This window comes from Paraclostridium sp., from assembly GCF_051656405.1.
In the GTDB taxonomy this organism is placed as follows: Bacteria; Bacillota; Clostridia; order Peptostreptococcales; family Peptostreptococcaceae; genus Paraclostridium.
Genome location: NZ_JBOGBV010000067.1, coordinates 1 through 57,671, shown reverse-complemented (window position 1 = coordinate 57,671; position 57,671 = coordinate 1). Strand labels below are relative to the sequence as shown.

The following is a 57,671-nucleotide window of genomic DNA, read 5'->3' as shown; positions in this document are numbered from 1 at the left end:
TCTTCTAAAGTATTGAATTCTGTTGTATCAGCTGCAAATTCATCATTTAATTCTGGTAATTCTTTGCTTTGTACATTCTTTACAACAACTTTGAAAGTAGCTGGCTTTCCTGCTAAGTTTTCAGCATGGTAATCAGCTGGGAACTCAACATTCACTTCAACTTCTTCACCTTTGCTTTTACCTATTAATTGCTCTTCAAACCCTGGTATGAATGTGTTTGATCCTATAGCTAAGCTATAGTCTTCACCTTTTCCACCTTCAAAAGCAACGCCATCTACAAATCCTTCGAAGTCTATAACAGTATTGTCTCCATTTTCTATAGCTCTACCTTCAACATCTACTAATCTTGAAGCTTTGTTTCTCATTTCATCTAATCTTAAAGTTACTTCATCTTCATTTACAGTATAGTCAGGTTTTGCTATTTCTATACCTTTGTATGATCCAAGTTCGAACTCTGGCTTAACTTCTACATTAACAACCATTACTAATCCGTTATCTTTGCTTATTTCTTCTATGTCTAAGTCAGGTCTATCTATTGGATCTATGTTTAACTCATCTAAAGCTGATGGATATATTTCTGGGAATAACATATCTATAGCATCGTTGTAGAATACTCCTTTTCCATATTGAGATTCTATTATTTGCTTAGGTGCTTTACCTTTTCTAAATCCTGGTATATTAAATTTACCTTTGTTTTTGTTGTAAGCTTTTGTTACTGCACCTTCAAATTTATCATTATCAACTGTTAGTTTAAAAGTAACTTTGTTACCTTCTTTCTTAAGTAATTCTGCTTTCATTATTATTAATCCTCCTATTGATTATGTATTCTTTTATATATAGTATAATAGATTTCGTTACTATAATTTTACTATTTTATTATAACACATTCTTTTTTTTATTTACAAGTACCGCATTGATATGAACTGACTTTGAAAAACGCCTTATTTCATCGCATTTCGACCAAAATATCCACCTCTGACGTTCTTGATTTCAGATACTGCTACAAATGCCCTAGAATCATAACTATTTATAGTATTTTGGAAATTATGAAGGTGCTTTCTATCTAAAACAACTTGTAGTATATACTTTACGCCTTCTCTCCCTCTACCTTCTATGACAGTAACTCCAAAACCATGTTGTCTTAGGTATTCTGCAAATTGATCTACATCTTCACCAGTGAAAACTTGAGCTGTTATTAATCCTATTGCAAGTTTTTCCTCAAGCGTGATACCGACTACGTTACCTGTTGCAAATCCAAGCGCATATGACATTACTTTTACTATGTCACCCATGTCACCTAACACTTTATCCATAGCAAATAGGTATATCAAAATTTCAAGAAACCCAATACAAAACGCAAGTTTCTTTTTACCTTTTACTACAAATATAGTCCTAATTGTTGCTAATGTTACATCTGAACATTTAGCCAAAAATATGAGTAAATACCCCAAAACAAATTCCATTTACTAATCCCCCTAAATTATTTTATAACCTTATCTCATCAATACTCACATTATCACTAGATATTTTTAATATAACAAAACTTCTATAATTTACTCCTCTTGGTAATGATATGCTACCTGGATTTATATATAGTATGTTATTTTTTTCTTTTATTACTGGTGTATGCGTATGCCCAAATATAACAATATCTGCGCATATATTTTTAGCTTTTTCATGTAATTGTTCAAGCCCATATTTAACGCCATACTTATCCCCATGACAAACAAATATATTTTTATTTTCTATCTCAAACTCTAATTCACCTTCTGTATTTTCAAAATCACAGTTCCCTCTAACTGCCATCATCGAAACTCCAGTCATCTTATGAATATATTTTGAATCTACAAAATTATCTCCTGCATGTATAATTAAGTCACATTCTTTTAAATATGGAAGAGTTTTATCTATAAACCTATTCATTCTATGAGTGTCACTTATTACCCCAATTTTCATTACTTCACTATCCTTTTATTAAATTCATCTTTCATAAGTTTTAAAGAATTTGCTCTATGACTTATTGAATTTTTTATTGAACTAGGTAATTCTCCAAATGTCTTATTGTATTGATTTACTATAAATAATGGATCATATCCAAATCCATTTTCACCTTTTTCTTCAAATGCTATAGTTCCTTCACAAGTTCCTCTTACAACAAACTCTTTTCCACTTGGGAATACTACAGCTATAGCTGATACAAATCTTCCTGTTCTTTGACTCATAGGTACATTTTTCATAGCCTTTACAAGCTTTTCTCTATTTTGCTCATCAGTTGCATTTTCTCCTGCATATCTAGCTGAGTACACACCTGGCTTTTTACCTAAAGCATCCACTTCAAGACCAGAGTCATCTGCAACTGCTACCATATTTGTAGCTTTAGCTATAGTTCTAGCTTTTATAAGAGCATTGTGCTCAAATGTATGACCATCTTCTACTATTTCTATTCCTGCTAAATCTACATCTTTAAGAGAATATATTTTACAATCGAAATCATTTAATATAGCTGAAATTTCTTCTAATTTATGAGCATTATTTGTAGCTATAACAACTTCATCTGGAATTTCTTCTCCAAGAACTTCACTTGCTATTTTACCTAATGCTTTTCTTTGAACTTTAATAAGCTCTTTATTTCCTTTTTCTCCTAATTCAAGCAATGCATTTAAATCTTTTCTAGTAAATGGAGATTCTTCTCCTGTTCCTTGAACCTCTACAAATTCACCTTTGTCTGTCATTATAACATTCATATCAACATGTGCATTTGAATCTTCTTCATAGCATAGATCTAAAACATGTTCTCCATTAACTAGTCCTACACTTATAGCTGATACAAAGTTTCTTATAGGTAAAGTTTTTATTTGTTTATTTTCATATAAAGAATATAAAGCTTCTGCTACTGCTACAAAAGCTCCTGTTATAGATGCTGTTCTAGTTCCTCCATCAGCTTGAATTACATCACAATCTACCCATATAGTCCTCTCTCCTATTTTAGATAAATCAATAACTGATCTTATAGCTCTTCCTATTAATCTTTGTATTTCTTGAGTTCTTCCATCAACTTTACCTCTTGATGACTCTCTTATTTTTCTTTGGTGTGTAGATCTTGGTAACATAGAATACTCTGCATTTATCCATCCAGTTCCTGAATTTCTTAAGAAAGGAGGTACTTTATCTTCTATAGAAGCTGTACAGATAACTTTAGTTTCTCCCATTTCAATTAATACAGATCCCTCTGCATATCTAGTAAAGTTTCTAGTTATTTTAACTGGTCTTATTTCATCATTTTTTCTACCATCAATTCTCGTCATTTATATTACCTCTTTCAAACATTTTTTATAGCAAATTCAGACTAATTAACTTACCCGAACTGTAACTCAAATATTGTATATACTATAATATATTAGCATTATTTAATCCTAAATAGTAGTTATTTATTAATATAATTTCCCCAATATTTTTACTTAATAACTTCTTGAACTTCTTCTTTTGAGCTTAAATTTAATATATCTAAAAACTTAGCTTCATCAATAACTTTTACTCCTAATTCATTAGCCTTTGTAAGCTTTGATCCTGCCTCTTCTCCAGCTAAAACAAATGTTGTAGATTTACTTACACTAGAAGTTGCTTTTCCGCCTCTTGCCTCAATCATTTCTTTTGCATAATTTCTTTTCAAAGTAGGTAAAGTACCTGTTAATACAATCTTCATTCCTTCAAAAATATTAACTATAGACTCGTCTTTATTTTTTATAGATTCTGTATTAACTCCAGCCTCTTTTAATTTATTTATAACCGTCATATTTTTTTCTTCTTTAAAGAACTCAACAACACTGTTTGCCATTATATCTCCAAATTCTTCAAGATTAGTTAACTGAACTGCATCTGCATTTATTATTTCATCTAAACTATAAAAGTTTTTAGCTAAAACTTTTGCACCTTTAACTCCTATATATTTAATTCCTAATCCATTTATTAATCTATATAATTCATTTTGTTTAGATTTTTCTATTGCTTTAATTAAATTTTCAGCTGATTTCTCACCCATTCTTTCTAAGTTTATTACATCTTCTTTTTTTATGTAATAAAGATCAGCTATATCTTTAATTATATTGTTATCAAGTAATAATCCAACTATAGATTCTCCTAGTCCTTCTATATTCATTGCATCTCTTGAAGTAAAGTGTATTATTCCTCTTCTAATTTGAGCTGGACAACTAATATTAATGCACTTTACTGCAGCTTCTCCCTCTAATCTAACAGTAGGTTCTGAGCATACAGGACATTTATCAGGGAATTTAAATTCTATTTCATTTCCATCTCTATCATCTTTAACAACTTGAACTACTTGTGGTATTATATCTCCGGCTTTTTGAACTAAAACTGTATCTCCAATTTTTATGTCTTTTTCATTTATATAATCTTCATTATGTAAAGTTGCACGAGAAACTGTTGTTCCAGCTAATCTAACTGGTTCAAGTATAGCTGTAGGCGTTATAGTTCCTGTTCTACCAACTTCAACTATAATATCTATAAGCTTCGTTTTCTTTTGCTCTGCAGGGAATTTATATGCAATTGCCCATCTTGGACTTTTAGCTGTATAACCCATAATATCTCTTTGTTGTAAATCATTAACTTTAATAACCATTCCATCTATTTCAAACGGTAGTCTTGATCTATTTTCTGTCCAATATTCAATATGCTTTATAACTCCCTCTATATTTGAACAAACTTTGTAATCTGTACTAACCTTGAATCCTAAGTTTTTAAGATATTCTAATGATTCACTATGACTTTTAAAATTTGTATTTTCAATATACTCTAGGTTAAATATAAATATATCTAAAGGTCTTTTAGCTGTTAACTTAGAATCTAACTGTCTTAAAGTTCCTGCTGCTAAGTTTCTAGGGTTAGCAAATAATTGAAGGCCTTGTTCTTCTTGTAATTCATTTATTTTTTCGAAATTTTCCTTAGATATATATACTTCTCCTCTTACTACAACTTCTTCTGTATCATTAATTTTTAAAGGTATAGTCTTTACTGTTCTTAAGTTTTCTGTTATATCTTCTCCAACTACTCCATTACCTCTTGTTGCTCCCTTTTCAAAAACTCCATTTTTATATGTTAATCCAACTGATAATCCATCTATTTTAAATTCAACTACGTATTCAACACTATCATCAGCTAATTCTCTTACTCTTTTATCAAAATCTTTTAAATCCTTATCTGAGTAAGCATTTGATAAACTAAGCATAGGTATTTTATGTGTTATTTGCGTAAATTTATCTAAAGGCTTACCTCCTACCCTACTACTTGGTGAATCAGCTCTTTTTATTTGAGGATTTTCTTCTTCTATTTTTATAAGTTCTTTCATTAAATTATCATATTCATAATCTGATATCTCAGGAGCATCATCATTATAATATTTATTGCTATGATAGTTTATTTGATCTATCAATTCATCCATTCTAGTTTTTATGTCCATATAAATCACCTCTTTTAAAATCTATGTAAATCGTACTAATTTCAATGCAATACTATCTTAGTATACCATAATTTCCTTCTTAAAATTACAACTAAACTATTAATATCCTTTTTGAATATTTACAACGTTTTTAAGCTCTTTTTTGTTTATGTAATTCTTTAAATTTTCATATATAGTATTAAATGTTCTACTTCTATTTTTATCAGATATCCATGAATTATGAGGGGTTATAGTTACATTTTCAAATTCCCAAAGTTTATTTTCTTTATTTAATGGTTCACTTTCAAATACATCTAAACAAACACCTTTAAACTTGTTTATATTATTGATTAAATCATTTTCATTTATTATGTTTCCTCTACCAACATTTATAATCACTGATCCATTTTTCATAGTTTTTAATTTTTCATCATTAATCATTCCTCTAGTTTCTTTTGTTGATGGCAAAGTAATAACTACTGCATCACATTTTTTTAACCCTTCGATTATGTTTCCTATAGATATACATTCATCAAATCCTACAACGTCTCTACCATCTGTATTAACTCCATAAACATATACTCCAAATGCTTTTAACCTATCAGCAGCATTTTTTGCAATTGTACCAGTTCCTATAAACATTACTTTTTTATCAGTTAGTTCTTCTAAGTTTATATCTAATTTCCACTTCTTTTGTGCTTGGTTTTCATACATTTGTTTTGTGTTTTTATATACATTTAAAATATACATAACTATATATTCCGCCATAGGAATACTATAATTTCCTTTGTTATTACATACCGTAATATTATTTTTTATAATTTCATCTTTTGGTATTTGATCTATTCCAACACTACTTAATTGAATTAGTTTCAAATTTTCTAGTTTCGATATATCAAGTGTGTTAAACGGATTATAACCTACTAGTACTTCAATATCTTTATTTTCATTATTTACTTCAGCCTTAGATTCCTTCATATATATTACTTCATATCCTAAATCTATCAATTTATTTATTTCATTATCCTCATATTTATTTGTAACTAATAATTTCATAAAGTATCTCCTCCCATATCTAATAGTTAATTATATTTTATCTTAAAAATAAAAGTCCTTTAATTATTAAATAATTAAAGGACTTAATCTATTTTATATAAATACACTATATATTAGAATGCCATCACTGAGGTGTTTTGTGTATTTATTTAATAATATATTGTCCAGTTTTTAATTTTTAATTCTTAGGAATTACAAGCTTTTGATGTATATAATTTCCAAATTATAAATTTGAACAATTGACCTGTTTTTTATTTATATATCATAGTTTATATTTTCAAATATAAGTTAATACTTTCAATATGATAATATTTTTTAAGGGGTGATTTTATGCTTAAACTTCATCATGACGATAGTTTAAGATATTATATTGAAAATTATAAAATAAATAATATGTTTGATGTAAATTTGAACTCTCATATGGAACTTCATTGTTTTAATAAAAATGAACTTATAGTTCTTAAAAATACAACTCCCGATTACTTATATTTTCTCGTGGAGGGAACTACTATTAAATTAGAAAATTCTTTTGATAATAATAATATACTTAAATCTTCTATAAATAATTTAAATATTATTGGCTCTTTGGAAATATTTACAGAAAATAAATTTGAATATAGTTTAAGAGCTTTAGATGAATGTATTTTTATAGGAATACCTGTGTCAATTATAAAGGATGTAGCATTTAAAGACCCTACTTTCCTATCATATTTTTGTAAGAGTTTTGCAAGCTCCATTTACAATAATGATTTAGAAATAAGTTTTTTTAAAAAAGAAAAAGATGCTATATAGCATCTTATAAAAGGGAATAGATAGTGTTAAAGTCTATCTATTTTATATAGAGTTTTTTTTGTACTAATAAAACAAAAAAGACCATGAAAGTTTTAAAACCTTCATGGCCTCTTTGAATCATATGTACTTATACCATAATGATAGCAGAATCATTTAGGCTTCGCAACTACTATAATTATTTTTTACGCTTTAAAAATTATGCTTATTAAAAATCGGTTTATATTCTATAGAAATTAGTATATAAACATATTATATTTTGAGCGTAAAAAAGTTTTTAAGCAACGGGTGAAGTCGTTTGAGTAACGGGACGCGAGCTTGCCGAGTGTCCGTTGACGACATGAAATTTGAGCGACATGAAGTGGTTCGCAGACGTAGTCGCTCAAGCAAAGCGAATTTTTATAGCTTTAAATATCCACTTTTTATTTTTCTATGTATAGTAGAAGAATCTATCCCTATTTGTTTTGATGCTTGTGTAATAGAACCATACTTATCTATTGCTCTAGGTATAATTATTTGATCTACTATTTTATATGCTTCATTTAAATTTACAATACCATTTACAACTATTGGAGATTTTAAGTCATTTTCCTTAGATAAATCATCTAAATTTATTAGCATATTAAACTCATCTTCTCCTATCGTATTTTTAACTGATAAAACAACAAATCTTTCGATAATATTTTTCAGTTCTCTTATGTTTCCAGGCCATGAATGATTATTTAACAATTCCATAACCTTAGGAGAAATGCTTATTTCTCTATTATATTTAGTGTTGTATAAATCTAAGAAATATTCAACCAAAGGCATTATGTCTTCTTTTCTTTCCCTTAATGGAGGTATTTTTATAGGTATAACACTAAGTCTATAATATAAATCCTGTCTAAACTTCAAATTATCATGTAAATCCTCATTTGAAATATTAGTAGCACTTACATACCTTACATCAATTTTTATCGGTTTAGTTCCTCCAACTCTAGTAATCGTATTTTCTTGTATAACTCTAAGTAATTTTTTTTGCATTTGAAGTGGCAATTCGCCTATTTCATCTAAAAATATAGTACCTCCATTTGCTTGCTCAAAAAGACCTTTTTTCCCAGACTTTTTAGCTCCAGTAAAAGAACCTTCTTCATATCCGAAAAACTCTGATTCTAGGAGCTCATTAGGAATTGCACCACAGTTAATTGCTATAAATGGTTTATCCCTTCTATGACTATACTTACATATTTTTCTAGCTATAATTTCTTTTCCTACACCAGACTCTCCAGTTATAAAAATGGAAGAATCAGATGCTGCTGCCCTCTTTACTACATTTTTTATATTATCCATAACTTCACTTTTGCTTATATATTCCGAGTTAGTGGCTGTTGTACAATCTTTCGCGTGAGGAGAATCTAAGTTTATAACTCTAGAAATATCTCTACCAGTTAATACTCCCCCTTTTACTTCTCCCTTGTTATCCCATATAGGAACTGCTGTGTATGCTATAACTTTACCTCCAGGATAAACTATATTTTTATAAGTTTTTTTCTTAACTCCTAGCATATTTAGTATTATCGGTTCTTCTACTAATCCCATATAAACTAGTTTGTCAATTTTTCTCCCAAGAACTTCTTTTCTTTTAAATGGTAATATTTCATCACATAAGCTGTTCATCTTTTCAATAACACCATCTTTATTAAATATAACTACAACTTCATCTATATGTTCAATTATGTCCTCTACAACCTTATCTGTTATCATAGATTTTTCAAATAAATAAATATACTGTAATTCATTTTTATAATCTCTAATGGAATAAACGTCTACAAACATATTTAAATCTCTAAGCTGTATTTTTTTTCTATTGTTTGAAAAATAGTCATTTTCATTAAATGTACTATCCAAAACAGATATATTTGATGGCTTGTCCACATCGACAAAATTAAAAATCTTTTTCATTTGTGCATTAAAATCTAGTATTTCCCCAGTTTCACTGCATAAAATTGCTGGATTTTCTAAGTGATTAATAAAGCCCCTAAAATCATTATACACTCTATTCAGCCCTTCCTTATTTAGTAAATTACACCCCTATTAAATATAAAAAACCATTTTCCTACCTAAGAACATTATATCATCTACAATGTATTAATTATAAATTTATTGTTATTTTTTTATTAAATTTGTCATTTTGTCTAATTTTCTATATTTTTTTATATTTTTATGTAATTGGTACTAATTAAATTTAGCCCTAATTATATACTTAGACGCTAAATTAAATAATCCTTGTATATAATATTGAATCACATTATACACAAGGATTATTTTGGTTAGGTTTACTATAATATATAAGTTTTTACGACTAGATTAATTTTATAAATCTATGCATTAACTAGTTCGATTAAATCATCTACACTGTCAAGTTTTTCTGTAAGTAATGGAACTATATCTTTAACATCTCCTACTATACCATAATCTGCTATATCAAGTATTGGAGCTGTTTCATTTTTATTTATAGCTATAATAAAATCAGAGTTTTGCATACCTGCTAAATGTTGTATAGCTCCAGATATACCACAAGCTATATAAAGGTTAGGTTTAACAGTAGTTCCTGTTTGACCAACTTGATGAGAGTGGTCTATCCATCCAGCATCAACAGCTGCACGTGATGCTCCTACTACTCCACCTAATTTATCAGCTAATTGTTTTAACATTTCAAATCCTTCAGGACTTCCCATTCCAAGTCCTCCAGATACTATTATATTTGCATCTGTTAAAGATACTAAATCTTTTTTAGTCTTAACAGTTTTTATAACTTCTACTCTTATATCATCTTTGCTTAAGTTAAATGACATAGGAACTATTTTTCCATTTCTAGAATCATTTTTCTCTGCTTTTTCCATAACTCCAGGTCTAACTGTAGACATTTGAGGTCTAGTGTTAGGGCATATAATTGTAGCCATTATATTACCACCAAACGCTGGACGAGTTTGTTTTAACTTTTTATCATCTGGATCTATTTCAAGTTTTGTACAATCTGCAGTAAGACCAGTACTTACTCTTGAAGCTATTCTTGGAGCTAAGTCTCTTCCTATATGTGTAGCTCCATAAAGTACTATTTCTGGTTTAAACTCATTTATTGCATCAGTTATAACTTTTGTATAAGCATCAGTTGTGAATTTTTCTAATAATTCATCATCTGCAGTATAAACTGTATCTGCTCCATAAGCAACTAATTCTTTAGCCATAGAATCTACATTTTCACCTAATAATATTGCACAAAGGTTAACACCTATTTCATCAGCTAATTTTCTACCTTCTCCAAGTAATTCTATTACAACTGGTGTTATTGCCCCATCTCTTTGCTCTGCAAACACCCAAACATTTTTATATGAGCTAAAATCTTTTATATTTTCATTTATATTTGTATTCATCTTAACCTCCAACTTATATAATGTGCTTTTGTTTTAGTCCTACTAGTACCGTATTCACAATATCTTCTGGATTACCTTTAAGTATTTCCCCTTTACCTCTTGGATCTGGTGTAAATGATTTAAATACTTTTGTTGGTGATGCTTTAAGTCCTACTTCTTCTCTATTTACATCTAAATCGTCTATAGTCCAAACTTTTACTTCTGTTTTAAATGCTTTTACTATTTTATCAACAGACATATGTCTTGGTTCATTAAGTTCTTTAACAGCTGTTAAAAGAACAGGTTTTTTTACTTTAATTACTTCGTATCCATCCTCTAATTGTCTTTGTACAGTTACTGTATCTCCATCTATAGAGAAATCTTGCACATATGTAACTTGAGGTATATCAAGTTTTTCAGCAATTTGTGGTCCAACTTGAGCTGTATCTCCATCTATAGCCTGTCTTCCAGCAAATACTATATCATAATCTCCTACCTTTTTGATTCCTGCTGCTATTGTATTTGAAGTTGCCCAAGTATCAGCTCCTCCAAATGCTCTATCACTAAGAAGGATTGCTTCGTCAGCACCCATAGCTAAACACTCTCTAAGCATAAAGTCTGCTTGAGGAGGTCCCATAGTTATTACTGTTACTTTTGATCCTTCATGTTCATCTTTTAATCTTAATGCCTGCTCTAATGCATTTGCATCATCAGGGTTTAATATACTTGGAACACCATCTCTTATAAGAGTTCCTGTTTCTTTATTTATTCTAACTTCATTAGTATCTGGAACTTGTTTAACGCAAACTAATATTTTCAAAGTCTTTACCTCCATTTAACTAGTATAAAATATTTTTAAAGGTTTAATTTATTTTAAAATGCTTGAAGATATTACCATTTTTTGAACTTCTGATGTACCTTCATATATAGACATTATTCTAGCATCTCTATATATTCTTTCGATTGGATAATCTTTTATAAATCCATATCCACCATGTAATTGTAATGCTTTATAAGCAACTTCATTTGCTATTTCAGCTGCATAGTATTTAGCCATAGCAGATTCTTTAGTCATATTTACTCCTGCATCTTTCTTTTCAGCTGCATCATAAACTAACCATCTAGCTGCATTTACTTTTGTTTCCATATCAGCTAAAGTAAATTGAGTATTTTGGAATTTAGAAAGTGTTCTACCAAATTGTACTCTTTCTTTTGTATATTTTATAGCTTCATCAAGTGCACCTTGTGCAATCCCTAATGCTTGAGCTGCAACACCTATTCTACCAGCATCAAGAGTATTCATAGCTATTTTAAATCCTATACCTTCTTTTCCTAATAAGTTTTCTTTTGGTACTTTTACATTTTCAAATATTAGGTCTGAAGTTTGAGTTCCTCTTATACCCATTTTATCTTCATGAGCTCCGTGAGAGAATCCTTCCCATTTACTTTCTACTATAAATGCAGATGTTCCTTTTAGACCTTTTGATCTATCTGTAACTGCAATTACTATAGCAACGTCACATATAGGAGCATTAGTTATAAATGTTTTTCTTCCATTTAATATATAATAATCTCCATCAAGTTCTGCTGTTGTTTGTTGTGCTGAAGCATCAGATCCTGCTCCTGGTTCTGTAAGACCAAACGCTCCTATCATTTCACCTGATGCGATACCTCTTAAATATTTTTGTTTTTGTTCTTCAGTTCCATAGTTAAGTATCGGTAATGATACTAGAGATGATGCCGCAGTTGCATAAGTTCCAGTTGATGCACATCTTCTACTAAGTTCTTCCATTATTATTGCATATGATACGTAATCTGAACCTGCTCCCCCATATTCTTCAGGTACAGTAACGCTTGTATATTTTGTTTTAGCCATTTTGTCTAATAATTCTCTTGGCATTTCCCCAGTTTTATCAATTTCTTCTGGTAAAGTTGCCAATTCTCTACTTACGAAGTCTCTTACTGCTTTTCTTAAAAGTTCTTTCTCTTTATTAAATAACATATTCTCCTCCATTTTATATTCTAAAATTTTTGATATGAGATATTATTAAAAACGAAATCCTTATAAATAATTCCTATAATCAATGCATCTATTTAGTTTATTAAATATAAAGATTTCGCTTGTTACAAATATAAATTTTAGGCGAAGCTAAGCATCTCAGAGAAGGCTTGCACACGAGTTCTTACTTGCTCATTGTTTGATGTCTGTTGATCTACTTCTATATATAAAGTAGGAATATCACTTGATTCTATATCCTTTTTAACTACTGGATAATCATATTCCTCTGGATCACAGAATTTCATCATGCAGAATACTACCCCATCTGCTCCTTTAGCTTTTACTTCATCAGCTATCATAGAACCACGTTTTTTATCTGGATCATAAGCTAATGAACAGCCTTCTACATTTGACCATTGTCTTGCTAATCTTTCTAAAGCATCTTTTCCATCTGGAACTAAAGTTCTAAATTGTCTAGATTCTTGAGCTAAATCATCTGCAACAACTGTTATATTATTTTCTTCTAATATCTCTAAGATATCTTTTGAGTCCAGTGATATACCAGTAAGTACAACTTTGCTTCCTGTACATTCTTCAACTTGCATTTTATTTAGTTTAGATATAAGGTTTTTAACTAAATCAGTATGTTCCTCTTTTCTCATAAAGAACCCACTTTTTATAACTAAGTTTCTCACTGAAGGTTTTATTGTTTTTGAATACTTAGGAGCTAATGCTACAAACTCTTGCATTACTCTTCTATGTTCATTATAAACTTCTATACTTTCATGTAATTTTTCTTCTGTTATTTCATGACCACATATTTTTTCTAATTCTTTTTTTACATGTTTAAATTCATTAACTAAGTATGTTACCCCTGAATCTAGTTTTCTATTTTGTGGATAAACTAAAGATATATAAGGTACTTGTGGAACTGCTACCTTCCAGTTTTGACCTAAACAAATTAATGTATCACACATTCCAGGTATTATAACAGCTGAAAGTTCATCGTAAGATCCTTTAAGCCCATATTCTAGAGATGATTGCATTATTGAACATGCAAATGCTGGAAAATACTGTTTTGCTAAATCTAATTCAGTATGTCCACCCCATATACCTACAGGAAACATTCCTGCTGCATGGATTATTTCTTCTGGACAGTACACTGGGAAACATCCTATAGCTTTATTTCCAGTATCTTTTTTAAATTTTTTGATAACCTCATTTGGATTATCAATTACCTCTTGCATTCTAGCTAACATAGCTTCCATTATATTTCACCTCTGTTAAGATTTTTTCTCTCATCCATAACTTCAACTAGACCTTGTATCCTAGTTTCAAATTGAGCCTTAGTAAATCCTCTAGGATCTGCTTGGTCTCCATCAAAACCAGCTGATGGTATTCCTGTAATTTCTTCAGTTTTTCTTTGCATTTCATACTGAATTAAACTCATAAGCTTACAGCTTCTATTCATATGATAGAAAGCTCCATCACATTTACCATCTCTTAATGAATTAACTCTAAACTCTGTCATTTGATCTAAGTTAACATTATTGAACATTCCACTATAAGCTCTTGCCATTCCATCTAAATCATTAACTTCATATTGAAGAGCCCATGCATGTGGGTAAACACTACCTGTCATATTAACTCCATATTTAGCTAGTGTTTTCATTTTATATCCTATATAAGGCCAACAAGGAATTCCTTCCATCATTATTCTATATTTTTCTTCTCCTCTAAATGTAGAGACTTTATTTTTCTTATTTTCTTCTAATTCATCTATTAAAAGTTTAAATGCTTCTGTAGTTTCCTTTTTACCTCTTGCACAAACTATTACTGCCATATAAGTGAATAAATCAAATCCATTCATTGGAGATGGATTTGAACCTTCAGGTAAACTCATTGAGTATTTCCAAAGTCTACCATTCTCAGCAGATGTCTTCATTACATCTTCAAACTTTTTAGGATCAAATTTTTTGCCTGATATTTTTTCAAGTTGTGTTATAGCTTCTTGGAATTGAGCTTTTATATATTCAACCCTTTCATCTGTAACATGATCTTCATCATTGAAAGGTAAATCTATCATTATCATAGGTATATTTAACTCTTTTGATATATTTTCATACCATTTTATTACTTGGTTACATATATTGTTGCAACATAGTAAAAAGTCTGGCTTTGGCATATCTAAAGTATCACTTTTTCCTTTTTCTAAAAAACCAAAATTTGTTCTAGCATAAGCACATAAATCTATAGAATACCCTTGAGCTTCTGATCTTTCGCATAAATCTAATGATTCTTTTTTTGCAGCTACTCCTGCTGCTTGATTTTCTGGATAACATAAATTTAAATCAAATACCTCTGCTAATTCTTGAGGAAATACTGAAGTTGACCAACCAACAGGTCTACCTTCTTCTTTAGCTTTAAAAGCATTTGCATACTGTTGAGCTAAGAGCTCATTTATTACTGTTTTAGCATCTTTTTTTTCAGACATTTTCATCCCTCTTTACTATTATTTTTTTGTTTCATTGTAGGCATATATAGCTGCTCCTAAGGCACCTGTAAGTTGAGGTATCTCAGGAACTATTATATTAGTCCCTAACTCTCTTTCCATAGCTTTAACGACGCCTGAATTTTTAGCAACTCCTCCAACCATAACTACATCCTCTTTAACTCCAAGTCGCTTTACCAAACTGGCAACCCTTTTAGCAACTGAAGTATGTATTCCTGCAACTATATCCTCTATAGCTATATCATTTGATAAATGTGATATAACTTCTGATTCTGCAAAAACTGTGCATGTATTACTTATGGATACTTCATTTTGAGATCTCATTGATATATCTCCAAGATCAGATACATCCACTTCAACGATTTTTGCCATAACATCTAAAAATCTACCAGTACCTGCTGCACATTTATCGTTCATTAAGAAGTTTAGCATAACTCCATTATCATCTAACTTAAGTGCTTTAGCATCTTGCCCTCCGATATCTATTACTGTTCTAGCTGTAGGTACTAAAAATTTTACACCCTTAGTATGACAACTTAATTCACTTATTTGTTTATGAGTTTCAGCATATTTCATACGCCCATAACCAGTTACTACAGTATTTTGAATATCAGAACCTTTTATATTAAGCTTTTTGTACAAATCTTCAAGAACTCTAGCGGGACCGCTAGTTCCAGTTCCTGAAGATATTGTAGAATAAGCTACTATTTCTTTTCCATCTTTTAAAATAAGTCCTTTAGATGCAGTTGACCCTATATCTAATCCCATTGTGTACATTTTGAGCGCCCCTTTTTATCTCTAAACTAGCTCTTTTGAATCATCTAACTTAACAGCTTTAGAGTTAACCATATTTAATATTTCTTCTTCTGTATAACCTAACTCTGTAAGAACTTCTTCTGTATGTTCTCCTACTCTTGGAGCTGGTGTATATTCTTTTATTCCCATAGTTTTAAACTTAACTGGTCCGTTTACTAACACACCTTCATTTCCATTTGCATATTTAGTTTTAAATAGAAAATCGTTTGCCCAAGCTTGCTCATCTTCAAGTATATCTTCACAACTTTGAACCTTTTCAAATGGAAGGTCTGCTTCTTCTAATAATGCTGACCATTCATCTAATGTTTTTTCAAGCATTGCTGCTCCAACTATTTCAACCATTTCATCAACGTGTAATGGCATTACTTTTATATCATTGAATCTTTCATCTTCCATTATTTCTGGTCTATTTATAACATTACAGAATTTTGGAAGCCATTTATTATATTGAATTAATGCAAGTTGTATCCATTTACCATCTTTACATTTATAAGTAGTCATAAGTGGACTATTTGGCTTAGCTCTTGATATAGGCATTGAATTTCCATATTGAGCTGTAGTAATCATCATTCCCATTCCATAAAGTGCTGTATGGTATAAACTTACTGTTACTCTATCGCCTTCACCTGTCATTTGTTTTTTGTAAAGAGCTGCTAAGATACCTGCTGTTAATGAAACTCCTGCATAGTGATCTCCAAATGCTGCTGCTGTATTACAAGGAGAAGTTCCTTTTTCCATAAGAGATTGACTAACTCCACCTCTTGCAAAATATGCTGTATAGTCAAATCCTGGTTTATCTTTTAATGGTCCATTTTCTCCATATCCAAGTATATGAGCATGTATAAGAGCAGGGAATTCATCTTTTAATTGATCATAAGTAAGACCTATTTTTGAAAGAGCTTGTTCTCTAACATTAGTAATAAATATATCAGCTTTAGCTAAAAGCTTATGAATTATTTCTACTCCTTCTTTTGTTTTTACATTTACACTTATACCTTTTTTATTTCCATTCTCTAATTCATACATTGGATTTTCTTCATCTGTACATGGAGATTTGAAAGTTCCACCCATAACTCTTATTCCATCTCCACCAAGTGGCTCTATCTTAATTACTTCTGCGCCCCAATCTCCAAGTAATTTGGCGCAGCAAGGAGCTGCTACGAAACTTGATAATTCAACAACCCTAACACCTTTTAGTAATGCTTTATTATCCATAACTCAACCTCCTATAATTATAAACATCATATAATATTTAATTTAATTTAATAATTAATAATTCTAAAAATAAGTTTTAAAAACTTTTGAGATAAATTTTATTTTGATACCTATATTGTTAAGCATTTATCGTGCCAAAAGTTATTTTTTTAATGAAATAGTTAATTTTTACACATTCTCTTATGTTTTGCTTTTTTATATTTTTATTAACTAATCTAATTTTCATTGCAAAATACCTCTAGAGTGTTGCAATTTGCAAGACTTTTTATTTTCACTATTTTTTAAATATATATTTCATTTAAATTTGATTGAAAATTTATCCATTTAGATTGTTGTAAAATTAACTAAGTGTATGTTATGATTTAATCATAATAGCATATTGTTAGTTAATTATTTAATTTCTATATGCTATTTATAGTTATGTGCTTTTTTATATTTTGACTATAAGTTGTCATTATATAAATAATTATTATAATAGATGAGCTACTCATATAAATATATTGTTATAGTGTTTTATTTATATTACTTTTTTAATTGTATAATAGCTTGTCTATTAAAAAATAAGGGGGCTTTAATATGAAAATATTAATGTTTAGTACACGTGAACATGAATTACCTGCAATAGCAAAATGGATTGAGGAGAATGGGAACAATGTTCAAGTCGATACAATTGAAGAAGGCTTATCATCAGTGACTGTTGACAAAGCTAAAGGGTACGACGGAATTTCTATTCAACAAACTAATCCAATTGATGACGCTATAATTTATGAAAAATTAAAAGAATTTGGAATAAAACAAATAGCTTCTAGAGCAGCTGGTTTTGATATGATTGATTTAGACCAAGCTACTAAAAATGATTTAGTTATAACTAATGTACCTGCTTATTCACCAAACTCAGTAGCAGAACTTGCGGTAACTCAGACAATGAATCTCCTGAGAAACATGCACCTTATTAATAGAAATGTTAATACTGGGGACTTTAGATGGTCAGCTAATTTAATTGCAAGAGAAATTAGATCTACTACAGTAGGTATAGTAGGTACAGGTAAGATAGGTTCAACTGCCGCTCAGTTATTCAAAGGACTAGGTGCAAATGTTATAGCCTATGATGCTTATCCTAACGAAGATTTAAAAGAAATTTTAACTTACAAAGATTCTTTAGATGATCTTATGAAAGAAGCTGACGTTGTGTCTTTACACACACCTCTTACTGAAAGTACAAAACACATGATAAATAAAGATAATCTGAAATTAATGAAAAAAGATGCTTTTTTAGTTAATACGGGTAGAGGTGGAGTTGTTTGTACAGACGATTTAATTGAAGCTTTAGAAAATAAAGATTTATGTGCTGCTGCTTTAGACACATTTGAAACTGAAGGTACTTTCTTAAACAAAGTAATACCTCATCATGATCTTACTGATCCTCAAGTAAAGAAATTATTAAATATGGAAAATGTCCTATTTACTCATCATATAGGCTATTTTACTACTACTGCAGTTGATAATTTAGTAAGTACTGCATTAAATTGTGTAAAAGAAGTTTTAGCTACTGGTGATAGCGTTAATAATGTGTTAAAACTTGTAAATGCTTAATATCTTTTAGCTATATTTAAATAAATTTATAAACTTAAAAGGCTATCTTAAATCACATAAAGTGACTTAAGATAGCCTTTTATTATATATATTAATTTAATTTGCTAATCACGGCATAATAATGCTATAGATTCAACGTGCATAGTATGTGGGAACATGTCTACTGGTTGAATTTCTTTACATTTATATCCTCTTTCATCTAAATAAGCTAAATCCCTAGCTAAAGTTGATGGATTACACGATACATATACCACTTTATCAGGTTCCATAGATACTATAGTATCTAATACTGATTCTTCACATCCCTTTCTAGGTGGGTCTACAACTACTACATTAGCTGTTTTGCCTTCTTTGTATAACTTAGGAACTACTTCCTCTGCCTTACCTACAAAGAATTCTGTATTATCTAGTTTATTTAGTTTCGCATTTATTTTAGCATCTTTTATAGCATCTCCAACAATTTCAACACCATAAACCTTTTTTGCTTTTTGAGCTAAAAATAAAGATATTGTTCCTATCCCGCAGTAAATATCAAATACTGTGTCATTTTCTTTTAAATCAGCATATTCTAATGCTTTATTATATAAAACTTCCGTTTGTGATGGATTAACTTGGAAAAATGATAATGGAGATATTTCAAAAACTAAATCTCCTATATAGTCATTTATCTTCCCATCACCATATATAACTTTGTTTTCTTTTCCCAAAATCACATTAGTTTTCTCTCTATTTGTATTTAAAACAAGAGTCTTAAACCCTGGTACATTTTCTTTTAATACTGATGCTAATTCATTTAAATATGGAAGTTTCTTTCCGTTCGCTACTAAAACAACCATTACCTCTTTAGTTTCAAATCCAACCTTAGTCACTAAATGTCTTAATACTCCTGTGTGAGTCTTTTCATCGTATATACTAACATTATAAGCTTTTATATAAGTTTTTATTATTTTAATTATTTTATCATTTACATCATGTTGAATTATACACTTATCTGTAGGAATTACATCATGACTTTTCTTCTTATAAAAACCTATAGCTGTCTTTCCATTTATTTTTTGTATTGGAAATTGAGCTTTATTTCTATATCTGAATGGATTTTCCATTCCTAATGTTGGGTGAACTAGTGTATCATTTAATTTACCGATTCTACTAATAGTCTGCTTTACTTCATTAGTCTTTATGTCTAATTGCTTTTGATAGACTAACTCTTGTATTTGACAACCTCCACAATCAGATAATTTATCTAAGCATACTCTTTCAACTCTAAATGGAGATTTTTCTATTATTTCTACTATTTCTCCAACTGCATAGTTTTTTTTAGATTTAGTTATTTTTACTTTTAGCTTATCACTTATCAAGCCACCATCTACAAAAACTGTAAACCCGTCATGCTTACCAATTCCAACGCCACCTTGACCTATATCAACAACGTCAACTTCATACTCTCTGTCTTTTAATAGCATAGACTTTTCCTCCGAACATAATAATTAAACTACAAAAACTTATTTTACCAAAAAAATAGGAGCTTATAAAGCCCCTATATTAAATATAGCACAATTTTTTTGAATTTATAGTTTTATAATACTCTACTTGCTCCTCTATATATAACGCCTCTTGCTGTGTTAACTGTGATTACTTCACCATCATTTACTAAATCCATTATATTTTTAGCTGAAACTACTACTGCTTTATCTAAGTTTATACCTACTATAGCAGCATGAGATGTCATTCCACCATCTTCAGTTATTATAGCTCCACATTTTTCTATATACGGATTCATATGTGCATCTGTCATGTGAGTTACTATTATATCGCCTTCTTCGAAGTCTAAAACTTCATTTTTATTATCAAATATTCTTACTCTACCTTCTACAGTTTTAGTTCCTACACCTATACCATTAGTTATTTCTTCACTTACTACATGAACTTTTATTAAGTTAGTAGTTCCGCTAACTCCAACTGGCACTCCTGCAGTTATAACAACTAATTCTCCATTTTGTAAGTAAGAAGCTTCTTTAGCTGCATTTATAGAGTTTTCTATAACTTCGTCTGTATTTGTAGCTTCACTTGCCATTATAGGATATACACCCCAAGTTAAAGCTAATCTTCTCATAACTTTTTCATCATTTGTAGCAGCTATTATAGGACATTCTGGTCTGAACTTAGATACCATTCTAGCTGTGTGTCCTGAAGATGTTGAGGTTATTATAGCTGAAGCATTTAAATCTACTGAAGTTGTACATGTTGCATGACTTATAGCATCAGTAACATTTACTCCGTTAAGTTTCTTATTTTTTAATAATTCATTGTAATTTAAAGTTTCTTCTGTTCTCTTAGCTATAGTAGCCATTGTTTTTACAGCTTCTACAGGATATTTACCAGCTGCAGTCTCTCCTGATAACATTATTGCATCTGTTCCATCATATATAGCGTTTGCAACGTCTGTTACTTCTGCTCTTGTAGGTCTAGGATTTCTTATCATAGAATCTAACATTTGTGTTGCAGTTATTACTGGTTTGCCTAATTCATTACATTTTCTTATCATCATTTTTTGAGCTATAGGTATTTCTTCTGTAGGTATTTCAACACCTAAGTCTCCTCTAGCAACCATTATACCATCAGAAACTTTTAATATTTCGTCTATATTATCTACACCTTCTTGGTTCTCTATTTTAGATATTATTTGTATCTCTGTAGCATTATTGTTTTCTAATACTTCTCTTATAGCTAAAACATCTGATGCCTTTCTTACGAAAGATGCAGCTATGTAATCTATACCTTGTTGTATACCAAATTCTATATCACTTATGTCTTTTTCTGTTATAGCGGGTAAATTTATTTTTACTCTTGGTACGTTAACACCTTTATGATTTTTAACTATTCCTGAGTTTTCAACTATACAGTGTATTTCTTCCCCTTTTACTTCCTCTACTCTAAGACCAACTAGTCCGTCATCTATAAGTATAGTATCACCAGTAGTAACGTCTTCTGCAAGACCTTTATAACTTACTGTACACATTTCCTTAGTACCAACAACATCTTTCATTGTTATTGTGAACTTTTGCCCTTCTTCTAATAAAACCTCTGGATCTTGGAAGTTTCCTGTTCTTATTTCTGGACCTTTAGTATCTAATAATATAGCTACTGGTTTATTTAATTTTTCTCTAACCTTTTTAGCCATATCGAATCTTTCTTTGTGCTCTTCATGAGAACCATGAGAGAAGTTGAATCTGCATACGTTTAATCCATTTTCTACAAGTTGAGTTAAAGTTTCCTCGCTTTGTGATGCTGGTCCTAATGTACAAACTATTTTAGTCTTTTTTATCCCTTTTAACATGTTAGATCCTCCTAATTTATATAGATAATATTTTTACCATTTCATAAGTTTCATCATCAAATTTTCTTTTCATAGCTAAAGCTTCATATATATCTAAATCTATAATCTTATTATCTTTTATACCAACTACTCTAGCTGATTTACCATCTAATAATAATTCTACAGCACGTACACCCATTCTACTTGCAAGTATTCTATCAAATGCACTCGGACTTCCACCTCTTTGAACATGTCCTAATACTGTTATTCTTAAATCAGCTCCTGTTCTAGAAACTATTTCTTTTCCTAGCTCACTTGCATTTCCAACCCCTTCAGCTAAAACAATTATACTATGTCTCTTGCCTCTTTTTTGAGTAGTTTTTAATCTCTTGCAAACATCATCAATTTTGAAATCTATCTCCGGAACTATAACTGTTTCTGCTCCACCAGCAAGACCTGCATATAAAGCTAAATCTCCACAGTGTCTTCCCATAACCTCAATAATGTTAACCCTTTCATGAGATGAAGATGTATCTCTTATTTTTCCTATTGCATCTATTATAGTATTCATTGTTGTATCAAAACCTATAGTATAATCTGTATATGGTAAATCGTTATCTATAGTTCCTGGTATTCCTATTGCTGGGAATCCTAAATCACTTAATTTTTGAGCTCCATTAAATGATCCATCTCCACCTATAACAACAAGACAATCTACTTTGTATTTTTTAAGTATTTTTACTGCTACAGCTCTTCCTTCTTCTGTTTTAAATTCTTCACATCTAGATGATTTTAATATAGTTCCACCTCTATGTATTATATCCCCAACTGAAGATAAATTCATTTCTTGTATGTCTTCTTCTATTAATCCTTTGTACCCTCTATTTATTCCATAAACCTTACACCCATAGTATATAGCAGATCTAACAACAGCTCTTATAGCTGCATTCATACCTGGCGCATCTCCTCCACTAGTTAATATACCTATAGTTTTCATTAACATTACCTCCTAGTTGATTAATATATTTCATTTTTTAAGGGACATTTTGAGTCCCTATATTATATTTTCATCCCAGTGTAATTAAAAAAATTCAGATAGTAGCGAAACTATCTATTTTTTGTCTATTATATCATAATTTCGCTACCTTTTTATATAATAAAATTTTAAATACCCTTAAAATTTTACTTTTATATTTGTTTTTGGCAATATATGTTCCAATTCATTAATTAAATTTTCGTTGATATTAACCTTTATATGGTTCCATTTATATACCTGTTTTATATTTTCTGCATATATATATATATCATTTTCTCCAGGGTATTTAGTTACTACCGATATTAAATCATTTACTAACTCTTTATTTTCTATAGAATTAATTTTCAAGTATAAAGTAGGCTTATCTTTATTCCCACTATCATTCATATCTCTTATTTCTCTAGCTATAAGTTTTGCATTTTCGTCTTCTTTTATACTCAATCTTCCATCTATATAAATAATTTTATCTTCTTGGATAACTGTATTATATTTTTGAAGAACTTGAGGAAAAACTATAACTTCTATAACTCCAAATAAATCTTCTAATTCGATTATAGCCATTAAATCATTTCTTTTTGTTGTTCTTATAGTTTTATTTATTACTATTCCACCCATCGTTACTTCTCTTTCATTTAAATTTAGATAAGTAATATAGTCTTCTTTTATTTCATTTAGCTCAGCATTGTTTATTGTAGTATTTCTTTTTATTTCATCTTTATATTGAGATAATGGATGTCCACTTACATACATTCCTAATACTTCTTTTTCTAAATAAAGTCTTTCTTTTTCTTCTAACTCTTTTACATGTGGTAATGTATCCATACTTTGTATATCATTATTTATAGATTCATCCATCTCAAATCCATCAAATAATGAAACTTGTCCCGCTAAATTTTTCTTTCTATCCATAGATATACTTTCAAGAAGTTTTTCATATCCAAGAAGTAAACTAGCTCTATTGTCACCCATTTCATCAAAAGCTCCACATTTTATAAGACTTTCAATTATACGTTTATTTAGATCTTTTGAATCTAACCTTTTGCAAAACTCATTAAAATCTTTGAATTCTCCGCTACTTTCTCTTTCTTTTATTATATTATTTAATACATTTACACCTACATTTTTTACTGCTGCAAGCCCAAATCTTATACTTTTGTCTTCAACTGAAAATTTAGTAAAACTTTTATTTATATCTGGTTTTAAAACATCTATTTTTAGGCTATTACACTCTCTTATATATTCAACAACTTTATCTGTATTACCCATTACACTAGTTATTAAGGCTGCCATAAATTCTACAGGATAATGAGCTTTTAAATATGCTGTTTCATATGCTAAAACTCCATATGCAGCAGCATGACTTTTATTGAATGCATACTTTGCAAAGTCAATCATATCATCGAAAATTTTGTTACCTATATCTTCAGGTACTCCATTTCTAACACATCCAGCTATTTCAAGTTCTCCATTTTCATCTGTCTTACCATGGATAAAATATTCTCTTTCTTTTTCCATTACATCCATTTTCTTTTTACCCATAGCTCTTCTAACCAAGTCACTACGTCCGTAACTATATCCGCCTAAGTCTCTAACAACTTGCATTACCTGCTCTTGATAAACTAAACACCCATATGTAACTTCCATTATAGGTTTTAGTTTTTTATGAAGATATTCTACATTTTCAGGATTATTTTTATTATTTATATAAACTGGGATAGAATCCATAGGACCTGGTCTATATAAAGATATTCCGGCTACTATATCCTCAAAATTATCCGGTTTAAGCTGCTTCATAAAGCTTCTCATCCCAGCACTCTCTAACTGGAATACCCCTAGAGTGTTTCCAGATGAAAGCAATTCATAAACTTTAGGATCATCATATTCCATTTTAGAAAAGTTTATTTTTAAATTATGATTTTTTTCTATTAAATCAAGTGCATCTCTTATTACTGTTAAAGTTCTTAAGCCTAAGAAGTCCATTTTTAATAGACCTAGCTCCTCTAAAGTTGTCATTGTAAACTGAGTAGTTATAGCATCTTGATGCTTATATAAAGGTACATACTCATCTATTGGCTTTTTAGATATAACAACTCCTGCAGCATGTGTTGATGCATGTCTTAACATTCCTTCTATTTTTCTTGAAACATCTATTATCTCTTTTGTCTCTGAATCTTCTTCATATAATTTTTTCAGATTAGGATTTGTATCTAATGCTTTATCTATTGTCATTCCTAATGCAAAAGGAATTTCTTTTGCTATATTATCAACTTTGTTGTAACTAACGTCTAATACCCTTCCAACGTCTCTTATAGCAGCTTTTGCTCCCATTGTTCCAAATGTTATAATCTGAGCGACATGATCTTCACCATATTTCCTTTTTACATAATCTATAACTTCTTCTCTACGCTCATAACAAAAATCTATATCTATATCGGGCATCGACACACGTTCCGGGTTTAGGAATCTCTCAAATAATAGAGAGTATTTTATAGGGTCTATATCAGTAATGTATAAAGTATATGAAACTATAGATCCAGCAGCACTACCTCTACCTGGACCTACCATGATACTATTTTCTCTTGCAAAATTTATAAAGTCCCAAGTTATCAAGAAGTACTCTACGTAACCCATCTTCTCAATTACACCTAATTCATACTCTAATCTATCTAAAATCTCTTGTGAAGGCTTTTTATATCTCTCTTTAAGCCCCTTAAAACATAACATTCTTAAATATTCTTGAGGTGTATATCCATCAGGAACATCGTATTGAGGTAAATGTATAGTATTGAAATCAAATTCAACGTTACACATTTGTGCAATTTTAACAGTATTATCTAAAGCTTCTTGAACTTCAGGAAAAATTCCTTCCATTTCTTCTCTAGATTTAAGATAGAATTCATCACTCCCAAATCTCATTCTAGCTGGGTCATTTACAGTTTTACCCATTTGTATACACATTAATATATCATGTATCTTTGAATCTTCTTTTCTTACATAATGGACGTCATTAGTTGCTACTAACCCCACTCCAATTTCTTTAGAAAGTCTTATTAACTCTCTGTTAACTTCTTTTTGCTCAGGTAGATTATGATCTTGAATTTCTATATAATAATTTTCCTCGCCAAAAATTTCTTTATACTTTAAAGCTATATTTTTAGCTTTATCATAATTTCTATTCATCAATGCTTTTGATACATCTCCTGCTAAACAAGCAGAAAGTGCAATGATACCTTCACTGTGTTTTTTTATTTCATCTATATCAACTCTTGGTTTATAATAAAATCCTTGTACATATGCTGCCGATACTAACTTGATTAGATTTTGATATCCTGTAGTATCTTTCGCTAGAAGTATTAAATGTCCCTGAGATTTGTCAAAATTAGGGTCTTTATCTTTCATTCCTCTAGGTGCTGTATAAACCTCACATCCTATAATCGGCTTTATTCCTTCTTTTTTTGCTACTTTAAAAAAGTCTATGGCCCCAAACATACATCCATGGTCAGTTATTGCAACTGCACTCATATTTAATTCTTTAGCCCTGTTTACTAAGTTTTTTATTCTTGAAAAACCATCTAGCAAACTATATTCTGTATGAACATGTAAATGTACAAAATCTTTGCTCAAAGACCTCACCTCCTGCTTATAAAAGTAATTTTACCACAATACACACCTCTTAATCAAAATTCAATCCTTATTAATCAAAAAAAAGAGGCATAATGCCTCTTATTCGAATTTCAATCTTAAATTATCTGCTATTTGTTCTATTTTCCTTAATCTATGGTTAACTGCTGATTTACTTAATTTAGGACTAGCCATTTCTCCAAGTTCTTTTAATGTTAAATCTTCATACTCTATTCTTAAAACTGCTATTTCTCTTAAATTTGGTGGAATGTGATCTAATCCTACTTTTTGTTGTATATACTTTATATTTTCTATTTGCCTAACAGCTGCATTAACAGTTTTTGATAAATTAGCTGTTTCACAATTAACAATTCTATTTACGTTGTTTCGCATTTCTTTTACTATCTTTGTACTTTCAAGGCTTAATAAAGCTTGGTGAGCTCCTATTATATTTAATAAATCTGATATTTGTTCACTTTCCTTTAGATATACTACGTAATTATTTTTTCTAGATACAGTTTTAGAATTAAATCCTAATGAATTTATAAGATCCTTTAAGGATTCTGCAAATTCTTCATTATTTGTTACAAATTCTAAATGGTAATTTTTTTCTGGATCACTAATAGAGCCTCCACCTAAAAAAGCACCTCTTATAAAAGCTCTAATACAGTCATTGTCTTTAATAAGACCCTCAGGAACTTTATTCATCGTAAAGAAATAATCTTCTTGAGATAAAATACCTAATTCTCTTAATAAGTTTTCCGCACCCATTTCACTAGTAACCATAAGTACATAACTGCTATTTCGTTTTAACATTTGATTTTTGTTTACCGATATCTCTGTGTTAATTCCAAAATTAGATTTTAATAATTTAAAAATCTTTCTAGCAGTTGAGTTTAACTCAGTACTTATTTTTAAATTTAACTTTTTATATCCAGCTATTTGTATACTTCCTGCCAATCTGACTATTGCAGAAAGCTCACTTATATTACAGCATTCATTATCCGAAAAAATTCTAGCTAATTCATTTTTTGTTTCTGCTGAAAAAGACATATTTTATCACCTATAGTCAATTCTTTTTTAATCTTTTTTTAATTTCATCTAAAGCAACTTTTATAATTTCTTTTTCATCGTCATATCTAGCTAAATCTACTACTCTATCTAAGTGAACAAACTTAGCATCGATGAAACCTTCCTCTTTTTGAGGAATAGTATCCATATTTCTTGCTTGCATTAAATACCAATATACAGTTTTATGAACTGCTTTATTCTCATCCCAATTTTCCTTGAAAGTATAATGTATTTCACCTAAATACTTTAATATATCAGCCTTTACACCTGTTTCTTCTAGAACTTCTCTAAGTGCTGCATCTTCCTTATTCTCTCCAATTTCAACTTTTCCTTTAGGCAATACCCAGTCTCCATTAAATTTTCTAAGTAAGAGCACTGCATTACCAAACAATACTACGCCCCCGGCACTAACCTCTTCTCTCATTGGTGTTCACTCCTTAAAATAACATAATAATAAGGATTTCTACATAAATTTTTAAAATCCTTTTTTACTTCTCATTATCATAAATATGACTTAGTGCCAAATTAACAACTACATTAGATATGTAATCTGCATCGTGTCTTATATAGTTACTTTTTATTTCTACTAAATTACATTCTACCACTTTTATTCCCATATCTTCCAGTGTTTGTTTTTGTTTTTTATCTAATAATACTTGGCTTGCACCATCTTTGTTATAAATTTCAAATACAGGTTTTGGTAAAACTTCATTGTTAGTTATTACTATATCAATTATATTTTCCCCACAATGTTTATTTATAGCATTTATATGATCTACAACATTAAAGTTATCAGTTTCTCCAGGTTGGGTCATTATATTTGATATATACACTTTAGGAGCTTTAGATTCTTTTATTACATCAATAACTCCATCTACTAATAAATTAGGCATTATGCTTGTATATAAACTTCCTGGACCTATAACAATAATATCTGTGTTTTTTATAGATTTAATAACTTCATCTAGTGGTTTAGCATTTTTAGGTTCTAGTTCTATACTCTTAATTTTTGTATTTTGAATTCTCACTTGATTCGGTATGTTAGATTCACCTTTTACTATATCTCCGTTATCAAGATTTGCTATTAAATTTATATCTTCTAGCGTTACAGGTAAAACCCTACCTGTTATAGCAAAAACTTCACTCATTTTATAAACAGCTGTTTCAAAATTTCCGTAAACTCCATTCATAGCTGCTAAAAATAAATTCCCAAAACTTTGACCTTTTAAAGCACCATCTGTAAATCTATATTTCATAACAGCATCCATAGTAGGTTCCATATTAGCTAATGAAAGTAAACAGTTTCTTATATCTCCAGGAGGCAACATACCCAAATCTTCCCTTAATACTCCTGATCCTCCACCATCATCAGCAACAGTTACCACAGCCGTTATATTAGGAGTGTAATGTTTTAGTCCTCTTAAAAAGACTGATTGACCTGTTCCTCCTCCTATTACAACTACTCTAGGTTTTTCTTCTTTTATATTATTTTTTATAGTTTTATTAGAGTTTTCTTTTTTTTCTTTAAGGTATAAAAAAGCTACGCTTATTGAAAAAATCCACCCCACTAATCCTATAAAAATTATTACTGATGTCATAATTCCCTCCAAATTTTATCTAAGAGTGTAATCTCTATGTTTTTTTACAACTCTATAGCCCTTTTTGATCAAATCGTCATAAAGCAAATTAGAAATTGTTACAGATCTATGTCTTCCACCTGTACACCCAATAGCTATAACTAAATGACTCTTTCCTTCTTCAATATAATGAGGTATTAAGAAATCTACCATATCTTCTAACTTAGCGAAAAATTCTCTACTTACGTCAGAATCCATTACGTAATCTCTTACAACTTGATCTTCTCCTGTTTGAGGTCTTAACTCTTCTACATAATATGGATTTGGTAAAAATCTAACATCAAATACTAAATCTGAATCTATAGGTATTCCGTGCTTAAATCCAAATGAAACTACAGATATTGTAAGTTTAGGAGTTTTTTCTCCTTCTATATATAACTTGCTTATTTCATCTTTTAAATCTCTAGGCTTCATATTGCTAGTATCAATTATACTAGCAGCCTTATCTCTTAAAGTTTGAAGAATTTCTCTTTCTTCTTTTATTCCTTCTGTTATTTGAGTAGATTTAGCTAACGGATGATTTCTTCTAGTCATTTTATACCTTTTTACTAAAATATCATCTGCGCAATCTAAAAATAAAACTTCATATTTATAATTTTCTTTTTCTAAGTAACTTAAACTTTCATGTAATGTCTCAAAGAACTCTCTTCCTCTTATATCTATACCTAAAGCCACTTTATCTATATTAGAATTTCCTTGATAGCATAACTCCGCAAATTTAGTTATAAGAGTTGGAGGTAAATTGTCTACACAATAAAATCCAATATCCTCTAAAGATTTCATAGCTTCACTTTTTCCAGATCCAGATAATCCTGTTACTATTACAAATCTCATACTATCTCCCCCTCTTAAATTTTAATGTTTTTTATAAGGTTAAAATCCAAGTTTGCTTCTTTTGCAATTTCTAAGGCTTTTTCAAAATTACCAACGTTATTTGGAGTATGTGCATCTGATCCTATAACAAACTCTACACCTGTATTTTTCACCTTGTTTATTTGTTCAACACTTAAGTTGCCATGATGCGAATTTATTTCTAATAAAGTATTTTGTTTAGCAGCCGCCTTTGCCACTTCGTCAATATATACATCCCCTTTATCTCCAGGGTGAGTAACTATAAATAAATCATTATTTTCAATAGCATTTATTACAGCTCTTGTATTGTAATCTTTGCAAGGCCCTTTAATTTTTAAATAATTAAATGTATGGTTAAGAGCACTTTTTATAGATGTAGGCATTGATCCAAAATGATACCCAGCCATAGTGTAATCTAACATTTTAGATATTTTATAATCTACATCTATATTCCCTTTATCATCTAATATATTACATTCCATTCCTAAAAGTATTTCTATTTCAGTATACTTTTCATTAAGCTTGTCTATTTCTTCTCTCATTTTCGCTATATTATCATATTTAACTCCATATGCAATATGCTTATACCCATGATCTGATATACCTATCTTATCGATATTTTTTTCAATAGCCACTTTTACATTATCTTCAATGCTTCCTTTTCCATGACTGTATACAGTGTGAGTATGATAATCAGCTATTATTTTCATATTATTATTCATCTCCTAGTATTTTAACTTCCTCTTCTAGCATAATACCAAATTTAGAATTCACTATATTTTTAACTACATATATTAAATCTAGTATATCTTTAGCTGTTGCGTTTCCTAAGTTAACTACGAATCCAGAGTGTTTTTCTGAAACTTGAGCCCCTCTTAAAGTTAATCCTTTTAATCCGCTATCTTCTATTAGTTTTGCTGCAAAATATCCTTCTGGTCTTTTAAATGTACTTCCTGCGCTTGGCAGGTTTAAAGGTTGTTTTGTTACTCTACTTTTTGTCAATTCTCTCATAGATTCTCTTATTTCTTCAAAGTTGCCTTCTTTTAGCTCTATAATTGCAGACAATACAATATATTCCTTTTTACTTATTATACTCTTTCTGTAAGAAAACTGCATTTCTTCATTACTTAATTCAAAAATATTTCCTTCAAAATCCATAAGTTTAACACTTTTTACTATGTCTTTCATTTCTCCGCCATATGCTCCTGCATTCATAGCTACAGCTCCACCTAAAGTTCCTGGTATACCTGCTGCAAACTCAAACCCTGTAAGGCTTTCATTTAATATAGCTTTACCCATAAAAGAAAGTAATGCTCCTGATTGTGCATAAACAGTGTTTCCTTCTATTCTAAACTCATTGAAATTGTCAGCTATTTTTATAACTACACCTCTTATTCCTCCATCTCTAACTAAAAGGTTTGATCCATTACCGACAATCAAATATGGTATCTCTTCCTTCTTTAATAAAGAGACTACATTTTTTAGTTGTTCTTCATTTCTTGGTTTTACTAAAAAATCCGCTGGTCCTCCTACCTTAAACGATATATGATTTTTCATTAGTTCGTCTAAAAGTATATCTTCCTTATTTAATATATTTAATAAATGCTTATATATAAATTCCTTATTCATTATATTTCCTCCTAATTGGTGTTCTTTATTCATTTAATTTCTTCTTTACATTAAAATTATCCATATACTATAATAATGTATTAAAAACAAAATAACAATATACAAAAAACCTTGAATTGAGACTAAAAAACGTTGATATAACTATCAACGTTTTTTTATTTGCTATTAAAGTTTAATCAATCTTCTTTAAATAACAATTATAATATATATATGGAACTATTATAGCCCCTCCTACTATATTACCAAGCGTAACTGCTATTAAATTAAAGATTAATTGTAAAATCGATACATCAGCCCCTAATGCCATTCCCATAGGAATGAAAAACATATTGGCTATACTATGTTCAAATCCACATAAAACAAATAACATAATAGGAAACCAACACGCAAAAATTTTAGAAACTATATCTTTTCCTGCTGTTGCAAACCATACAGCTAAAACAACAATAATATTGCACATTACTCCTTTTAAAAAAGCACTTGTAAATCCTAATGTTGCTTTGCTTTGTGCTATATTTATAGACTTTATAGCTGCATCTTTAACTAAAGTATCACTAAAATAAATAAACGCTACAAGTATAATTGACCCTATAAAATTTGCTATATATACTAATACCCAATTTCTAATCATTTCCTTCGTTGTTATTTTTTTATCCATAACGGCCATTGTCATAAGGTTATTTCCTGTAAACAATTCAGCTCCACAAACTACAACTAACATAAGTCCTATTGGAAATATACTTGCTCCTGCAAATTTTGCTAATCCTGGATCTTTTATGGTCTGGCTAATTAAAATATTACCTAATGCCCCTAACCCAATAAATAAACCTGCTAAAATACCTAGTAATACACTTTTTTTCGTAGATAATTTTGATTTCTTTATCCCAGATTCTACAGTTGCATTCGCTATTTCTATTGGAGTCAAAAAACTTTTATCCATAAAAACTCCCCCTAAAATTTATATATTTAATTATATGAAGCTTATTGTAATTAATTTCACAAATAATTAGAAACATTACTATAATTTAAAATTCATTTTTAATTATAGTAAAAATATAGCCTACCCAAGACTTTGACTAAACTTTCTCAATATTTTTAAATTTAATTAAATAAAATAATATTTAATATCCTAAATTTTGTATTTTTTTGTATGTCGTTTTTTGTATACAAAAGAATTAATTTGTTGTATAATTGTTAAAGTTGTGTATTTATAAAATTTTTAAATTAATTATAATATTTTTTATATTAGGAGGAATTTTAAATGAGCGATAAAAAAATGCTTACACCTGCTGAAATTGCTGAATATACTTTACATGCAGGAATAAAAAAAGCGACTACTCCAACTAAAAAAGTTTTAGTTTCTGCATTTTTAGCTGGAATGTATATAGCTTTAGGAGCTTTAGGTTCTATTGCTGCATCATATAACTTATTAGCTAATCCAGCGACTTACGGATTAGGAAAAATGGTTGCTGGACTTATGTTCCCTGCTGGTCTAGTACTTATATTAATAGCAGGTGGAGACTTATTTACAAGTAACATTCTTATAACACTAGCAGCTTTAAAGAAAAAAGTAACTTGGGGCCAAACTTTTAAAAACTGGTCTTTAGTTTGGATCGGAAACTTAATAGGTGCTGCTTTTGCTGCCGCTTTAGTTGCTAAGTCAGGTGTGTTTGACTGGAGTAATGGTTTATACGGTGGAGTTGTTATAAAAACTGCTGTTGGTAAATCAAACATAGAATTTTTTGCAGCTATAGCTTCAGGTGTAGTGTGTAACTTATTAGTTTGTGCTACTGTTTGGGCTTCATATGCAGCTAAGTCTGTTTCAGGAAAAGTAATAATGGGTTGGTTAGGAATATTCGTATTCGTATGTATCGGAGTAGAACACGTTGTTGCTAATATGGGATATTTATTAGCTGGTTTAATTGTTAAATTAAACCCAACATATTTAGAAGCAGCTCATAAAACTTTAGCTGATGTTGCAAACTTTAACTTTGGAAATGTTCTATTACATAACTTCCTACCAGTTACTATAGGTAACATAATAGGTGGTATGATAATCGCAGGATCTTACTACTTCTTATTCATGAGTAAAAGTGAAAATTAATATTATATATTATTAAACCCTCTTATATACGTAAGAGGGTTTTTATATGGTTAAATATTTGTCTTTTTGTTATAATGAATATAATTATCCAGTTGCGTAAAATGCATTTAAGGAGGGGATTATCATTTTATCCACAATTTTTTCATATCAATTTTTAGTTATAGCCTTATATATAATTAACTTTTTAGTTATTCTTAATATTATATTTAGAGAAAGAAGAAGCATAGAATCTTCAGTTGCTTGGATTTTAATTTTAACAATAGTTCCTCCAGCAGGTTTTGTTTTATATACAGTGTTTGGTCGAAAAATGAATAAAGTTAATATGTTTAAATTAAAAAAAGAGGAAGATAAAAAGTTAAAAAGCAGAATGATTGAATCTACAGATTTCCTACAATACTCAGAGAAATTTGAACCTAGTATAGTAGAACATAGAGATATGATTTACTCTTTAGCTACCTTAAATAGCGCTCCATATACTACAAACAATAAAGTTTCAATCTATACTGATGGTTACGAATTCTTTGATGAACTAAAATCTCAATTAAAAAAAGCCAAAAAATATATTCATATTGAATTCTATATTTTTAAAGACGATGGAATAGGAAATGAGATTTTAGACATTCTTATTGAAAAACTTTCTGAGGGTGTAGAGGTTAGACTTTTATATGATACAGTTGGAAGTAGACTTTTATCTGAAAAAGGAATTCAAAGGCTAAGAAAAGCTGGAGGTAAAATAGGAGCTTTTTTCCCTTCATTTTTAAAGATAATAAACTTCAACTTAAACTTTAGAAATCACCGTAAAATAGTTGTAATCGATGGCGAAGTAGGGTTTGTCGGTGGATTTAATGTTGGGGATGAGTACTTAGGAAAAGATCCTAAATTTGGTTACTGGAGAGATACACATACTAAAATAGTAGGATCTGCAGTAAACGATTTAAATCTTAGATTTATGATGGACTGGAGATATACTACTCATGAAGATATTAGTTTTACTAAATATTTAAATGATGATATTAATCCGTATAACGGCAATGTAGGAATACAAATAGTTAATAGTGGTCCTGATTTATCAGAAATAGACGAAATTAAATATGGATACTTAAAAATGATTCAAAAAGCTAAAAAATATTTATATATCCAGTCTCCATACCTTATATTAAATAGTTCTTTGCTTGATGCTCTAAAAATAGCATGTTTATCAGGTGTAGATGTAAGAATAATGATTCCATCTAAACCAGATCACCCATTTGTATATTGGGCAAGCTATTCTTATGCTGGAGAACTTTTAAAATTTGGAGCTAAGATTTATACTTATGATAAGAATGCTTTTCTTCATTCAAAAACAGTGGTTATAGATGACTCAATTTGCTCTATAGGAACCGCTAATATGGATATCCGTAGTTTTGAACTTAATTTTGAAGTCAATGCATTTATGTATTGCTCTGATGTTGCAATTAAACAAAAGGGTATATTTGAAACCGATATAGAAAAATGCGTACAAGTCACTCAGGAAATGTACGATAACAGATCTAGAGTTATTCAGTTCAAAGAATCTATATCAAGACTTCTATCTCCTGTTTTATAAGATAAAAACACCTAAAATAAATATATTATTTTAGGTGTTTTTATTTTATTTTTTGTTATTTTTTTATTTTTTGAAAATTTAGAAATTTGGTAAAAACTTTTAAGTAAATACGCTATAATATGTATATCACGACAAATATATTAATATATTATAAAAATAAAGCTTTAGTTTAATATCAAGGAGGTTCTGTATGTGTAGATGTTCTCAATGTAACAACAATATGTTTGAAGAATTAGATGAATTTATAGATTCTTTACCTACTAAAAAAGGGGCTCTAATTCAAGTCTTACACCATGCACAAGGTCTATTTGGTTATTTGCCAAAAGAAGTGCAACTTCATATTGCAAAAAAATTAGATGTATCACCAGCTAAAGTTTATGGTGTTGTAAGTTTTTACTCTTACTTTACTACTGAACAAAAAGGTGAATATAAAATAAGTGTCTGTCTAGGCACGGTTTGTTTCGTAAAAGGTGCAGACAAAATACTTGCTGAATTTGAAAAACAATTGGGGATTAAATCTGGGGAAACTACATCTGACCTTATGTTCTCTCTTGAAGGTCTTAGATGTGTTGGAGCTTGTGGCCTAGCTCCTGTAGTTGTTGTAAATGGAAAAGTTTATGGTCAAGTTAAAGTTGATCAAGTAAAAGATATAATAGCTGAATATAAACAAATAGAAGCTACTTGTTAATTAAGGGGGAAGGGAATAGATGAGTAAAATAAAGTCATTTAATGAGTTAAGAGATCTAATCGATGAGTTAAAGCCAAATTTATCTTTAAGAAATAATACAATCCAAGAAAATAGTAAAAAAGAATTACTAGTTTGCGGAGATACAGGATGTAGAGCTGCAAATAGTATGCCTATAATCGACAGTTTGAAAGCCGAAATAAAAAATGCAGGCTTAGAAGATATTGTAAGTGTATCTTTAACAGGTTGTTTTGGTTTTTGTGCTCAAGGTCCAATTATTAAGGTTCATCCTGATAACGTTTTTTATGTAAAAGTTAACGCTGATGATGCCAAAGAAATTGTTCAAGAACACTTAGTAAAAGGTAATGTAGTAGATAGATTGTTGTATTTGGAAGCTTCAGAAAATAAAAAGGTACATGCTTCTGAGGATATTTCTTTTTATAAACAACAAATGCGTATAGCTCTACATAATTGTGGATACATAAATCCTGAAAAAGTTGAAGATTATATAGCAAATAATGGTTATCTAACTCTTGGCAAATGTCTAACTGAGTTAACACCTGAACAAGTTATAGAAGAAGTAAAAGTTTCAGGACTTAGAGGTAGAGGCGGTGCAGGGTTCCCAACGGGAATAAAATGGGAAGCTACTAGAAAATCTATTTCTGATCAAAAATATGTTGTTTGTAATGCAGATGAAGGCGATCCTGGTGCATTTATGGATAGATCTATATTAGAAGGAGATCCTCATAAAGTTCTAGAGGCTATGGCTATTTGTGGTTATGCAGTAGGTTCAGATACTGGTTATATTTATATAAGAGCTGAATATCCTCTTGCTATAGAAAGACTTCAACTTGCTATATCTCAAGCTAAGAATTTAGGACTTCTTGGTAATAATATATTAGGAACTGATTTTAACTTTAATATAGAACTTAAATACGGAGCTGGTGCATTCGTCTGCGGCGAAGGTACAGCATTAATGAGATCAATAGAAGGTAATCGTGGAGAACCTAGAATGAAAACTTATAGCTCAACTAAAAAAGGGCTTTGGGATGTTCCAACTTGTGCAAATAACGTTGAGACTTTTGCTAATATACCTCCTATTTTAAGCAATGGCGGTAATTGGTATAAAAATATAGGAACTGAAAAATCTTCTGGAACTAAAGTTTTTGCTCTTGGAGGAAAGATAAATAATGTAGGACTTGTTGAAATTCCAATGGGTACAACTCTAAGAGATGTAATATATAATATAGGCGGTGGTATACCGGATGGTCGAAAGTTTAAAGCAGTGCTTACAGGCGGTCCATCTGGAGGATGTATTCCTTCTGATTATTTAGATACTCCTATAGATTTTGATAATTTAAGTAATCTGGGGTCTATGATGGGTTCAGGTGGTATGCTAATTTTAGATGATACTGACTGTATGGTTGATATGGCTAAGTTCTTCTTAGGATTTACAGTTGAAGAATCTTGCGGTAAATGTACACCTTGTCGTATAGGTAATAAGAGACTGCTTGAAATATTAACAAAAATAACAGATGGAAAAGGTACGGAACAAGATTTAATAGATTTAGAAAATTTATCTAAAACTATAGTAAGTACATCTTTATGTGGATTAGGAAAATCTGCTCCTAACCCAGTTCTAAGTACTCTTAACTATTTCTATGATGAATATAAATCTCATGTTATTGATAAAAAATGTCCTTCTGGCAAATGCCAAGCACTATTAAACTTTGTTATAACTGATTCATGTATAGGGTGTACAAAATGTTCTAAAGTTTGCCCTGCTGGATGTATATCTGGTTCAGTTAAAGAAAAGCATGAAATAGATGTATCAAAATGTTTGAAATGTGGAGCTTGCATGGACAACTGTAAATTTAATGCAATAATTAAGAGATAAGGGGGATAATCGATGAGTCTAGTTAATTTAACTATAAATGGCAAAAATATATCTGTTGAGAACGAAACTACAATACTTGATGCTGCTAAAAAATTAAATATAAAAATTCCAACATTATGCCATCTTCATATGGATGAAATAAACATGCATAATAAATGCGCTTCTTGCCGTGTATGTATGGTTGATACTAAAAGAGGTCTAGTGCCTGCTTGTGCTACTAATGTTAAGGAAGGTATGGAGGTTCAAACTAATACTCCTCGTGCTTTAAATGCAAGAAGAACTGTAGTTGAACTTTTATTATCAGACCATCCTCAAGATTGTTTGGTTTGCGATAAAAATGGAAATTGTGAACTTCAAACTATTGCTCATGACTTAGGCGTAAGAAATATAACTTATCAAGGCGAAAAAACTAATTTAGGAATTGATAATTCTAGTAAGTCCATAGTTAAAAACCATGATAAGTGTATACTTTGCAGAAGATGTGAAACTATGTGTAGTGAAATACAAAAGGTAGGGGTTTTATCAGGAGTTAATCGCGGATTTGAAACTATGGTATCTACATTCTTCAATGAAGATATGGCTAAAACTAACTGTTCTTTCTGCGGTCAATGTGTTGCTGTCTGTCCTACAGGGGCCTTATCTGAAGTTAATAATATAAATTTAGTTTGGGATGAAATTAATAACCCTAAAAAGACAACAGTGGTTCAAGTTGCACCAGCTGTAAGAGTTGCTTTAGGGGAAGAATTTGGGCTTGCTCCAGGTACTATAACTACTGGAAAGATGGTTTCTGCCCTTAAGTTATTAGGTTTTAAATATGTATTTGATACAAATTTTGCAGCTGATATAACTATACTTGAAGAAGCTTCTGAATTTATAAATAGATTAAAGGAAAATAAAAATTTACCAATTCTAACAAGCTGCTGCCCTGCTTGGATAAATTATTTAGAACACCATTATCCTGAATGTTTAAATTTAGCTTCTAGCTGTAAGTCTCCTCAAAACATGTTTGGAGCTATAGCTAAAAACTACTTTACTTCTAAAATAAATATATCTGCTAAAGATATAACTGTAGTTTCTGTTATGCCTTGCATTGCAAAAAAATATGAAGTTTCTAGAAATGAATTAGGAAATGATGGTATTCTAGACGTTGATGTATCTATCACTACTAGAGAACTTGCTAAAATGATAAAAGAATCTGGAATAGATTTTTTAAATTTAGATGATGAAAATTTTGATAATCCAATGGGCGAATCTACAGGTGCAGCCGATATATTTGGTACTACAGGCGGAGTATTAGAAGCTGCTCTTCGTACATCTTATGAATGGGTTACTGGTCAAGAACTAGAAAGTTTAGATTTTAAATCTGTTAGAGGTCTTGATGGAATAAAAGAGACTAGTATTACTATTGGAGACTCAATAATAAATGTTTGTGCTGCTAGTAGTTTAGGAAATGCAAAAAAAATAATGGATGATGTCAAATCTGGTAATTCTAAATATCACATAATAGAAATAATGGCTTGTCCTGGAGGATGTATAGCAGGAGCAGGTCAACCTTATCACCGTGGAGATTACTCTATAGTTAAGTCAAGATCTGAAGGATTATATAATATAGATTCTAACAAAGAAATCCGTAAATCACATAAAAATCCTGCAGTAAATACACTATATGATGAATTTTTAGGTAATCCATGTGGTGATTTAGCTCATAAATATCTTCATACTCACTACTTCGATAAAAGTAATTTTTTCGAATGTGATGAAAAACTAGCTAAAGCTACTGAATAGTAAGTTTGCTTATATTAAACATAAAAATAAATAAGGTGTGACAAATCGTCACACCTTATTTATTTTTATCTATTAAAGTCGCTAACTTCTTTGTAAACTCTTTTGCTGCATCATATCCCATGCGCTTTTGTCTAAAGTTCATAGCCGCAACCTCTAAAATCATAGCTGTATTTCTTCCTGGTTTAACTGGAACTATTAGTTTTTCTACATCTATTCCTAATATTTCCTCATACTCTTTATCTAATCCTAATCTATCATAATAAGTCTTATCATTCCAAGATTCTAATCTTATAACCAAATCTATAACCTTAGAATCTTTGACAGCACCTATTCCATACATACTTCTTACATCTATTATACCTATCCCTCTTATTTCCATGAAGTGTCTTAATACTTCTGGAGCTTGTCCCATAAGTATATTTTCATCAACTTTAGTTATTTCTACTGCATCATCTGCTATTAATCTATGTCCTCTTTGAACAAGTTCTAAAGCTGTCTCTGATTTACCAACACTACTTTCCCCTCTTATTAACACTCCAACTCCAAATACATCCACTAAAACTCCATGTATAGTAGTTGTAGGAGATAATTTTGAGTCTAGGTAATTAGATAATTTATTTATTAATCTTGTAGTATTACGTTTTGTTGCTAAAACTACTCTATTATGTTTTTTAGCCATTTCTATAACATCATCTTTTACTGTTAATCCCCTAGAAACTATTAAAGCTGGAACTTCATAACTAAAAAATTTATCTAGAACTGACCTTCTCACATTCTTATCCATATGACTAAAATAAGTATACTCTGTTCTTCCTACTATTTGGATTCTATCATAAGTAAAGTGTTCAAAGTAACCTGCAAACTGTAACCCTGGTCTGTGTATATCTTGATAGTGAACATAATATTCTACATCATCCGGTAAATTTATTACTTCTAAATCCAAATCTTTTATTAATTGCCTAATTGAAACTGACTTTTCACTTCTCTCATTATCCATTTCCATTGTATAATTTACTCCTTTATAAAAGTTATTTGTTGTTAAAAAATCTAAATACACTTTCTGATGAAGACTTATTCATTCCCTCTACTTCTAATAAATCTTCGAAACTAGCAACTTTTATTTCTTCTATGCTTTTAAAGTGACTCAATAGTGCTTTTTTTCTTTTTTCTCCTATTCCTTGTATATCATCTAACACTGATTTTGTCAAAGATTTATTCCTTAAGCTTCTATGATATGAAATAGCATAGTTGTGAACCTCTTCTTGTATGCTTGCTACAAATCTATACAAATTAGATGTTTTATCGAGTTCTATTTCTTTTTCCTGGGAAATTAACCCTTTTGTTCTATGTTTATCGTCTTTATACATTCCCCATAGAGGAATATTGACACCATATCTATCTAAAACTTTTTTAACTGAGCTTACTTGGCCTTTTCCTCCATCTAATAGTATCAAATCTGGAAAGTTTTCATACTTTATCCTTCTTTCTACTATCTCTGCCATAGAGTCATAATCGTTTGGCCCTTCAACTGTTTTTATTTTATATCTTCTATACTCTTTTTTATCCTTTTTCCCATCTGTAAATACAACCATTGATCCAATAGAATCTACCCCTTGTATATTGGATATATCAAATGATTCTATTCGCTTTGGTATATCTTTTAATCCTAAAATATTCTTAAGTTCTTCAAGAGCACCTATACTCTTTTGATACTTTAATTTATTTAAATTTGAGAACTTTTCTAGATATTCAATGGCATTTTTTCTAACCATTTCTATCAAGTTCTTCTTGTCCCCCTTCTGAGGAACCTTTATATTTACCTTTTGACCTTTTTTATCTGTCAGCCATTCTTCTAAAACAAAACTATCTTCTATCTCATCTTCTATTATAATTTCTTTAGGTATATAATCTTGAGATATATAAAACTGTTTAACAAAAGATGATAAAATAGATTTACGACAACTATCCATAACACCTTCTAAAATAAAGTGTTCTCTGCCAACTATTTTTCCATTTCTTATAAAAAATACTTGTACACAAGCTTCGTCATGTGCTCTAGCCATAGCGATTATATCTTGATTTAAATCTGAAGTTCCTGAGTCTATTTTTTGTTTTTGAACCATATCTTCTAAACTTCTAATTTTATCTCTATAAATTGCTGCATCTTCAAAATTAAAATCCATTGCACATTTATTCATCTTTTCTTTTAAAATTTCTATTAATCTTTCTTCTTTTCCAGATAAAAATAAAATGACTTCCTCTATCATTTTACTGTATTCTTCTTTACTTACTTCACCTGTGCATGGTCCTATACATTTTTTAATATGTTTATTTAAACATGGGCGAACTTTATTTGCTATTGCTTTTTCTATATCTATATTACATGTTCTTATAGGATAAGTATTTCTTATTATCTCAAGAGTATCATTTACAGCAGTTATATTTGTATATGGTCCAAAATATTTAGCCTTATCCTTTAAAACCTTTCTTACTTTTAAAACTCTTGGATAATCTTCATTTACAGTTACTTTTATATACGGGTATGTCTTATCATCTCTAAGAAGCACATTGTACTTAGGTCTGTATTGCTTTATTAAGTTACATTCTAAAATTAACGCTTCTAATTCTGAATCAGTTATTATATATTCAAATTCGGCAATGTTTTTTACCATTGATTTTACTTTTGATGTATGATTTTTAGAAGATTGGAAGTATTGTCTTACTCTATTTTTAAGAGATATAGCTTTTCCAACATATATAATCTTATCATTTTCATTTTTCATTAAATAAACCCCAGGTTCTGCTGGAAGCTTTTTTAACTGTTCTTGTATATCAAACATTATTTCACCTCGGCTTTAATTTATAATAAAATTATACCCTAAATCACATTTAAATAATAAGATATTTAAAGTATGCTTTAAAATAATTAAAGAAGGATAAATACAAGTTTTAATAACTTTAAAAGCCTTTTATAGCTTAAAGTCAACTTTATATTTATCCTTCTAATTTAAATTATTTTATATCCAAAATTTTTATTTCTTTGCTTTTCCTCCATTAACTTGTAAGAAATATGTTCCTGCAGATTCTCTTGTTTTAAACTCTGGAGAATCTTTGTATTTATCAACATTTTCAGAAGTTAATCCTACTATATCTATAGATCCTGTTTCATATAAATTAAGAGCTGCATTTGGATCTTTAACTATCTTAGTATTTACTTTATCTATCTTAACTGAACTTGAATCCCAGTAATTAGGATTTTTACTCATTGTAAATACATCTTCTATTTTCCAATTACTTAATGTAAATGGTCCATTATAGTATATCTTATCTGCTGCAGTTCCATATTCACTTCCGAATTCTTTTACAGCTTTTTCATTTTGTGGTAAGAATGATTTGAAGAACATTAAACTATCGAAGTAGTGAACTGGTCTTACTAAATCTACTTTTAATGTATAATCATCTACTGCTTTTATTCCTACACCATCTGCATTATCTGTTTTACCTAGGTTGAAATCTTTAGCTCCTACTATATCATACATAATGAATCCGTAAGTTGATGCTGTTGCTGGATCTAAAGTTCTCTTCCATGAATATTCAAAGTCTTTAGCTGTTACTGGGTCTCCATTTGACCATTTAGCATCTTTTCTTAAATGGAAAGTCCATGATTTACCGTCTTCTGATTTTTCCCACTTCTCAGCAGTTCCTGGAGCTAACTTACCATCTTTATCTTGTTTAACTAATCCTTCCATAGTGTTCATCAATACTTCTGATGAAACCGTATCCGTAGCTTTACTTATATCTAATGTAGGTATATCTGATGTAAGAGATAAATTAAGTTCTTTTTTACCTTCTCCTAATTCTACCCAATTATATATTGCATCAACTCCAAAAGTTGGAGTAAGTCTTCCACTTACATATGGTTTTTGAAGGTAAGATACACCTTTTTGGTAAAGAGGAGATAAGAATCCATCTTCTAGCATCATCTTTTCAGCTTTTGCATACTTTTCCCAACTTTCTTTTTGACTTCCAGCTGTTTTACCTTCTTCTAAAAGTTTATCATATTCTGGATTGCTATACCCTGTATTTTTAGCGTATTGTAATCCACTTTGCATAGTCTCTAAGAATGTTAGTGGGTCTGGGTAATCTGGTGACCATCCTGAATGAGTAAGTTGGAAATCTCCCTTTTCTTCTAATGCAAGTTTTTGTTTAAATGGCTGTACTTTTATCTCTACTTTTAATCCTGGTAATGCATTTTGAAGTTCTGATTGCATAAATTCAACTTCTTTTTTAGCACTTTCTGAGTCAAATGATAATAATTCTAATGTTACAGTATCAAAACCAACCTCTTCTTTAGCTTTTTCCCATAGTTTAGTAGCTTCTTCTTTGTTGTATTTATAACCCATTTCTCCAGCTACTTCTCTATAATCTTTACCCTCTTCATTGAAAGCTAATTTTTCTGCAACTATATAATCAGCTGCTGTACATCCATTATTTATTATTGTGTCACATAGAGTTTCTTTATCTACAGCCATAGATATAGCTGCTCTTGCATTTTTATTAGCAAGCACTTCATATGGATCTCCTGCTGCACCATTTCCTGATGAGGAACTTCCACTGTTACTACATCCAACCATACTCATTACAGTTATTGCTGCAGTAGCACTCATTAATGCCATTTTCTTTTTAAAAACCATTAAATTACCTCCCCAAATAAGTTAATTTTTAAGTACTTTTGTGATAATGCATATATATGTTTTTATATTATATGTGCCTAATTTTGTCCTTAATTCCTAAATTTATATTTTTATAAGAAAATAGCAGGAATATATAACTTTTAAATACATTCCTGCTATTTTTAATTTTAATTAAAGATTACTTACTAGCACCTTTACCTCCATTTATTTGGAAGAAGTTTACTGATGCTTTTAATGTTGTTTTAAATTCTGGAGAATCTTTATATTTATCAACATTTTCAGAACTTAATCCTACTATATCTATAGATCCTGTTTCATATAAGTTAAGAGCTGCATTTGGATCCTTAACTATCTTAGTATTTATTTTATCTATCTTAACTGAGCTTGCATCCCAGTAATTAGTATTTTTACTCATTGTGTACATATCTTCTAACTTCCAATTGCTTAGTGTAAATGGTCCATTATAAACAACTTTATCAACTGCAGTTCCATACTCACTTCCAAACTCTTTTACAGCTTTTTCATTTTGTGGTAAGAATGATTTAAAGAACATTAAACTATCAAAGTAATGCACTGGTCTTGCTAAATCAACCTTTAGTGTGTAGTCATCTACAGCTTTTATTCCTACTCCATCTGCATTATCAGTTTTTCCTAAGTTATAATCTTTTGCACCTACTATATCATACATAATGAATCCATAAGTTGATGCTGTTGCTGGATCTAAAGTTCTCTTCCATGAGTATTCGAAATCTTTGGCCGTTACTGGGTCTCCATTTGACCATTTAGCATCTTTTCTTAAATGGAAAGTCCATGATTTACCATCTTCTGATTTTTCCCACTTTTCAGCAACCCCTGGAGCTAACTTACCATCTTTATCTAACTTAACTAAACCTTCCATAGTATTCATAAGTACTTCTGATGAAACTGTATCTTCAGCTTTACTTATATCTAATGTAGGTATATCTGAAGTATTCGTTATATTAAGTTCTTTTTTACCTTCTCCTAATTCTACCCAGTTATATATTGCTGGAACCCCAAATGATGGAGTAAGTCTTCCATTTACGTATGATTTTTGTAAATATGAAGATCCTTGTTGTACCAATGGAACTAGGTATGCATCATCTAACATCATTTTTTCAGCTTCTGCATATTTAGCCCAACTATCTTCTTGCTTTTCTGCATTTTTAGCTTCTTCTATAAGTTTATTATATTCATCATTTTTATAGCTTGTATTTTTAGCATATTGTATTCCAGGTTGCATAGTTTCTAAGAATGTTAGTGGATCTGGATAATCTGGATTCCAAGATGCATAAGATAAATCAAAATCTCCTTTACTTTCTAAATCAAGTTTTTGTTTAAATGGTTGTGACTTTATTTCAACTGTTAATCCTGGAAGAGAACTTTGAAGTTCTGATTGCATAAATTCAGCTGTTCTCTTACTACTTTCAGAATCAAATGATAATAATTCTAATTTTACTGTATCAAATCCAACTTCTTCTTTAGCTTTTTCCCATAATTTAGTAGCTTCCTCTTTATTATGTTCGTATCCCATTTTTCCAGCTACTTCTCTATAATCTTTTCCAGCTTCATTATATGCTAATTTTTCTGCTACATAATATGACGCTGGTATTGTTCCATTATTTAATATAGTATCGCACATTGCTTGTCTATCAACAGACATAGCAATTGCGGCTCTAGCATTTTTATTTGCAAGCACTTCTAAGGCCTGACCGTCTCCTTTTCCTGTACTGCTGCCTCCACTAGATGTATTCCCTCCTGTGCTACTACATCCCACTAACGCCATAACAGCTATTGCAGATGTTGCACACATTACAGCCATTTTTTTCTTTAAAACCATAACACATCCCCCTTATTGGTTATTCCAACCATATTGATTATTAATTTACATTATAGAATAATTTGTTCAAAATGTCATTATTTTTTGAATATTTATTTTTTAGACATATTTATTTTTTATCATGCAAATGACATTTTATTATGCTCATATTAATTTATATTAATTAAAGTTAGCCTTTATTCGAAAAAACCCTTTAATTAAATTTTTTAAATATTGTAAATTTTTTATATAAATTATTGTTTTTTTTGTAAAACCGTACTAATATTATAATAAAACTAATTTCAGTACCGTTATAAATTTAAAATTAGATGGGAGGATTAATATTTTGAAAAAATTTAATATGCTAATTATATTAAATTTAGTTATAAGTTTTTCATACTGTTTGTTTAATGGTTTTGAAAGATTTTCTTTTATAAATTCATCTTTTATGATAGGATTATTTTATTTAACACTAGGAATTTTCTTTTATGTTACAGAACAAGGGTTTTTTAATTTAACGATTTATGCCTATAATAAAGTTTGTAATCAAATTCAAAAAAGTAGAGGCTTGTTATGTGAGGGAAATATAGATATCGATGATTATATAAAAAGAAGATACCATTTTACTAACACAAATTCACTTTTATCATCTGGTTTAATCATATCTTTAAGCACTTTAATAATAAGTTTTACAATTTATTCATAAGTTTACATAATGCATCATAAAATTAATAAAACTACATTTTAAATAGTTTCAAAATTCTGATATTAATACATATCAGAATTTATTTTTAAATTAATACTATTTTATTCAAGGGGGTGTAGCGATGGGTCGCTATATTTTAAAACGTCTTACTCTTATGCTTATGACACTACTAATCGTTATTTCTGTTACATTTTTCTTGGTAAGATTATTACCTGGAAGCCCATTTAATGACGAAAAGTTGAATGCACAACAAGTCGAAATGATTAACAAGCAGTATGGTTTGGATGCACCTGTCCCAGTTCAATATCTAAGATATATGACTGGAGTTTTTACAGGTGATTTAGGAAGATCTTTCAAGTATGACAATAAAAAGGTTGAGGATTTAATAAGTACTCGTTTAAAACCTTCTGCTATGTTAGGTGCTCAAGCACTAGTAATAGGAAGTGTGGTTGGTTTAACTTTAGGTATAGTAGCTGCACTTAAGAAGAATACTTTCTGGGATTATTTTGCAACTGTAATTTCCGTTTTAGGAGTTTCTGTTCCATCATTTGTTTTAGCTGCACTATTGCAATTGTATTTAACTACACGACATCAAATTTTCCCGGTTACTTGGGGTATGCCTATAGGCTCAGATTTTAGATATGCTTGGACTGTTTTACCATCTATAGCATTAGCATTTTTCTCAATAGCAAGTATAGCTCGTTTTACTAGAACTGAACTTGTCGAGGTTTTAAATGCAGACTATATAGTAACTGCAAAATCTAAAGGTTTAACTAAAGCTGCTGTAATAGTAAAACATGCTTTAAGAAATGCTTTAATACCAGTTGTAACTATGCTTGGACCTTTAACTGTTGGTCTACTTACTGGTTCTCTAGTTGTTGAAAAAGTTTTCGCTGTTCCTGGATTAGGAGATTTATTAGTATCATCTATAACTACTAATGACCTATTCTGTATATCAGGTGTTTCTATATTCTATAGTGCACTTTATATAGGAGTTATCTTATTAGTTGACATCCTTTATGGAATAATTGATCCTAGAATTCGTGTTGCAGGGGGGAAAGCTTAATGATGGATAAAGTTATTATCGATGGTAAAGAAGTTCAACTTACTGCTGACTTATTTGAAGTCAGTCCTGCTGATATGACTCAGCATGAAGCTATAACTAGACCAAGTTTAACATTTTGGCAAGATGCTAGAAAAAGGCTGTTTAGAAATAAAGGTGCTCTTACAGGTTTAATCATATTGTCTATAATATGTTTCCTTACTGTATTTGGCCCAATGTTTAATGAATATGCTTATGATCAACAAAACTTACGTCATGCTAAATTACCTCCAAGAATGCCTGTTGTTTCTTCTTTAGGAATCATGGACGGTACTAAAATAGAGAAAAAATTTGATGGAACTCAAGAAAGAGTTGATTCATACAAACAAAAAGGTGTAGAAGATGGAGTTAATCACTGGTTTGGTACAGACGACTTAGGACGTGACTTATGGACTCGTACTTGGACTGGAGCTAGAGTATCTCTTTTTATAGCTATACTAGCTGCTATTTATGATTTATTAATCGGTGTTACTTATGGTGGTGTTTCTGCTTATTACGGTGGAAAAGTGGATATGTATATGCAACGTTTTATTGAAATACTGACTGGTATACCTAGTTTAGTTATACTTACATTATTTATCTTAGTATTTGAACCAGGTGTTTTATCAATGTCCCTTGCAATGGCTATTTCCGGATGGACCGGAATGTCTAGAATAGTTCGTTCTCATGTTCTTAGAATTAAGAATCAAGAGTTCGTTTTAGCTTCTAGAACATTAGGTGCATCTGATAAGAAGATAATTGTAAAACACTTATTCCCTAATATAATAGGGCCTGTAGTTGTTATGATGATGTTCTCATTACCTTCTGCTATATTCTATGAAGCATTCTTAAGTTTTATAGGATTAGGACTGCAACCTCCATATGCATCATTAGGAGTATTGATAAACGATGGATTTAAACAGTTACAAACAAATCCATATATGATGTTCATACCTTCAATGGTAATATGTTTATTAATATTTAGTTTAAACTTACTTGCTGATGGATTAAGGGATGCTGTTGACCCTAAAATGCGTAATCAATAGTTAGAAAGGGGATGAGTTTTGTGGAAAAAGAAAAATTGTTACAAGTTAAGAATTTAAAGGTTCACTTCAAAACTTTTGGTGGTGAAGTTCAAGCCGTAAGAGATGTTACATTTGATCTACATAAAGGAGAAACTCTCGCGATAGTTGGAGAATCAGGTTCTGGTAAATCTGTTGCCTGTAAAACTATTATGAGAATAATGTCTTCAAATGCTATTATAAAAGAAGGCGAAATTTTATTTAACGGAAAAAATTTAACTAAATTACCAGAAAAAGAAATGGAAGCTATAAGGGGTAAAGATATAGCAATGATATTCCAAGACCCTATGACTTCATTAAACCCTACTACTACTATTGGTAAACAAATAGCAGAAGGTATAATAAAACATCAAGGATTATCTAAAGACGAAGCAATGAAAAAAGCTATTGAACTTATAGACCTTGTTGGTATACCTTTCCCTGAAAAGAGAGCGAAACAATATCCGCATCAATTCTCAGGTGGTATGCGTCAACGTATAGTTATAGCAATTGCTCTTGCTTGTAATCCTAAAATACTTATAGCGGATGAACCTACTACAGCTCTTGATGTTACTATACAAGCTCAAATTTTAGAGCTTATAAAAGATATTCAAAAGAAAACTGGAGTTGCTGTTATATTTATAACTCATGACCTTGGTGTTGTTGCAAATATGGCAGATAGAGTTGCTGTTATGTACGCTGGTAAAATAATAGAAGTCGGTACTTCTGATGATGTATTCTATAATCCTCAACATCCATATACTTTGGGGCTACTAGCTTCTATGCCTAGTTTAGATGTTGGTGAAAATGATTTATATAATATACCAGGTACTCCTCCAGATTTAATGAATCCTCCTGAGGGTGACGCTTTTGCTTTACGTAATACTAATGCACTTAAAATAGATTTTGTTGCAGAGCCTCCTATGTTTAAAGTAAGTGAAACTCATAGTGCTGCTACATGGTTATTACACCCTTTAGCTCCTAAAATAGAAAGACCTACAAGCATAGGAAGAAAGAAGGTGTCTTCAAATGACTAAGAAAAAACTATTAGAAGTTAAAAATCTTAAACAGTACTTTCCAATAGACAAAAATACAGTTGTAAAAGCTGTTGATGATATAAGTTTTCATATTTACGAAGGAGAAACTTTTGGTCTTGTTGGTGAGTCTGGTTCTGGTAAATCTACTACTGGTAGAGCTATAATAAGATTATATGACCCTACTGCTGGTGAAATAGTATTTGATGGTAAAAATATATCAAGTAAAAAATTAGATAAAAATATTAAATCATTTGTAAATAAAAATATGCAGATGATATTCCAAGATCCTATGGCTTGTCTTAATCCTCGTATGACCGTTATGGATATAATAGCTGAAGGTCTTGATATACATGGATTATGTAAGACAAAGGATGAAAGAACTAAAACTGTTTATGAATTATTAAGAACCGTTGGATTAAACGAACAACATGCAGGAAGATATCCTCATGAGTTCTCTGGAGGTCAAAGACAGCGTATAGGTATAGCTCGTTCACTAGCTATACAACCTAAGTTTATAATAGCTGACGAACCTATATCCGCTCTTGATGTTTCTATCCAGGCTCAAGTTGTTAACTTGCTTAGAAAGTTACAAAAAGAAAAAGGATTAACTTATTTATTTATAGCTCATGACCTTTCAATGGTTAAATATATAAGTGATCGTATTGGAGTTATGCATCACGGAAGATTAGTTGAGTTAACTACTTCTGAAGAACTTTATGCTAACCCTCTACATCCTTATACAAAATCATTGTTATCAGCTATCCCACTTCCAGATCCAGAGCATGAAAGACATAGAGTTCGTATAAAATATGATACTAGCGTTCATGATTATTCTGAACATAAACCTAAGTGGTTTGAGATAAGACCAGGACACTTTATATTCGGTTCTGATCCTGAAATGGAGAAATATGAAAAGGAATTAGCTGAAAGAGAAGCTACTAACTAATGGAATTTTAAAAGGAGATGACTTAAATTTAAGACATCTCCTTTATTTTATTTCTCAAAGTATTTTTTTAAAAATAGTCCTGTGTATGAACCTGGTTTTTTAGAAACTTCTTCTGGTGTTCCTGTTGCAATTATTTTTCCACCTTTATCTCCACCTTCTGGTCCAAGGTCTATTATATAATCACATGTTTTTATAACATCTAAGTTATGCTCTATAACAACTATAGTATTGCCTGTATCTGCTAGCCTTTGCAGTACAGTTATTAATTTATCTACATCAGCCATATGAAGCCCTGTTGTTGGCTCATCTAAGATATATAAAGTTTTTCCTGTAGCTCTTTTACTCAACTCTGTTGCTAGTTTAATACGTTGAGCTTCTCCTCCTGATAATTGAGTCGATGGCTGTCCTAATTTTATATATGAAAGTCCAACATCCATAAGAGTATCTAGTTTTCTTTTTATTGTTGGTATGTTCTCAAAGAAAGCTGATGCTTCTTCAACATTCATATCTAAAATATCTGCTATTGTTTTATCTTTATATTTAACTTGAAGAGTTTCTCTGTTGTATCTTTCTCCTTTGCAAATTTCACAAGGAACATAAACATCCGGTAAGAAATGCATTTCTATTTTTATTATCCCGTCACCTTTACAAGCTTCACATCTTCCACCTTTAACATTGAAACTAAATCTTCCTTTTTGATATCCTCTAGCTTTAGCTTCATTAGTTGATGCAAATAAATCTCTTATTAAATCAAATACACCTGTATAAGTTGCAGGATTTGAACGCGGAGTTCTTCCTATAGGACTTTGATCTATATTTATTATTTTATCTATATTTTCTATTCCTTTTATCTCTTTATGTTTACCTGGTTTGTCTCTTAATCTGTTAACTTTTGTAGCTATACCTTTATATAAAATGTCATTAATTAATGTACTTTTTCCTGATCCAGATACACCTGTAATACAAGTAAACTTTCCTAATGGAATTTTAGCATTTATATTTTTTAAGTTATTTTCTGATGCTTTAACTATCTCTATGAAATTTCCATTTCCTTCTCTTGTCGTTTCAGGTATTGGTATAATTTTTTTACCGCTTAAATATTGTCCTGTTAATGAATTAGGGTTTCTAAGTATTTCATCAAGATTTCCTTCTGCTACTATTTCTCCACCATGAACTCCTGCTTCTGGACCTATATCTACTATATAATCAGCTTCCCTCATTGTATCTTCATCATGCTCTACAACTATAAGGGTATTTCCTATATCAGTTAAATGTCTTAAAGTTTTTATTAATCTATCATTATCTCTTTGATGTAATCCTATACTAGGTTCATCTAAAACATATAAAACTCCTACAAGTGCTGAACCAATTTGTGTCGCTAACCTAATACGTTGAGCTTCTCCTCCCGATAATGTACCAGCTTTTCTAGATAAGTTTAAATAATCTAGTCCAACATCTCTTAAGAATGCTGCTCTAGCTTTTATTTCCTTTAAAATTTCATGAGCTATGAACTTTTGCTTATCTGTTAGCCTTATATTTTCAATATATTCTATAAGCTCATTAACTGAGTAATCAGTTACTTCCATTATATTTTTATTATCCACTAATACAGATAAAACTTCTTTTCTTAATCTATTTCCTTTACACTTAGGACAAGGTCTTTCTCCCATAAACTCTTCTATTTTTTCTCTAGAATGTTCTGAGTTTGTTTCTCTATATCTTCTCTCTAAGTTTACTATTACACCTTCAAACGGAGCTTTGTATAATCTATTTCCTCCATACTTTGATTCATATACAAATTCAACCATAACATTATCATGTCCATATAGTAGTTCTTGAATAAATTCTTCAGGTAAATCTTTAAATGGAGTAGATAAATCCACATTAAATTTTTCTGCTAAACTCTTTACCATTTTACTATAGTAAGTATCATCATTGATTCCAACTGAACCCCAAGCAGCTATAGCTCCTTGTTTTATAGAAAGTTCTTTATTTGGAACTACAAGATCTGGGTCAACCTCTTTACTCTCGCCTAATCCATTACATGTGTCACAAGCTCCAAAAGGACTGTTGAAAGAGAACATTCTAGGAGATAATTCTTCTATACCTATACCATGTTCTGGACATGCAAATTTAGTTGAATAAAGAATTTCTTCATCATCTATTATTTGAGCTATAACTAAACCTTCAGATAGCTTTACAGCCGTTTCTATAGAATCAGCTAATCTATTTTCTATACCATCTTTCATTACAATTCTATCAACTACTACCTCTATATTATGTTTTTGATTTTTATTTAAATCTATTTCATCTGTAACTTCATAGTTAGTTCCATCTACTCTTAACCTTACAAATCCTTCTTTTTTTATGTTTTCAATAACTTTCTTGTGCGTTCCCTTTTGCCCTCTAACTACAGGTGATAATATTTGTAACTTAGTTCTTTCCGGAAAATTCATCATCTTATCTACTATTTCTTGTACTGTCATTTGACTTATCTTTTTACCACAAGTTGGACAATATACTTCCCCAACTCTTGCAAATAGTAATCTTAAATAATCATATATTTCTGTTACTGTACCCACTGTAGAACGAGGATTTTTTGATGTTGTTTTCTGATCTATTGATATAGCTGGTGATAATCCTTCAATATACTCTACATTAGGTTTTTCCATTTGCCCTAAGAATTGTCTAGCATATGCAGATAAACTCTCTACGTATCTTCTTTGTCCTTCTGCATATATAGTGTCAAAAGCTAAAGATGATTTTCCCGATCCTGAAAGACCAGTAAAAACAATAAATTTATCTCTAGGCAAAGTTAAATCTACATTTTTTAAATTATGCTCTTTAGCTCCTTTTATTATAATCTTATCATTCATATGCTTTTTCCTTTCATACTCAAATTTATAAGTCATTAATTTAATTTATCTTCTAATTCTTTTATCTTATCTCTTAATTGTGCTGCTCTCTCAAACTGAAGATTTTGTGCAGCTTCCATCATTTCAACTTTAAGGTTTTCTATTGATTCTCTTATACTATCTTCATTATTTTCGTTTATTTCTCCATAAACAGCTTCTTCATCTGCAACAACCGTTGCTTCTATTCCTTTTCTTATTCCTTTTTGTATTGTTGTTGGAACGATATTATTAACCTCATTATAGTGCATCTGTATTTCTCTTCTTCTCTTTGTCTCTTCTATAGCACTTTGCATAGATCTAGTTATCTTATCTGCATACATTATAACTTTTCCATTTGAATTTCTAGCTGCTCTACCTATCGTTTGTATAAGAGAAGTTTCTGATCTTAAGAAACCTTCTTTATCAGCATCAAGTATTGCAACTAGTGAAACTTCCGGTATATCTAAACCTTCTCTTAATAAGTTTATACCCACTAAAACATCAAATTTACCTAGTCTTAAATCTCTTATTATTTCTATTCTTTCTAATGTATCTATATCTGAATGTAAGTACTTAACTTTAATTCCTATATCTTTAAGATAATTAGTTAAATCCTCACTCATCTTTTTAGTTAAAGTAGTTATAAGAACTCTTTCTCCTTTTTCTGTAATAGAGTTTATTTCTCCAACTAAATTATCAATTTGATTATTTATAGGTCTTACTTCAATTATTGGATCTAAAAGTCCAGTCGGTCTTATTATTTGTTCTGCTATTGTAGTTGAATGTTCTATTTCATAAGGTCCTGGAGTTGCAGTTACAAATAGTATTTGATTTATATTCTCCTCAAATTCATTAAAGTTTAAAGGTCTATTATCATAAGCTGAAGGTAATCTAAAACCATTATCTATAAGAGATGACTTTCTTGATCTATCGCCTGCATACATACCTCTTACTTGAGGAACTGTTACGTGAGATTCATCAACTATGATTAAAAAGTCATCTGGGAAGAAGTCCATTAGTGTATATGGTTTTTCTCCTGGTTCTCTTCCTGTTATATGTCTAGAGTAATTTTCTATACCCTGACAAAATCCTATCTCTTTTAACATTTCTATATCATATCTAGTTCGTTGGTCTATTCTTTGTGCTTCGACCAATTTATCATTTTCTTTAAAATAATCTACTCTATCTTTCAATTCTTTTTGAATATCAATTATTGCTTTATCTATTCTTTCTGGTGTTGTAACATAGTGAGATGCTGGGAAAATTACTACATGATTTCTAAGTCCAACAAGTTTCCCTGTTAAATAGTCTATTTCTGTTATTCTATCTATTTCATCCCCAAAAAATTCTATTCTAATAGCTCTTTCATCTGTATTAGCTGGGAATATCTCTAGAATATCACCTCTAACTCTAAAAGTTCCACGTGTAAAATTAACATCATTTCTTTCATATTGTATATCTATTAATTTTTTTATGATTTCATCTCTATCTTTCTCCATACCTGGTCTTAAAGAAACCATAAGTTTTTTATAATCTTCTGGATCCCCTAATCCATATATACATGATACAGAAGAAATTATTATACAATCTCTTCTTTCTAAAACTGCAGCAGTTGCTGAATGTCGTAATTTATCTATTTCATCATTTATACTTGCATCTTTTTCTATATACGTATCACTATGTGCTACATAAGCTTCAGGTTGATAATAATCATAATAACTTACAAAGTACTCAACTGAATTCTCTGGAAAGAATTCCTTAAACTCACTATAAAGCTGTGCTGCTAAAGTTTTATTATGAGCTATTATTAAAGTAGGCTTATTTACATTTTTTATTATATTAGCCATTGTAAAAGTCTTTCCTGATCCTGTAACTCCAAGTAATGTATTAAACTTTTCATTTCTATTTAAAGCATCTGTAATTTTATCTATAGCTTCAGGTTGGTCACCTGTAGGCTTATATTCCGATTGAATTTTAAACTCCACAATATCCACTCCTAACCGAACATTAGTTCACATTATAATACCTTAATTATAACATAGCTTTTAAATTTTTTTCACTCTATATTAATATTCTCTTATTTAAAGTATTTTAAATATTTTTATTTAAAAATTTACTTAGTAAAAATCGAAAAAAGAGCTACCTTTATATAAAGATAGCTCTTTTTATTTATGTAAATTATTTTCTTAAATTTTTAACTTGTTCTAGAATTTTTATATCTTCCTCGCTCGTTGGTTCCTCTAAAACTATATTATGAGGCATTTTAGCTCCATTTTCATCTACACATACAAAAGTTAAAAATCCTTCAACAATAATACTTTCACCCCTAATAACTTTTCCATAAACCGTCAAACTAGTTTTACCAGCATATACAATTGCTGATTTTATTTTTATAATATCACCTTTTTTTATAGGTTTTGTAAATTTGACTTCATGTACTTTTAAACAAACTAAATTTTCAGGATGTCCATATTCATTTGCTACTGTTATAAAACAACTCTCAACAAACCACTCTGTCATCCTTCCTGCAAATAATGTCCCATGGTGATTTAAATCTTCACTTTTAACAAGTCTATGTGTATCGTAAAACTCCATATAAATACCCCCCTGGCATGTGTTAATGTATAAGACTTTTCTTATATACTAATTATACTATACGTAAAAATAGCAATATACAACATGTTTTTTGTTAAATTTTTTTTACAAACATTTATAAAAAAATGAGGCCTCTATGGGGGATAGAGACCTCTTAAATGGGGGAGATTGAGTATTTATTTATACTTATATAATGTCCCCTTTTAAGATTTATATACATTATTTTTTAAATTTTTTTATTTATTTTTATTTAAGCGTAATCTTTTTATATTTTACACATCAAAAAAGTGGTTAGTATTAAGTTACAATGCCGAAGTCATTTTAAAGTATCTTTCCTTATCATTTAAATCATACCGTATAAGCGTAATTCTTATATATTTTACACAACAAAAAGTGGTTGATATTTAGTTTGCAGCGAAGTGGTCATTTAAAGCATCTTCTCAGCTTTATGACCCAAGCACAAACTAAATATCAACCACCACTTAAATCCACGTAAAATAAAAAAGATTACGCGGCTACGTCCTACTCTCCCAGGCAGCTTCCCACCAAGTACCATCAGCGCTAAAGAGCTTAACTTCTGTGTTCGGAATGGGAACAGGTGTATCCTCTTTGCTGTAATAACCGCATAATCTTTATTTAGAGTTAGTACTCTAAAAACTGAATAACATTTGTAAGATTAAATAATCTTGGTCAAGTCCTCGATCTATTAGTATCGGTAAGCTACATACATTGCTGCACTTACACCTCCGACCTATCAACCAGGTAGTCTTCCTGG

At 30.1% G+C, this 57,671-nt stretch carries 44 protein-coding genes and 2 rRNA genes (1 of these 46 running past the window's edge); 12 read left to right on the top strand and 34 right to left on the bottom strand.

Annotated features, from left to right (window positions below; translation table 11 throughout):
• The 6 genes from tig to ACRDDE_RS10060 all read right to left on the bottom strand — a co-directional run.
• On the bottom strand, positions 1 to 797 hold the 5' portion of the coding sequence (gene tig / locus ACRDDE_RS10085; RefSeq protein WP_438627117.1) for a trigger factor. Its footprint begins 490 nt before the window's first position; the window shows 797 of its 1,287 coding nt (coding positions 1-797); its start codon is at positions 795 to 797; its stop codon lies off the left edge, out of view.
• A 144-nt stretch (positions 798 to 941) separates the two neighbouring features.
• A complete protein-coding gene (locus ACRDDE_RS10080) occupies positions 942 to 1,463 on the bottom strand; it encodes a DUF2179 domain-containing protein (protein WP_021430240.1) in 522 nt (173 codons plus the stop codon).
• 22 nt (positions 1,464 to 1,485) lie between these two features.
• Positions 1,486 to 1,956, bottom strand: coding sequence for a metallophosphoesterase (locus tag ACRDDE_RS10075; protein ID WP_438627116.1), 471 nt, complete (start codon positions 1,954 to 1,956; stop codon positions 1,486 to 1,488).
• Positions 1,956 to 3,305: a ribonuclease PH gene (gene rph, locus ACRDDE_RS10070; protein ID WP_438627115.1), complete on the bottom strand. Its 1,350-nt coding sequence runs from the start codon at positions 3,303 to 3,305 to the stop codon at positions 1,956 to 1,958. Before rph ends, ACRDDE_RS10075 begins: the two co-directional genes overlap by 1 nt.
• Before the next feature lie 149 nt (positions 3,306 to 3,454).
• On the bottom strand, positions 3,455 to 5,476 hold the full coding sequence (ligA, locus tag ACRDDE_RS10065; protein ID WP_438627114.1) for an NAD-dependent DNA ligase LigA: 2,022 nt from the start codon (positions 5,474 to 5,476) through the stop codon (positions 3,455 to 3,457).
• 99 nt (positions 5,477 to 5,575) lie between these two features.
• Complete coding sequence (locus ACRDDE_RS10060; RefSeq protein WP_438627113.1) at positions 5,576 to 6,511, bottom strand: phosphoglycerate dehydrogenase; 936 nt, start codon at positions 6,509 to 6,511, stop codon at positions 5,576 to 5,578.
• A 330-nt stretch (positions 6,512 to 6,841) separates the two neighbouring features.
• Here ACRDDE_RS10060 and ACRDDE_RS10055 point away from each other — a divergent pair, with 330 nt between their 5' ends.
• Positions 6,842 to 7,303: a cyclic nucleotide-binding domain-containing protein gene (locus ACRDDE_RS10055; RefSeq protein ID WP_438627112.1), complete on the top strand. Its 462-nt coding sequence runs from the start codon at positions 6,842 to 6,844 to the stop codon at positions 7,301 to 7,303.
• Between the two features lie 396 nt (positions 7,304 to 7,699).
• Here ACRDDE_RS10055 and ACRDDE_RS10050 read toward each other — a convergent pair whose 3' ends face one another.
• From ACRDDE_RS10050 to ACRDDE_RS10015, 8 genes are all read right to left on the bottom strand, one after another.
• Entirely contained in the window at positions 7,700 to 9,334 is a 1,635-nt protein-coding gene (locus ACRDDE_RS10050; RefSeq protein ID WP_021430149.1) for a sigma-54 interaction domain-containing protein, read from the bottom strand.
• A 326-nt stretch (positions 9,335 to 9,660) separates the two neighbouring features.
• Positions 9,661 to 10,713 carry an electron transfer flavoprotein subunit alpha/FixB family protein gene (locus ACRDDE_RS10045; RefSeq protein WP_438627111.1) on the bottom strand — a complete coding sequence of 351 codons (1,053 nt, stop codon included), beginning with the start codon at positions 10,711 to 10,713 and terminating at the stop codon, positions 9,661 to 9,663.
• Between the two features lie 13 nt (positions 10,714 to 10,726).
• Positions 10,727 to 11,512, bottom strand: coding sequence for an electron transfer flavoprotein subunit beta (gene etfB / locus ACRDDE_RS10040; RefSeq protein WP_021430126.1), 786 nt, complete (start codon positions 11,510 to 11,512; stop codon positions 10,727 to 10,729).
• A 48-nt stretch (positions 11,513 to 11,560) separates the two neighbouring features.
• Positions 11,561 to 12,694, bottom strand: a complete 1,134-nt coding sequence (gene acdB, locus ACRDDE_RS10035) for a putative isocaproyl-CoA dehydrogenase AcdB (protein ID WP_021434148.1) — start codon at positions 12,692 to 12,694, stop codon at positions 11,561 to 11,563.
• A gap of 137 nt (positions 12,695 to 12,831) precedes the next feature.
• Positions 12,832 to 13,959 carry a 2-hydroxyacyl-CoA dehydratase subunit D gene (locus ACRDDE_RS10030; protein ID WP_438627110.1) on the bottom strand — a complete coding sequence of 376 codons (1,128 nt, stop codon included), beginning with the start codon at positions 13,957 to 13,959 and terminating at the stop codon, positions 12,832 to 12,834.
• Positions 13,959 to 15,185: a (R)-2-hydroxyisocaproyl-CoA dehydratase subunit HadB gene (gene hadB, locus ACRDDE_RS10025; RefSeq protein ID WP_216561768.1), complete on the bottom strand. Its 1,227-nt coding sequence runs from the start codon at positions 15,183 to 15,185 to the stop codon at positions 13,959 to 13,961. Before hadB ends, ACRDDE_RS10030 begins: the two co-directional genes overlap by 1 nt.
• An 18-nt stretch (positions 15,186 to 15,203) precedes the next feature.
• Complete coding sequence (locus ACRDDE_RS10020; RefSeq protein WP_195945651.1) at positions 15,204 to 15,980, bottom strand: acyl-CoA dehydratase activase; 777 nt, start codon at positions 15,978 to 15,980, stop codon at positions 15,204 to 15,206.
• 21 nt (positions 15,981 to 16,001) lie between these two features.
• Positions 16,002 to 17,234 (bottom strand): CaiB/BaiF CoA transferase family protein, encoded by a 1,233-nt coding sequence (locus tag ACRDDE_RS10015; protein WP_438627109.1) that lies wholly within the window; start codon positions 17,232 to 17,234, stop codon positions 16,002 to 16,004.
• 576 nt (positions 17,235 to 17,810) lie between these two features.
• On the opposite strand from ACRDDE_RS10015, the gene ACRDDE_RS10010 reads away from it, so the two are divergent.
• A complete protein-coding gene (locus ACRDDE_RS10010; protein WP_053832118.1) occupies positions 17,811 to 18,827 on the top strand; it encodes a D-2-hydroxyacid dehydrogenase in 1,017 nt (338 codons plus the stop codon).
• A gap of 104 nt (positions 18,828 to 18,931) precedes the next feature.
• Here ACRDDE_RS10010 and rlmD read toward each other — a convergent pair whose 3' ends face one another.
• The 11 genes from rlmD to ACRDDE_RS09955 all read right to left on the bottom strand — a co-directional run bounded on the left by rlmD (position 18,932) and on the right by ACRDDE_RS09955 (position 32,929).
• Complete coding sequence (gene rlmD / locus ACRDDE_RS10005) at positions 18,932 to 20,290, bottom strand: 23S rRNA (uracil(1939)-C(5))-methyltransferase RlmD (RefSeq protein ID WP_438627108.1); 1,359 nt, start codon at positions 20,288 to 20,290, stop codon at positions 18,932 to 18,934.
• A gap of 113 nt (positions 20,291 to 20,403) precedes the next feature.
• Positions 20,404 to 22,164 carry a pyruvate kinase gene (gene pyk / locus ACRDDE_RS10000; RefSeq protein WP_438627107.1) on the bottom strand — a complete coding sequence of 587 codons (1,761 nt, stop codon included), beginning with the start codon at positions 22,162 to 22,164 and terminating at the stop codon, positions 20,404 to 20,406.
• 16 nt (positions 22,165 to 22,180) lie between these two features.
• Positions 22,181 to 23,140, bottom strand: a complete 960-nt coding sequence (gene pfkA / locus ACRDDE_RS09995) for a 6-phosphofructokinase (protein ID WP_438627106.1) — start codon at positions 23,138 to 23,140, stop codon at positions 22,181 to 22,183.
• Positions 23,141 to 23,317: 177 nt separating this feature from the next.
• Positions 23,318 to 26,803 carry a DNA polymerase III subunit alpha gene (locus ACRDDE_RS09990; protein ID WP_438627105.1) on the bottom strand — a complete coding sequence of 1,162 codons (3,486 nt, stop codon included), beginning with the start codon at positions 26,801 to 26,803 and terminating at the stop codon, positions 23,318 to 23,320.
• Between the two features lie 99 nt (positions 26,804 to 26,902).
• Positions 26,903 to 27,853 (bottom strand): DNA-binding protein WhiA, encoded by a 951-nt coding sequence (gene whiA, locus ACRDDE_RS09985; RefSeq protein ID WP_438627104.1) that lies wholly within the window; start codon positions 27,851 to 27,853, stop codon positions 26,903 to 26,905.
• Between the two features lie 16 nt (positions 27,854 to 27,869).
• The gene (locus tag ACRDDE_RS09980; RefSeq protein ID WP_021430207.1) at positions 27,870 to 28,295 is read right to left on the bottom strand and encodes an NUDIX hydrolase; all 426 of its coding nucleotides are present in this window, start codon (positions 28,293 to 28,295) and stop codon (positions 27,870 to 27,872) included.
• Positions 28,296 to 28,359: 64 nt separating this feature from the next.
• Positions 28,360 to 29,469, bottom strand: coding sequence for a gluconeogenesis factor YvcK family protein (locus ACRDDE_RS09975; RefSeq protein ID WP_438627103.1), 1,110 nt, complete (start codon positions 29,467 to 29,469; stop codon positions 28,360 to 28,362).
• Positions 29,470 to 29,484: 15 nt separating this feature from the next.
• Positions 29,485 to 30,342 (bottom strand): RNase adapter RapZ, encoded by an 858-nt coding sequence (rapZ, locus tag ACRDDE_RS09970; protein ID WP_438627102.1) that lies wholly within the window; start codon positions 30,340 to 30,342, stop codon positions 29,485 to 29,487.
• Positions 30,343 to 30,356: 14 nt separating this feature from the next.
• Positions 30,357 to 31,070 (bottom strand): PHP domain-containing protein, encoded by a 714-nt coding sequence (locus tag ACRDDE_RS09965; protein ID WP_438627101.1) that lies wholly within the window; start codon positions 31,068 to 31,070, stop codon positions 30,357 to 30,359.
• 4 nt (positions 31,071 to 31,074) lie between these two features.
• Positions 31,075 to 31,989 (bottom strand): UDP-N-acetylmuramate dehydrogenase, encoded by a 915-nt coding sequence (murB, locus tag ACRDDE_RS09960; protein ID WP_438627100.1) that lies wholly within the window; start codon positions 31,987 to 31,989, stop codon positions 31,075 to 31,077.
• Positions 31,990 to 32,161: 172 nt separating this feature from the next.
• Complete coding sequence (locus tag ACRDDE_RS09955) at positions 32,162 to 32,929, bottom strand: formate/nitrite transporter family protein (protein WP_438627099.1); 768 nt, start codon at positions 32,927 to 32,929, stop codon at positions 32,162 to 32,164.
• Positions 32,930 to 33,250: 321 nt separating this feature from the next.
• Between ACRDDE_RS09955 and ACRDDE_RS09950 the strand changes: the two genes are divergently transcribed.
• The 5 genes from ACRDDE_RS09950 to ACRDDE_RS09930 all read left to right on the top strand — a co-directional run bounded on the left by ACRDDE_RS09950 (position 33,251) and on the right by ACRDDE_RS09930 (position 40,045).
• Entirely contained in the window at positions 33,251 to 34,093 is an 843-nt protein-coding gene (locus ACRDDE_RS09950; RefSeq protein ID WP_438627098.1) for a formate/nitrite transporter family protein, read from the top strand.
• Positions 34,094 to 34,211: 118 nt separating this feature from the next.
• On the top strand, positions 34,212 to 35,678 hold the full coding sequence (gene cls, locus ACRDDE_RS09945) for a cardiolipin synthase (RefSeq protein ID WP_438627123.1): 1,467 nt from the start codon (positions 34,212 to 34,214) through the stop codon (positions 35,676 to 35,678).
• Positions 35,679 to 35,868: 190 nt separating this feature from the next.
• Positions 35,869 to 36,366 carry an NADH-quinone oxidoreductase subunit NuoE family protein gene (locus ACRDDE_RS09940; protein ID WP_438627097.1) on the top strand — a complete coding sequence of 166 codons (498 nt, stop codon included), beginning with the start codon at positions 35,869 to 35,871 and terminating at the stop codon, positions 36,364 to 36,366.
• Between the two features lie 19 nt (positions 36,367 to 36,385).
• A complete protein-coding gene (locus tag ACRDDE_RS09935) occupies positions 36,386 to 38,260 on the top strand; it encodes an NADH-ubiquinone oxidoreductase-F iron-sulfur binding region domain-containing protein (protein ID WP_438627096.1) in 1,875 nt (624 codons plus the stop codon).
• Between the two features lie 12 nt (positions 38,261 to 38,272).
• Positions 38,273 to 40,045 carry an NADH-dependent [FeFe] hydrogenase, group A6 gene (locus ACRDDE_RS09930; RefSeq protein WP_438627095.1) on the top strand — a complete coding sequence of 591 codons (1,773 nt, stop codon included), beginning with the start codon at positions 38,273 to 38,275 and terminating at the stop codon, positions 40,043 to 40,045.
• 55 nt (positions 40,046 to 40,100) lie between these two features.
• Here the strand turns inward: ACRDDE_RS09930 and hprK are convergent, their stop codons facing one another.
• The 4 genes from hprK to ACRDDE_RS09910 all read right to left on the bottom strand — a co-directional run bounded on the left by hprK (position 40,101) and on the right by ACRDDE_RS09910 (position 46,597).
• Positions 40,101 to 41,048: an HPr(Ser) kinase/phosphatase gene (gene hprK / locus ACRDDE_RS09925; protein ID WP_438627094.1), complete on the bottom strand. Its 948-nt coding sequence runs from the start codon at positions 41,046 to 41,048 to the stop codon at positions 40,101 to 40,103.
• Between the two features lie 25 nt (positions 41,049 to 41,073).
• The gene (gene uvrC / locus ACRDDE_RS09920) at positions 41,074 to 42,885 is read right to left on the bottom strand and encodes an excinuclease ABC subunit UvrC (protein WP_438627093.1); all 1,812 of its coding nucleotides are present in this window, start codon (positions 42,883 to 42,885) and stop codon (positions 41,074 to 41,076) included.
• A 192-nt stretch (positions 42,886 to 43,077) separates the two neighbouring features.
• A complete protein-coding gene (locus ACRDDE_RS09915) occupies positions 43,078 to 44,739 on the bottom strand; it encodes an ABC transporter substrate-binding protein (RefSeq protein WP_438627092.1) in 1,662 nt (553 codons plus the stop codon).
• 178 nt (positions 44,740 to 44,917) lie between these two features.
• Positions 44,918 to 46,597: an ABC transporter substrate-binding protein gene (locus ACRDDE_RS09910; RefSeq protein WP_438627091.1), complete on the bottom strand. Its 1,680-nt coding sequence runs from the start codon at positions 46,595 to 46,597 to the stop codon at positions 44,918 to 44,920.
• Between the two features lie 325 nt (positions 46,598 to 46,922).
• Here ACRDDE_RS09910 and ACRDDE_RS09905 point away from each other — a divergent pair, with 325 nt between their 5' ends.
• From ACRDDE_RS09905 to ACRDDE_RS09885, 5 genes are all read left to right on the top strand, one after another.
• On the top strand, positions 46,923 to 47,282 hold the full coding sequence (locus ACRDDE_RS09905) for a DUF3899 domain-containing protein (protein WP_438627090.1): 360 nt from the start codon (positions 46,923 to 46,925) through the stop codon (positions 47,280 to 47,282).
• 121 nt (positions 47,283 to 47,403) lie between these two features.
• Positions 47,404 to 48,348 (top strand): ABC transporter permease, encoded by a 945-nt coding sequence (locus ACRDDE_RS09900; RefSeq protein WP_216561754.1) that lies wholly within the window; start codon positions 47,404 to 47,406, stop codon positions 48,346 to 48,348.
• Positions 48,348 to 49,409, top strand: a complete 1,062-nt coding sequence (gene opp3C / locus ACRDDE_RS09895; protein WP_270670787.1) for an oligopeptide ABC transporter permease — start codon at positions 48,348 to 48,350, stop codon at positions 49,407 to 49,409. The genes ACRDDE_RS09900 and opp3C overlap by 1 nt, the downstream gene beginning before the upstream one ends.
• Before the next feature lie 11 nt (positions 49,410 to 49,420).
• The gene (locus tag ACRDDE_RS09890) at positions 49,421 to 50,461 is read left to right on the top strand and encodes an ABC transporter ATP-binding protein (protein ID WP_438627089.1); all 1,041 of its coding nucleotides are present in this window, start codon (positions 49,421 to 49,423) and stop codon (positions 50,459 to 50,461) included.
• The gene (locus ACRDDE_RS09885) at positions 50,454 to 51,407 is read left to right on the top strand and encodes an ABC transporter ATP-binding protein (RefSeq protein WP_438627088.1); all 954 of its coding nucleotides are present in this window, start codon (positions 50,454 to 50,456) and stop codon (positions 51,405 to 51,407) included. The genes ACRDDE_RS09890 and ACRDDE_RS09885 overlap by 8 nt, the downstream gene beginning before the upstream one ends.
• A gap of 47 nt (positions 51,408 to 51,454) precedes the next feature.
• On the opposite strand, the gene uvrA is transcribed toward ACRDDE_RS09885, so the two are convergent.
• The 5 genes from uvrA to ACRDDE_RS09860 all read right to left on the bottom strand — a co-directional run.
• Positions 51,455 to 54,283, bottom strand: coding sequence for an excinuclease ABC subunit UvrA (uvrA, locus tag ACRDDE_RS09880; RefSeq protein WP_438627087.1), 2,829 nt, complete (start codon positions 54,281 to 54,283; stop codon positions 51,455 to 51,457).
• A 35-nt stretch (positions 54,284 to 54,318) separates the two neighbouring features.
• A complete protein-coding gene (gene uvrB / locus ACRDDE_RS09875; RefSeq protein ID WP_438627086.1) occupies positions 54,319 to 56,286 on the bottom strand; it encodes an excinuclease ABC subunit UvrB in 1,968 nt (655 codons plus the stop codon).
• A 193-nt stretch (positions 56,287 to 56,479) separates the two neighbouring features.
• Complete coding sequence (locus ACRDDE_RS09870) at positions 56,480 to 56,896, bottom strand: acyl-CoA thioesterase (RefSeq protein WP_438627085.1); 417 nt, start codon at positions 56,894 to 56,896, stop codon at positions 56,480 to 56,482.
• A gap of 509 nt (positions 56,897 to 57,405) precedes the next feature.
• Positions 57,406 to 57,522 (bottom strand): 5S ribosomal RNA (gene rrf, locus ACRDDE_RS09865).
• 60 nt (positions 57,523 to 57,582) lie between these two features.
• Positions 57,583 to 57,671 (bottom strand): 23S ribosomal RNA (locus tag ACRDDE_RS09860); the annotation flags it as partial.

Excerpts from the sequence above, each read along its gene's own strand:
- ACRDDE_RS10030 (WP_438627110.1), bottom strand. The coding sequence starts at position 13,959 with ATGGAAGCTATGTTAGCTAGAATGCAAGAGGTAATTGATAATCCAAAT.
- ACRDDE_RS09915 (WP_438627092.1), bottom strand. The coding sequence starts at position 44,739 with ATGGTTTTTAAAAAGAAAATGGCATTAATGAGTGCTACTGCAGCAATA.
- ACRDDE_RS09910 (WP_438627091.1), bottom strand. The coding sequence starts at position 46,597 with ATGGTTTTAAAGAAAAAAATGGCTGTAATGTGTGCAACATCTGCAATA.
- ACRDDE_RS10060 (WP_438627113.1), bottom strand. The coding sequence starts at position 6,511 with ATGAAATTATTAGTTACAAATAAATATGAGGATAATGAAATAAATAAA.
- hprK (WP_438627094.1), bottom strand. The coding sequence starts at position 41,048 with ATGGAAATGGATAATGAGAGAAGTGAAAAGTCAGTTTCAATTAGGCAA.
- ACRDDE_RS09930 (WP_438627095.1), top strand. The coding sequence starts at position 38,273 with ATGAGTCTAGTTAATTTAACTATAAATGGCAAAAATATATCTGTTGAG.
- ACRDDE_RS09890 (WP_438627089.1), top strand. The coding sequence starts at position 49,421 with ATGAGTTTTGTGGAAAAAGAAAAATTGTTACAAGTTAAGAATTTAAAG.
- ACRDDE_RS09980 (WP_021430207.1), bottom strand. The coding sequence starts at position 28,295 with ATGAGAGAAGAGGTTAGTGCCGGGGGCGTAGTATTGTTTGGTAATGCA.
- whiA (WP_438627104.1), bottom strand. The coding sequence starts at position 27,853 with ATGTCTTTTTCAGCAGAAACAAAAAATGAATTAGCTAGAATTTTTTCG.
- murB (WP_438627100.1), bottom strand. The coding sequence starts at position 31,989 with ATGAATAAGGAATTTATATATAAGCATTTATTAAATATATTAAATAAG.
- ACRDDE_RS09950 (WP_438627098.1), top strand. The coding sequence starts at position 33,251 with ATGAGCGATAAAAAAATGCTTACACCTGCTGAAATTGCTGAATATACT.
- ACRDDE_RS09975 (WP_438627103.1), bottom strand. The coding sequence starts at position 29,469 with ATGACATCAGTAATAATTTTTATAGGATTAGTGGGGTGGATTTTTTCA.
- acdB (WP_021434148.1), bottom strand. The coding sequence starts at position 12,694 with ATGTTATTTAATAAAGAGAAAGAACTTTTAAGAAAAGCAGTAAGAGAC.
- ligA (WP_438627114.1), bottom strand. The coding sequence starts at position 5,476 with ATGGACATAAAAACTAGAATGGATGAATTGATAGATCAAATAAACTAT.
- uvrC (WP_438627093.1), bottom strand. The coding sequence starts at position 42,885 with ATGTTTGATATACAAGAACAGTTAAAAAAGCTTCCAGCAGAACCTGGG.
- rapZ (WP_438627102.1), bottom strand. The coding sequence starts at position 30,342 with ATGAGATTTGTAATAGTAACAGGATTATCTGGATCTGGAAAAAGTGAA.
- ACRDDE_RS10015 (WP_438627109.1), bottom strand. The coding sequence starts at position 17,234 with ATGGATAATAAAGCATTACTAAAAGGTGTTAGGGTTGTTGAATTATCA.
- uvrA (WP_438627087.1), bottom strand. The coding sequence starts at position 54,283 with ATGAATGATAAGATTATAATAAAAGGAGCTAAAGAGCATAATTTAAAA.
- ACRDDE_RS09940 (WP_438627097.1), top strand. The coding sequence starts at position 35,869 with ATGTGTAGATGTTCTCAATGTAACAACAATATGTTTGAAGAATTAGAT.
- ACRDDE_RS10045 (WP_438627111.1), bottom strand. The coding sequence starts at position 10,713 with ATGAATACAAATATAAATGAAAATATAAAAGATTTTAGCTCATATAAA.
- ACRDDE_RS09870 (WP_438627085.1), bottom strand. The coding sequence starts at position 56,896 with ATGGAGTTTTACGATACACATAGACTTGTTAAAAGTGAAGATTTAAAT.
- ACRDDE_RS09885 (WP_438627088.1), top strand. The coding sequence starts at position 50,454 with ATGACTAAGAAAAAACTATTAGAAGTTAAAAATCTTAAACAGTACTTT.
- pyk (WP_438627107.1), bottom strand. The coding sequence starts at position 22,164 with ATGTTAAAAGGGATAAAAAAGACTAAAATAGTTTGTACATTAGGACCA.
- ACRDDE_RS09955 (WP_438627099.1), bottom strand. The coding sequence starts at position 32,929 with ATGGATAAAAGTTTTTTGACTCCAATAGAAATAGCGAATGCAACTGTA.
- ACRDDE_RS09965 (WP_438627101.1), bottom strand. The coding sequence starts at position 31,070 with ATGAAAATAATAGCTGATTATCATACTCACACTGTATACAGTCATGGA.
- ACRDDE_RS09900 (WP_216561754.1), top strand. The coding sequence starts at position 47,404 with ATGGGTCGCTATATTTTAAAACGTCTTACTCTTATGCTTATGACACTA.
- ACRDDE_RS10010 (WP_053832118.1), top strand. The coding sequence starts at position 17,811 with ATGAAAATATTAATGTTTAGTACACGTGAACATGAATTACCTGCAATA.
- ACRDDE_RS09935 (WP_438627096.1), top strand. The coding sequence starts at position 36,386 with ATGAGTAAAATAAAGTCATTTAATGAGTTAAGAGATCTAATCGATGAG.
- rph (WP_438627115.1), bottom strand. The coding sequence starts at position 3,305 with ATGACGAGAATTGATGGTAGAAAAAATGATGAAATAAGACCAGTTAAA.
- rlmD (WP_438627108.1), bottom strand. The coding sequence starts at position 20,290 with ATGCTATTAAAAGACAGAGAGTATGAAGTTGACGTTGTTGATATAGGT.
- pfkA (WP_438627106.1), bottom strand. The coding sequence starts at position 23,140 with ATGAAAACTATAGGTATATTAACTAGTGGAGGAGATGCGCCAGGTATG.
- ACRDDE_RS10075 (WP_438627116.1), bottom strand. The coding sequence starts at position 1,956 with ATGAAAATTGGGGTAATAAGTGACACTCATAGAATGAATAGGTTTATA.
- opp3C (WP_270670787.1), top strand. The coding sequence starts at position 48,348 with ATGATGGATAAAGTTATTATCGATGGTAAAGAAGTTCAACTTACTGCT.
- ACRDDE_RS10055 (WP_438627112.1), top strand. The coding sequence starts at position 6,842 with ATGCTTAAACTTCATCATGACGATAGTTTAAGATATTATATTGAAAAT.
- hadB (WP_216561768.1), bottom strand. The coding sequence starts at position 15,185 with ATGTCTGAAAAAAAAGATGCTAAAACAGTAATAAATGAGCTCTTAGCT.
- ACRDDE_RS10080 (WP_021430240.1), bottom strand. The coding sequence starts at position 1,463 with ATGGAATTTGTTTTGGGGTATTTACTCATATTTTTGGCTAAATGTTCA.
- ACRDDE_RS10020 (WP_195945651.1), bottom strand. The coding sequence starts at position 15,980 with ATGTACACAATGGGATTAGATATAGGGTCAACTGCATCTAAAGGACTT.